This is a genomic window from Streptomyces sp. NPDC104371 (assembly GCF_055583785.1).
Map to the genome: position 1 here is coordinate 313,775 of NZ_JBVJNF010000002.1, position 54,813 is coordinate 368,587.

At 70.7% G+C, this 54,813-nt stretch carries 60 protein-coding genes (1 of these 60 running past the window's edge); 25 read left to right on the forward strand and 35 right to left on the reverse strand.

Going from position 1 to position 54,813, the window contains the following annotated elements:
• Positions 1-31: 31 nt before the first annotated feature.
• A complete protein-coding gene (locus ACZ60T_RS07205; protein ID WP_365622497.1) occupies positions 32-370 on the reverse strand; it encodes a DUF3817 domain-containing protein in 339 nt (112 codons plus the stop codon).
• A 55-nt stretch (positions 371-425) separates the two neighbouring features.
• Entirely contained in the window at positions 426-935 is a 510-nt protein-coding gene (locus ACZ60T_RS07210) for a MarR family winged helix-turn-helix transcriptional regulator (RefSeq protein WP_365622495.1), read from the reverse strand.
• 126 nt (positions 936-1,061) lie between these two features.
• On the opposite strand from ACZ60T_RS07210, the gene ACZ60T_RS07215 reads away from it, so the two are divergent.
• Positions 1,062-1,493 (forward strand): SRPBCC family protein, encoded by a 432-nt coding sequence (locus ACZ60T_RS07215; RefSeq protein ID WP_469665102.1) that lies wholly within the window; start codon positions 1,062-1,064, stop codon positions 1,491-1,493.
• A 60-nt stretch (positions 1,494-1,553) separates the two neighbouring features.
• Here ACZ60T_RS07215 and ACZ60T_RS07220 read toward each other — a convergent pair whose 3' ends face one another.
• Together ACZ60T_RS07220 and ACZ60T_RS07225 are read right to left on the reverse strand one after the other, a co-directional pair.
• Complete coding sequence (locus tag ACZ60T_RS07220) at positions 1,554-1,850, reverse strand: MTH1187 family thiamine-binding protein (protein WP_365622491.1); 297 nt, start codon at positions 1,848-1,850, stop codon at positions 1,554-1,556.
• Positions 1,847-2,191 carry a DUF3817 domain-containing protein gene (locus tag ACZ60T_RS07225; RefSeq protein ID WP_469665104.1) on the reverse strand — a complete coding sequence of 115 codons (345 nt, stop codon included), beginning with the start codon at positions 2,189-2,191 and terminating at the stop codon, positions 1,847-1,849. The genes ACZ60T_RS07220 and ACZ60T_RS07225 overlap by 4 nt, the downstream gene beginning before the upstream one ends.
• A gap of 222 nt (positions 2,192-2,413) precedes the next feature.
• On the opposite strand from ACZ60T_RS07225, the gene ACZ60T_RS07230 reads away from it, so the two are divergent.
• The 4 genes from ACZ60T_RS07230 (at position 2,414) to ACZ60T_RS07245 (ending at position 5,049) form a co-directional block, all read left to right on the forward strand.
• Positions 2,414-3,046 (forward strand): AIM24 family protein, encoded by a 633-nt coding sequence (locus ACZ60T_RS07230; RefSeq protein WP_469665544.1) that lies wholly within the window; start codon positions 2,414-2,416, stop codon positions 3,044-3,046.
• A gap of 1 nt (position 3,047) precedes the next feature.
• Positions 3,048-3,698 (forward strand): AIM24 family protein, encoded by a 651-nt coding sequence (locus ACZ60T_RS07235; protein ID WP_365622487.1) that lies wholly within the window; start codon positions 3,048-3,050, stop codon positions 3,696-3,698.
• 38 nt (positions 3,699-3,736) lie between these two features.
• Complete coding sequence (locus ACZ60T_RS07240; protein WP_469665545.1) at positions 3,737-4,483, forward strand: AIM24 family protein; 747 nt, start codon at positions 3,737-3,739, stop codon at positions 4,481-4,483.
• Positions 4,484-4,572: 89 nt separating this feature from the next.
• Positions 4,573-5,049, forward strand: a complete 477-nt coding sequence (locus tag ACZ60T_RS07245) for a MarR family winged helix-turn-helix transcriptional regulator (RefSeq protein ID WP_469665106.1) — start codon at positions 4,573-4,575, stop codon at positions 5,047-5,049.
• A 43-nt stretch (positions 5,050-5,092) separates the two neighbouring features.
• Here ACZ60T_RS07245 and ACZ60T_RS07250 read toward each other — a convergent pair whose 3' ends face one another.
• The 3 genes from ACZ60T_RS07250 to ACZ60T_RS07260 all read right to left on the reverse strand — a co-directional run bounded on the left by ACZ60T_RS07250 (position 5,093) and on the right by ACZ60T_RS07260 (position 8,750).
• Positions 5,093-6,340 (reverse strand): MFS transporter, encoded by a 1,248-nt coding sequence (locus ACZ60T_RS07250; protein WP_469665108.1) that lies wholly within the window; start codon positions 6,338-6,340, stop codon positions 5,093-5,095.
• Positions 6,341-6,522: 182 nt separating this feature from the next.
• Positions 6,523-7,479 (reverse strand): methylmalonyl Co-A mutase-associated GTPase MeaB, encoded by a 957-nt coding sequence (meaB, locus tag ACZ60T_RS07255; RefSeq protein ID WP_469665110.1) that lies wholly within the window; start codon positions 7,477-7,479, stop codon positions 6,523-6,525.
• Between the two features lie 68 nt (positions 7,480-7,547).
• On the reverse strand, positions 7,548-8,750 hold the full coding sequence (locus tag ACZ60T_RS07260) for an acetyl-CoA C-acetyltransferase (protein WP_365622477.1): 1,203 nt from the start codon (positions 8,748-8,750) through the stop codon (positions 7,548-7,550).
• A gap of 148 nt (positions 8,751-8,898) precedes the next feature.
• Here ACZ60T_RS07260 and mce point away from each other — a divergent pair, with 148 nt between their 5' ends.
• From mce to ACZ60T_RS07285, 5 genes are all read left to right on the forward strand, one after another.
• Positions 8,899-9,339, forward strand: coding sequence for a methylmalonyl-CoA epimerase (gene mce, locus ACZ60T_RS07265; RefSeq protein WP_365622475.1), 441 nt, complete (start codon positions 8,899-8,901; stop codon positions 9,337-9,339).
• A gap of 234 nt (positions 9,340-9,573) precedes the next feature.
• Complete coding sequence (scy, locus tag ACZ60T_RS07270; RefSeq protein ID WP_469665112.1) at positions 9,574-13,431, forward strand: polarized growth protein Scy; 3,858 nt, start codon at positions 9,574-9,576, stop codon at positions 13,429-13,431.
• 182 nt (positions 13,432-13,613) lie between these two features.
• Positions 13,614-14,552 carry a coiled-coil domain-containing protein gene (locus ACZ60T_RS07275; RefSeq protein WP_365622471.1) on the forward strand — a complete coding sequence of 313 codons (939 nt, stop codon included), beginning with the start codon at positions 13,614-13,616 and terminating at the stop codon, positions 14,550-14,552.
• A 220-nt stretch (positions 14,553-14,772) separates the two neighbouring features.
• A complete protein-coding gene (locus tag ACZ60T_RS07280) occupies positions 14,773-16,038 on the forward strand; it encodes an ABC transporter ATP-binding protein (protein ID WP_469665115.1) in 1,266 nt (421 codons plus the stop codon).
• Positions 16,035-16,904: an ABC transporter permease gene (locus ACZ60T_RS07285; protein WP_469665117.1), complete on the forward strand. Its 870-nt coding sequence runs from the start codon at positions 16,035-16,037 to the stop codon at positions 16,902-16,904. The genes ACZ60T_RS07280 and ACZ60T_RS07285 overlap by 4 nt, the downstream gene beginning before the upstream one ends.
• A 5-nt stretch (positions 16,905-16,909) precedes the next feature.
• Here ACZ60T_RS07285 and ACZ60T_RS07290 read toward each other — a convergent pair whose 3' ends face one another.
• The gene (locus ACZ60T_RS07290) at positions 16,910-17,239 is read right to left on the reverse strand and encodes an ATP/GTP-binding protein (RefSeq protein ID WP_365622465.1); all 330 of its coding nucleotides are present in this window, start codon (positions 17,237-17,239) and stop codon (positions 16,910-16,912) included.
• A 219-nt stretch (positions 17,240-17,458) separates the two neighbouring features.
• Between ACZ60T_RS07290 and ACZ60T_RS07295 the strand changes: the two genes are divergently transcribed.
• Positions 17,459-18,487 carry an LLM class flavin-dependent oxidoreductase gene (locus ACZ60T_RS07295; protein WP_469665119.1) on the forward strand — a complete coding sequence of 343 codons (1,029 nt, stop codon included), beginning with the start codon at positions 17,459-17,461 and terminating at the stop codon, positions 18,485-18,487.
• 94 nt (positions 18,488-18,581) lie between these two features.
• Here ACZ60T_RS07295 and ACZ60T_RS07300 read toward each other — a convergent pair whose 3' ends face one another.
• A complete protein-coding gene (locus ACZ60T_RS07300) occupies positions 18,582-18,974 on the reverse strand; it encodes an SCO5389 family protein (protein WP_071364795.1) in 393 nt (130 codons plus the stop codon).
• 378 nt (positions 18,975-19,352) lie between these two features.
• Here ACZ60T_RS07300 and nucS point away from each other — a divergent pair, with 378 nt between their 5' ends.
• The gene (nucS, locus tag ACZ60T_RS07305; protein WP_365622461.1) at positions 19,353-20,024 is read left to right on the forward strand and encodes an endonuclease NucS; all 672 of its coding nucleotides are present in this window, start codon (positions 19,353-19,355) and stop codon (positions 20,022-20,024) included.
• A 72-nt stretch (positions 20,025-20,096) separates the two neighbouring features.
• On the opposite strand, the gene ACZ60T_RS07310 is transcribed toward nucS, so the two are convergent.
• The 4 genes from ACZ60T_RS07310 to ACZ60T_RS07325 all read right to left on the reverse strand — a co-directional run bounded on the left by ACZ60T_RS07310 (position 20,097) and on the right by ACZ60T_RS07325 (position 25,059).
• Positions 20,097-22,628, reverse strand: a complete 2,532-nt coding sequence (locus ACZ60T_RS07310) for an ATP-binding protein (protein ID WP_469665122.1) — start codon at positions 22,626-22,628, stop codon at positions 20,097-20,099.
• Positions 22,629-22,891: 263 nt separating this feature from the next.
• Positions 22,892-23,215 (reverse strand): STAS domain-containing protein, encoded by a 324-nt coding sequence (locus tag ACZ60T_RS07315; RefSeq protein ID WP_469665124.1) that lies wholly within the window; start codon positions 23,213-23,215, stop codon positions 22,892-22,894.
• Between the two features lie 226 nt (positions 23,216-23,441).
• Positions 23,442-24,290 (reverse strand): 3-hydroxyacyl-CoA dehydrogenase family protein, encoded by an 849-nt coding sequence (locus ACZ60T_RS07320; RefSeq protein WP_469665126.1) that lies wholly within the window; start codon positions 24,288-24,290, stop codon positions 23,442-23,444.
• Between the two features lie 127 nt (positions 24,291-24,417).
• Positions 24,418-25,059 carry a TetR/AcrR family transcriptional regulator gene (locus ACZ60T_RS07325; RefSeq protein WP_469665128.1) on the reverse strand — a complete coding sequence of 214 codons (642 nt, stop codon included), beginning with the start codon at positions 25,057-25,059 and terminating at the stop codon, positions 24,418-24,420.
• An 80-nt stretch (positions 25,060-25,139) separates the two neighbouring features.
• Here ACZ60T_RS07325 and ACZ60T_RS07330 point away from each other — a divergent pair, with 80 nt between their 5' ends.
• The 3 genes from ACZ60T_RS07330 to ACZ60T_RS07340 are packed head-to-tail and all read left to right on the forward strand — an operon-like array spanning position 25,140 to position 27,344.
• A complete protein-coding gene (locus ACZ60T_RS07330; protein WP_469665130.1) occupies positions 25,140-25,925 on the forward strand; it encodes an ABC transporter ATP-binding protein in 786 nt (261 codons plus the stop codon).
• Positions 25,926-25,943: 18 nt separating this feature from the next.
• Positions 25,944-26,693, forward strand: a complete 750-nt coding sequence (locus ACZ60T_RS07335) for an ABC transporter permease (protein WP_469665132.1) — start codon at positions 25,944-25,946, stop codon at positions 26,691-26,693.
• 36 nt (positions 26,694-26,729) lie between these two features.
• Positions 26,730-27,344, forward strand: a complete 615-nt coding sequence (locus tag ACZ60T_RS07340; RefSeq protein ID WP_469665134.1) for a hypothetical protein — start codon at positions 26,730-26,732, stop codon at positions 27,342-27,344.
• On the opposite strand, the gene ACZ60T_RS07345 is transcribed toward ACZ60T_RS07340, so the two are convergent.
• The 3 genes from ACZ60T_RS07345 to ACZ60T_RS07355 are packed head-to-tail and all read right to left on the reverse strand — an operon-like array spanning position 27,341 to position 29,004.
• Positions 27,341-27,835: a hypothetical protein gene (locus ACZ60T_RS07345; RefSeq protein WP_469665136.1), complete on the reverse strand. Its 495-nt coding sequence runs from the start codon at positions 27,833-27,835 to the stop codon at positions 27,341-27,343. The two genes, ACZ60T_RS07340 and ACZ60T_RS07345, sit on opposite strands and share 4 nt — an antisense overlap.
• Positions 27,836-27,844: 9 nt before the next feature.
• The gene (locus ACZ60T_RS07350) at positions 27,845-28,093 is read right to left on the reverse strand and encodes a DUF397 domain-containing protein (protein WP_469665138.1); all 249 of its coding nucleotides are present in this window, start codon (positions 28,091-28,093) and stop codon (positions 27,845-27,847) included.
• Positions 28,090-29,004, reverse strand: coding sequence for a helix-turn-helix domain-containing protein (locus tag ACZ60T_RS07355; protein WP_469665546.1), 915 nt, complete (start codon positions 29,002-29,004; stop codon positions 28,090-28,092). Before ACZ60T_RS07355 ends, ACZ60T_RS07350 begins: the two co-directional genes overlap by 4 nt.
• Before the next feature lie 28 nt (positions 29,005-29,032).
• Here ACZ60T_RS07355 and ACZ60T_RS07360 point away from each other — a divergent pair, with 28 nt between their 5' ends.
• From ACZ60T_RS07360 to ACZ60T_RS07385, 6 genes are all read left to right on the forward strand, one after another.
• Positions 29,033-29,443, forward strand: coding sequence for an ATP-binding protein (locus ACZ60T_RS07360; protein WP_469665140.1), 411 nt, complete (start codon positions 29,033-29,035; stop codon positions 29,441-29,443).
• Positions 29,444-29,511: 68 nt separating this feature from the next.
• A complete protein-coding gene (locus ACZ60T_RS07365) occupies positions 29,512-29,778 on the forward strand; it encodes a type II toxin-antitoxin system Phd/YefM family antitoxin (RefSeq protein WP_365622437.1) in 267 nt (88 codons plus the stop codon).
• Positions 29,771-30,034, forward strand: a complete 264-nt coding sequence (locus ACZ60T_RS07370) for a type II toxin-antitoxin system RelE family toxin (RefSeq protein WP_365622434.1) — start codon at positions 29,771-29,773, stop codon at positions 30,032-30,034. Before ACZ60T_RS07365 ends, ACZ60T_RS07370 begins: the two co-directional genes overlap by 8 nt.
• A gap of 135 nt (positions 30,035-30,169) precedes the next feature.
• The gene (locus ACZ60T_RS07375) at positions 30,170-30,922 is read left to right on the forward strand and encodes an ABC transporter ATP-binding protein (protein ID WP_469665142.1); all 753 of its coding nucleotides are present in this window, start codon (positions 30,170-30,172) and stop codon (positions 30,920-30,922) included.
• 5 nt (positions 30,923-30,927) lie between these two features.
• The gene (locus ACZ60T_RS07380) at positions 30,928-32,298 is read left to right on the forward strand and encodes an FtsX-like permease family protein (protein WP_469665547.1); all 1,371 of its coding nucleotides are present in this window, start codon (positions 30,928-30,930) and stop codon (positions 32,296-32,298) included.
• A gap of 87 nt (positions 32,299-32,385) precedes the next feature.
• Positions 32,386-33,597, forward strand: coding sequence for a sensor histidine kinase (locus ACZ60T_RS07385; RefSeq protein WP_469665144.1), 1,212 nt, complete (start codon positions 32,386-32,388; stop codon positions 33,595-33,597).
• Positions 33,598-33,606: 9 nt separating this feature from the next.
• Here ACZ60T_RS07385 and ACZ60T_RS07390 read toward each other — a convergent pair whose 3' ends face one another.
• The gene (locus ACZ60T_RS07390; protein ID WP_469665146.1) at positions 33,607-34,272 is read right to left on the reverse strand and encodes a response regulator; all 666 of its coding nucleotides are present in this window, start codon (positions 34,270-34,272) and stop codon (positions 33,607-33,609) included.
• Positions 34,273-34,309: 37 nt separating this feature from the next.
• On the opposite strand from ACZ60T_RS07390, the gene ACZ60T_RS07395 reads away from it, so the two are divergent.
• Entirely contained in the window at positions 34,310-34,885 is a 576-nt protein-coding gene (locus ACZ60T_RS07395; RefSeq protein WP_469665148.1) for a cob(I)yrinic acid a,c-diamide adenosyltransferase, read from the forward strand.
• A 27-nt stretch (positions 34,886-34,912) separates the two neighbouring features.
• On the opposite strand, the gene ACZ60T_RS07400 is transcribed toward ACZ60T_RS07395, so the two are convergent.
• Positions 34,913-35,194, reverse strand: coding sequence for a type II toxin-antitoxin system Phd/YefM family antitoxin (locus ACZ60T_RS07400; RefSeq protein WP_365622419.1), 282 nt, complete (start codon positions 35,192-35,194; stop codon positions 34,913-34,915).
• A 36-nt stretch (positions 35,195-35,230) separates the two neighbouring features.
• Positions 35,231-35,821, reverse strand: a complete 591-nt coding sequence (locus ACZ60T_RS07405) for a hypothetical protein (protein WP_469665151.1) — start codon at positions 35,819-35,821, stop codon at positions 35,231-35,233.
• 159 nt (positions 35,822-35,980) lie between these two features.
• Here ACZ60T_RS07405 and ACZ60T_RS07410 point away from each other — a divergent pair, with 159 nt between their 5' ends.
• The 3 genes from ACZ60T_RS07410 (at position 35,981) to ACZ60T_RS07420 (ending at position 39,810) form a co-directional block, all read left to right on the forward strand.
• Complete coding sequence (locus tag ACZ60T_RS07410) at positions 35,981-37,225, forward strand: sensor histidine kinase (protein ID WP_469665153.1); 1,245 nt, start codon at positions 35,981-35,983, stop codon at positions 37,223-37,225.
• Positions 37,222-37,863, forward strand: coding sequence for a response regulator (locus ACZ60T_RS07415; RefSeq protein ID WP_469665155.1), 642 nt, complete (start codon positions 37,222-37,224; stop codon positions 37,861-37,863). The genes ACZ60T_RS07410 and ACZ60T_RS07415 overlap by 4 nt, the downstream gene beginning before the upstream one ends.
• A 120-nt stretch (positions 37,864-37,983) precedes the next feature.
• Positions 37,984-39,810, forward strand: coding sequence for a glycosyl hydrolase family 18 protein (locus tag ACZ60T_RS07420; RefSeq protein ID WP_469665156.1), 1,827 nt, complete (start codon positions 37,984-37,986; stop codon positions 39,808-39,810).
• A gap of 71 nt (positions 39,811-39,881) precedes the next feature.
• Here ACZ60T_RS07420 and ACZ60T_RS07425 read toward each other — a convergent pair whose 3' ends face one another.
• From ACZ60T_RS07425 to prfA, 16 genes are all read right to left on the reverse strand, one after another.
• Complete coding sequence (locus tag ACZ60T_RS07425) at positions 39,882-40,328, reverse strand: DUF2550 domain-containing protein (RefSeq protein WP_469665158.1); 447 nt, start codon at positions 40,326-40,328, stop codon at positions 39,882-39,884.
• Between the two features lie 126 nt (positions 40,329-40,454).
• Positions 40,455-40,829, reverse strand: coding sequence for a F0F1 ATP synthase subunit epsilon (locus ACZ60T_RS07430; protein WP_252422403.1), 375 nt, complete (start codon positions 40,827-40,829; stop codon positions 40,455-40,457).
• Between the two features lie 208 nt (positions 40,830-41,037).
• Entirely contained in the window at positions 41,038-42,474 is a 1,437-nt protein-coding gene (atpD, locus tag ACZ60T_RS07435; protein ID WP_365622400.1) for a F0F1 ATP synthase subunit beta, read from the reverse strand.
• Positions 42,474-43,394, reverse strand: coding sequence for a F0F1 ATP synthase subunit gamma (locus ACZ60T_RS07440; protein WP_365622397.1), 921 nt, complete (start codon positions 43,392-43,394; stop codon positions 42,474-42,476). Before ACZ60T_RS07440 ends, atpD begins: the two co-directional genes overlap by 1 nt.
• Before the next feature lie 21 nt (positions 43,395-43,415).
• Entirely contained in the window at positions 43,416-45,008 is a 1,593-nt protein-coding gene (gene atpA, locus ACZ60T_RS07445) for a F0F1 ATP synthase subunit alpha (protein ID WP_365622394.1), read from the reverse strand.
• Positions 45,009-45,123: 115 nt separating this feature from the next.
• On the reverse strand, positions 45,124-45,939 hold the full coding sequence (locus ACZ60T_RS07450; RefSeq protein WP_365622391.1) for a F0F1 ATP synthase subunit delta: 816 nt from the start codon (positions 45,937-45,939) through the stop codon (positions 45,124-45,126).
• A complete protein-coding gene (locus tag ACZ60T_RS07455; RefSeq protein WP_365622388.1) occupies positions 45,936-46,487 on the reverse strand; it encodes a F0F1 ATP synthase subunit B in 552 nt (183 codons plus the stop codon). The genes ACZ60T_RS07450 and ACZ60T_RS07455 overlap by 4 nt, the downstream gene beginning before the upstream one ends.
• Before the next feature lie 39 nt (positions 46,488-46,526).
• Positions 46,527-46,769 carry an ATP synthase F0 subunit C gene (gene atpE / locus ACZ60T_RS07460; RefSeq protein ID WP_365622385.1) on the reverse strand — a complete coding sequence of 81 codons (243 nt, stop codon included), beginning with the start codon at positions 46,767-46,769 and terminating at the stop codon, positions 46,527-46,529.
• A 79-nt stretch (positions 46,770-46,848) separates the two neighbouring features.
• The gene (gene atpB, locus ACZ60T_RS07465) at positions 46,849-47,619 is read right to left on the reverse strand and encodes a F0F1 ATP synthase subunit A (RefSeq protein WP_365623066.1); all 771 of its coding nucleotides are present in this window, start codon (positions 47,617-47,619) and stop codon (positions 46,849-46,851) included.
• A 273-nt stretch (positions 47,620-47,892) separates the two neighbouring features.
• Entirely contained in the window at positions 47,893-48,330 is a 438-nt protein-coding gene (locus ACZ60T_RS07470; RefSeq protein WP_365622382.1) for a hypothetical protein, read from the reverse strand.
• 321 nt (positions 48,331-48,651) lie between these two features.
• Positions 48,652-49,977 (reverse strand): MraY family glycosyltransferase, encoded by a 1,326-nt coding sequence (locus ACZ60T_RS07475; protein ID WP_365622379.1) that lies wholly within the window; start codon positions 49,975-49,977, stop codon positions 48,652-48,654.
• A 160-nt stretch (positions 49,978-50,137) separates the two neighbouring features.
• Positions 50,138-51,379: a serine hydroxymethyltransferase gene (locus ACZ60T_RS07480; RefSeq protein WP_469665163.1), complete on the reverse strand. Its 1,242-nt coding sequence runs from the start codon at positions 51,377-51,379 to the stop codon at positions 50,138-50,140.
• A gap of 187 nt (positions 51,380-51,566) precedes the next feature.
• Entirely contained in the window at positions 51,567-52,235 is a 669-nt protein-coding gene (locus ACZ60T_RS07485; RefSeq protein ID WP_365622373.1) for an arsenate reductase/protein-tyrosine-phosphatase family protein, read from the reverse strand.
• A gap of 34 nt (positions 52,236-52,269) precedes the next feature.
• Entirely contained in the window at positions 52,270-52,917 is a 648-nt protein-coding gene (locus ACZ60T_RS07490) for an L-threonylcarbamoyladenylate synthase (RefSeq protein ID WP_365622370.1), read from the reverse strand.
• 106 nt (positions 52,918-53,023) lie between these two features.
• Entirely contained in the window at positions 53,024-53,869 is an 846-nt protein-coding gene (gene prmC / locus ACZ60T_RS07495) for a peptide chain release factor N(5)-glutamine methyltransferase (RefSeq protein ID WP_365623064.1), read from the reverse strand.
• A 95-nt stretch (positions 53,870-53,964) separates the two neighbouring features.
• On the reverse strand, positions 53,965-54,813 hold the 3' portion of the coding sequence (gene prfA, locus ACZ60T_RS07500; protein WP_252422388.1) for a peptide chain release factor 1. 219 nt of this gene lie beyond the right edge of the window; the window shows 849 of its 1,068 coding nt (coding positions 220-1,068); its start codon lies off the right edge, out of view; it ends in the stop codon at positions 53,965-53,967.

Sequence of the window (54,813 nt, forward strand, 5' to 3'; positions counted from 1 at the left end):
GACGCCGGGCCTCACCCCGCTGAGCTGGGCGTCAGGCCTTGGCGGGCGCGGGCTCCGCCTCCGCGAAGACGGCCTCCAGCTCCTTGCTGATCGCACGCTCCACGAAGAACGCGGCCGTCGGGACCGTGCCCGCCAGCAGCACCCAGAGCTGCTTGCCGACCGGCCACTTCGCCTTGGCGCCCAGGTCGAAGGCGAAGATCAGGTAGAGGACGTAGAGCCAGCCGTGCGCGATGGCCACGACGCGGGTGAGGTCGGCGGCGCCGCTCATGTCGAGGCCGTACTTGGCGACCATGCCGAGGCACAGCAGGACCAGCAGCACACCGGTGATGTAGGCCATGACGCGGTAGCGGGTCAGCACGCTTCGTTTCATGGGTACGAGCGTAACGGCCCGTTTCGGGCGATCTTCCGGCACCCCCGGCGGGGGTTCACGCGTCCTTGAAGTCCCCTGCGGCGACCCGGAGCGGGCGCAGCATCGCGAAGATCTCCCCGCACTCCTCCGCGTCGTACGCGCCGAGCCCGAAGTCCATCGCCATCAGCTCGCGGGTGGCCGCGTCGCACACCTCGCGGCCCTTGTCGGTGATGGAGGCGAGGATGCCGCGGCCGTCGTCGGGGTTGGGCCGCTTGGCGACGAGACCGGACCGCACCAGGCGGTCGACGGTGTTCGTCACGGACGTGGGGTGCACCATGAGCCGCTCGCCGATCGTGGACATCGGCAGCTCGCCCGCCTTGGAGAAGGTGAGCAGCACCAGCGCCTCGTAGCGCGCGAAGGTCAGTCCGTACGGCTTCACGACCGCGTCGACCTCGGCGAGCAGGATCTGCTGCGCCCGCATGATGGAGGTGATGGCGGCCATGGACGGCACGCTTCCCCATCGCTGCTTCCAGTGCTCGTCGGCGCGGGCGATGGGGTCGAAGGAGAGGCTGAGGGGCTTCGGCACGGCATCGACCTTACCGGCCGGTCACGGGCCGGTCAGCCCCGTCCCGCATGGCGGTCGCCCGGCCGACAGCGGGCGCACACTGGAAGCGAAGGCCTGATGTCATGAACCGAGCGTGGGAGGTGGGCCATGAGCACCCTCGAAGAACACGTCGACATCAACGTACCGATCGACACCGCCTGGGACAGTCTTCATCAGGTGGAGAACTATCCGCGCTTCATGCGCGGCGTACGGGAGGCCCGTACGGAGACCGGCGGCCGGGCCCATCTGGACGTCGAGACCGGCGGCCCGACGCGGGAACTCGAGGCCGAGGTCTCCGACCGCGACCGGGACCGCGTGATGACGTGGCAGACCAAGGGCAGCCCGCACCTCGAGGGCACCCTCTCGTTCCAGTCGATCGACCGGAACAACACCCGGGTCCAGGCGCGTGTCGAGTACGAACCCGACGCCGTACGGGAGTCGTTCGGCGGGCCGAAGGGCTTCGCCCAGGCGAACGCGATCGAACGGGTCGTCCGCGGTGATCTGGAGCAGTTCAAGGACTACGTCGAACGGGAGCGGTGAGCAGCGCAAGACCCCGGTCCGCTTCCTGGGACCGGGGTCCTTGCTGTCAGTTCTCCCTGCTCACTCCGCGGAGAGGTAGCGCTCCACCGTCTCCACCTTCGAGGTGAGGCCGTCCGTCACGGCCGGGCGGACATCCGCCTTCAGCACGAGCGAGACGCGCGGCGCGCGCGCCTCGACCGCCGCGACGGCGCGCTTGACCACGTCCATCACCTCGTCCCAGTCACCTTCGATCGAGGTGAACATCGCGTCGGTACGGTTCGGCAGCCCCGATTCCCGGACGACGCGGACGGCGTCGGCGACGTACTCCCCCACGTCCTCGCCGACGCCCAGCGGCGTCACGGAGAAGGCGACGATCACGCGTTCACGACCCCTTCCTTACGGGCGCGGGAGGCGATGACGGCATCCTCGGCCTCGCGCCGCAGCTTGCGCTCGGCGAAGAAGCCGCCGGTCGGCAGCGCGGAGAGGACGAGGTAGAGGATGCCGGTCTTCGCGGACCACTTGGTGCGGTTCCAGGCGTCCGCCCAGAAGAGCACGTACAGGACGAAGAGGACCGCGTGGATCGAGCCCATCACGGGCACCGCGTTGAAGTCCGTGGTGCGCTTGAGCACCGAGCAGACGAGCAGGAGGAGGAAGGAGGCGGCCTCGGGGGCCGAGACCAGGCGGAGCCGTCGGAGGGCGGTGGCGGTCTTTATGTCCACGGGTCACCTTCGGTGGGAGAGTCGTCGGTTTGTGAACGCGCGCACAAGCGGCCCGCCCATTGTGACATCCGGAACCAAGCGAGCCGGACACAGGGGTGCGGGTATGGGCGGATATGGGCGGCCGGATCGACGCGTATGCCTCTCAGGGCCGGATCAGGGTCCGAATCCCCCCGTGGACCCTGTCCGCCCGCCCCGCCCGGCCGCTACCGTCACCCCGTGGCGATGTTCCGACTTCAGGACAGCAAGGTCCTGGCCGTCGACATGACCGGGGACGCCGTGAAGGCGAAGAACGGCTCCATGGTCGCGTACGACGGGCAGATGACGTTCAAGAAGCTCACCGGCGGCGGTGACGGGATACGGGGGATGGTGACCCGGCGGCTCACCGGCGAACGGATGACCGTGATGGAGGTGAAGGGGCACGGGACGTGCTGGTTCGCGGACCGGGCCGCCGAGATCAACCTCGTGCGACTTCAGGGGGAGAAGCTGTACGTCGAGTCGAGCAACCTCCTCGCGACGGACGCGGGTCTGCGGACGGGCACGACCTTCACCGGGCTGCGCGGCGCCTCGCAGGGCAACGGCCTGTTCACGACGACCGTCGAGGGCCACGGCCAGGCGGCGATCATGTCGGACGGCCGGGCGGTGGTGCTGCGGGTGAGCGCGCAGTACCCGCTGACCGTCGACCCGGGGGCGTACGTCGCACACCAGGGGAACCTGCGGCAGACGCTCCAGTCCGGGGTGACGTTCCGCACGTTCATCGGCGAGGGCAGCGGCGAGGCCTTCCAGATCCGCTTCGAGGGTGACGGACTGGTCTACGTCCAGCCCAGCGAGCGCGACACGATCGCGGGGGACCTCTGAGATGGGCTTCCGTGAGGTCAACGCGAAGATGATCGAGGCGACGGTCGTACCGGGGCAGCGTCTGTACAGCCAGCGGGGCGCGATGCTCGCCTACCGGGGCGAGGTCTCCTTCACCCCGGACATCCAGGGCGGCCAGGGCGGGGTCATGTCGATGATCGGCCGCCGGATCGCCAACGAGGCGACACCGCTGATGTCGGTCGAGGGCAACGGCACGGTGCTGTTCGGGCACGGCGGCCACCATGTCCACGTGATCGAGCTGACGGGCGACACGCTGTACGTCGAGGCGGACCGCCTGCTCGCCTTCGAGGGCACGCTGCGGCAGGGCACGATGTTCATGGGCTCGCAGGGCGGCGTGATGGGCATGGTGCGCGGCCAGGTCACCGGCCAGGGCCTGTTCACGACCACCCTCGCCGGGCACGGCGCGGTCGCGGTCATGGCGCACGGCGGCGTCTTCGAGGTGCCGATCACCCCGCAGCGCCCGGTCCATGTCGACCCCCAGGCGTATGTCGCGCACCACGGCGAGGTGCGCAACAAGCTCTCCACGGCGATCGGTTGGCGGGAGATGGTGGGCCGCGGCTCCGGCGAGGCGTTCCAGTTGGAGCTGAGCGGCGACGGTGTGGTGTACGTCCAGGCGTCGGAGGAGAAGCTGTGAGCGGCCACCCGGGCACCGACCCCGTGATCTTCGACCCGATGACGCTGCCCGCCGACGACAACGTCAACGACTACACCTTCTGCGTGGAGTTGAAGGGGAGCCAGTGGTTCCTGCAGAAGGGCAAGATGATCGCCTACTACGGCGGGATCGAGTTCAACGGCATCGGGCACGGCCCGTTGGAGCATCTGGTGCGGGCGTCGTTCCACTCGCCGCTGCACGCGAGCGACTGGGTGGTGGCGCAGGGCTCGGGCAAGATGCTGCTCGCCGACCGGGCCTTCGACGTGAACTCGTTCGACCTGGACGAGGGCAATCTGACCATCCGTTCGGGCAACCTGCTCGCGTTCCAGCCGAGTCTCTCGCTGAAGCAGTCGATCATTCCGGGGTTCCTGACGCTGATCGGAACCGGCAAGTTCGTGGCCGCGTCGAACGGTCCGGTGGTGTTCATGGAGCCCCCGATCCGGGTGGATCCGCAGGCCCTGGTCGGCTGGGCCGACTGTCCGTCCCCGTGCCATCACTACGACCACGGGTATCTGCGGGGCGTATGGGGCGGTCTGCGCGGGCTGACGGGGATCGGCGGGGCCTCCGGGGAGGAGCATCAGTTCGAGTTCGTCGGGGCGGGCACGGTCCTGCTCCAGTCCACGGAGACGCTCATGTCCGAGCAGGACAGGGGTGCGGTGCCGAACGAGCCCGGCGTGCCGGGCGGCGGGGCGTCGCACGGGCAGCAGCAGGGGGCGACGCGGCTGCCGGGGCAGCTCGGAGATCTCTCGCGCCGCTTCGGGCTGTGAGCGATAGTCTGCGAAGTGTGACGGTCGAAACATGCGCCCAGAACGTCACTCACTAGTTCACATTTCAACCTCTTAGGTAGACTTCACTCATGGACACCGAGACGGCCACGCCCTGGCTGACCGAAGCGGAGCAGTGCGCCTGGCGCACCCACCTGGAGGTCAACAGGCTGTTGACCTACCAGCTCGAAAGGGATCTCCAGCCGTTCGGTCTGACCATGAACGACTACGAGATCCTGGTGAACCTCTCGGAGTCGGAGGGCCGGCGCATGCGCATGAGCGACCTCGCCGCCGCCACCCTCCAGTCCAAGAGCCGCCTCTCGCATCAGATCACCCGTATGGAGAACGCGGACCTGGTCCGCCGCGAGAACTGCGAGTCCGACCGCCGAGGCCTGTTCGCGGTGCTCACGGACCACGGCATGGAGACGATGGCGAAGGTCGCGCCCCACCACGTCGCCTCCGTACGACGCCACTTCATGGACCTGCTGTCCGCCGAGGACATGAAGCATCTGCACGCGTCCCTGCGTCCGATCGCCGACCACTTGCGCGGGCAACGCGGCAAACCGTGACGACCGGTTCCGGGCCGCCCTCGCGACGGCCCGGAACCCCGAGTTACGGACGCCCGCCCTCGGGCAGCGGCGACGGCCTGCGGGCCCGGCTCGTGGACCCCAGGCACAGCCCCAGGCCCACGGACGCCAGGGCCACCGACCCCGACAGCGCGAAGCACAACGCCAGCGGCAGATGCGCCACCAGCGCGCCCACCGCCGCCGAACCGCCCGAACCCCCCGCGTTCACCGCCGTGTTGACCCACGCGCCCGCCTGCGTACGGAAGCCCGGCGGGGCGGACTCGTCCGCGACCAGATACGCCGTCGTCAGCGCCGGGGCGATGAAGAACCCCGCGCAGGCCACGACCACCGTGAACACGCCGAGGCCGGGCGCGAGTCCCGCCACGGCCAGCACCAGCCCCAGGGCCGCCGCCGACAGGGACAGCCGTACCCGCGCGGGGATGCCCGTCAGGGCGCCGTTGAGCAGACCGCCCACCGCGCTGCCCGCCGACAGCGCCGCGAGCACCCAGGCCACGACGCCACCGCCGTGGTGCCGCTGCTCGGCGAAGGCCATGACCAGGAGTTCCACGGCGCCGAGCGCCAGCCCGACCCCGGCCGCCACGGCCACCGGCTGCGCGACGGCCCGCCCGCCGCGCACCCGCCCCGCACCGCCGGACCCGGCGGCCCCGTCCGCCGCGGGCCGCAGCCGGGCGACCGCCGGGGAGGTGACGAAGGCGGCGGTACCCGCCCCGACGAGCAGCGCGCTCAGCGCCACCCCGGCCGCGGGCGGCAGGACCTGGACGAGCGCGCCGACGACCAACGGCCCGCAGACGAACAGGACTTCCTCGGCGACCCCGTCCAGGCTGTAGGCACGTCGCAACAGCTCACTGTCGTCGAGGAGTTCGCTCCACACGGCGCGCATCGTGGGCCCCAGCGGGGGCGTACAGGCGCCGGCCGCGACGGTGACCACGCCGAGGACCGCGAGTGGTGCGCCCGGCCGCCATGCGACGACAGCGAGCAGGGTGAGCAGCGCCGCGTACAGGCAGGCCATGGGGACGAGGGCCCGGCGTGCGCCGTACCGGTCGATGAGAGCCGCCCTCGCGGGCGACAGGAACACGCTCGCGGCCCCGAACAGGGCCAGGAGCGTCCCGGCCGCGGCGTACGACCCGGTCGCCCGGGTCAGGGCGAGCAGCGCGGAGAGCGAGACGGTCCCGTACGACAGCCGGGCGACAAGGGCGGCGCCGAAGGTGCGGCGGGCGTACGGGACACGGAGGACGGCGGCATACGAAGGCCGCCCGGAAGAAGGCGTGGACACGCGGGAGTTCCTCGGGAGAAGGCAACAGGGGACGCCGAACGGCCGCGACGACCACGGTCGTTCACCGTGTGTCGAGCGCGGGCCGGGGCGGGCCCTATGCCAAGAGGAGGAACATGCGGGTCAAGTTACCAACGTCGACCGGGCGTCGGCCACGTACTTGTGGTCGGCCACTGCCCGGCGGCTCAGTTGTTCGTCAGGCCCGCGACCAGTTCGTCCGCCGCGCGGTAGGGGTCCAGGTCCCCCGCCACGATGCGTTCGGCCAGCGCGCCGAGGTGGCGGTCGCCGTGCAGGTCGCCGATGCGTTCGCGCAGGGCGGTCACCGCGATGGTCTCGACCTCGTGGGCGGCGCGGGCCAGGCGGCGTTCCATGAGGACCCCGCGCTCCTCCATCCACGCCCGGTGCTTCTCCAGCGCCTCGACGACCTCCTCGACGCCCTCGCCGCGGGCGGCGACCGTCTTCACGATCGGCGGGCGCCAGTCGCCGGGGGACCGCGCCTCGCCGAGGCCCAGCATGTGGTTCAGCTCGCGGGCGGTCGCGTCCGCGCCGTCGCGGTCGGCCTTGTTGACGACGTAGACGTCGCCGATCTCCAGGATGCCCGCCTTCGCGGCCTGGATGCCGTCGCCCATCCCGGGGGCCAGCAGCACCACCGAGGTGTCGGCCTGGGAGGCGATCTCGACCTCGGACTGGCCGACGCCGACCGTCTCCACCAGGATCACGTCGCAGCCCGCCGCGTCCAGGACGCGGATCGCCTGCGGGGCGGCCCAGGCCAGGCCGCCCAGATGCCCGCGGGTGGCCATCGAGCGGATGTAGACGCCGGGGTCCGAGGCGTGCTCCGACATCCGGACGCGGTCGCCGAGGAGCGCGCCGCCCGAGAAGGGCGAGGAGGGGTCGACGGCCAGGACGCCGACCCGCTTGTCCTGCTTGCGGTACGCGGTCACGAGCGCGGACGTGGACGTGGACTTGCCGACGCCCGGGGACCCGGTGAGGCCCACGACGTAGGCGTTGCCCGTCAGCGGCGCGAGGGCCGCCATGACCTCCCTGAGCTGTGGGGACGCCCCCTCCACCAGGGAGATCAGCCGGGCCACGGCCCGCGGCCTGCCTTCCCTGGCCTGGGCCACCAGTGAGGAGACGTCCTGCATCACAGCTCCGTTCGACTCGATACGTACAGAATGCTCGGGCCCTCGGTAGCTCGGGCCCGCCGGGCGGCTCAGGCCTTGGGAACGCGCACGATCAGCGCGTCGCCCTGGCCGCCGCCACCGCACAGCGCCGCCGCGCCGACCCCGCCGCCGCGCCGCCTCAGCTCCAGCGCGAGGTGGAGGACGAGCCGGGCGCCGGACATGCCGATCGGGTGGCCGAGGGCGATGGCACCGCCGTGCACATTCACCTGTTCGGTGGAAACTCCCAGGTCCTTCATTGACTGCACGGTGACGGCCGCGAACGCCTCGTTGATCTCGATCAGGTCGAGATCCGAGACCTCGAGGCCCTCCTTCTTCAGCGCGTGCAGGATCGCGTTCGACGGCTGCGACTGCAAAGAGTTGTCCGGTCCGGCGACGTTGCCGTGGGCGCCGATCTCGGCGATCCACTCCAGGCCCAGCTCCTGCGCCTTGGTCTTGCTCATCACGACGACGGCCGCGGCGCCGTCCGAGATCTGCGAGGAGGTCCCGGCCGTGATCGTGCCGTCCTTGGTGAACGCGGGGCGCAGCTTCGCCAGCGACTCCACCGTCGTGTCGGCGCGGATGCCCTCGTCCTTGCTGAAGACGACCGGATCGCCCTTGCGCTGCGGCACCTCGATCGGGGTGATCTCCGCCTCGAAGACGCCGTTCTTCTGGGCGGCGGCGGCCCGCTGGTGGGACAGGGCGGCGATCTCGTCCTGCTCCGTGCGGCCGATGCCGAGGCGCGCGTTGTGCTTCTCCGTGGACTCGCCCATGGCGATGCCCTCGAAGGAGTCGGTCAGGCCGTCGTGCGCCATCGCGTCGAGCATCTGCACCGCGCCGTACTTGTAGCCCTCACGGGACTTCGGCAGCAGATGCGGGGCGTTGGTCATGGACTCCTGGCCGCCCGCGACGATCACGTCGAACTCACCGGCGCGGATGAGCTGGTCCGCGAGCGCGATCGCGTCGAGGCCCGACAGACAGACCTTGTTGACGGTCAGGGCCGGGACACTCATCGGGATGCCGGCCTTGACCGCGGCCTGGCGCGCCGGGATCTGCCCCGCCCCGGCCTGGAGCACCTGCCCCATGATCACGTACTGCACCTGGTCGCCGCCGATCCCCGCGCGGTCCAGAGCGGCCTTGATCGCGAAGCCGCCGAGATCGGCTCCGGAGAAGGACTTGAGCGAGCCGAGCAACCGCCCCATCGGCGTACGGGCGCCGGCGACGATCACTGAGGTCGTGCTGTTCGTTCCTGACATGAGCTGCGATCCCCTTCCGGCCTGCACAGCCGAGGAGTGAACGAGGGTTTACATCGAATGTACTGAGCGGTACCGCACCACGTCATCGGGCCGTCAGTGTGATCGCGCGCACGTTGCGTAACCGGCGCCGGAGCGCTGCACTGACACCATGCTGACGCGAATCGACCACATCGGGATCGCCTGTTTCGACCTGGAGAAGACCGTCGAGTTCTACACCTCGACGTACGGCTTCACGGTGTTCCACACCGAGGTGAACGAGGAACAGGGGGTGCGTGAGGCCATGTTGAAGATCAACAACACCGACGACGGCGGCGCCTCCTACCTCCAACTGCTCCAACCGGTCCGCGAGGACTCCACAGTCGCCAAGTGGCTGGCGAAGAACGGCGAGGGCGTGCATCACATCGCCTTCGGCACGGCGGACGTCGACACCGACGCCGCGGACATCCGCGACAAGGGCGTGCGGGTGCTCTACGAGGAGCCACGGCGCGGCTCCATGGGGTCGCGGATCACCTTCCTGCACCCCAAGGACTGCCACGGTGTACTCACAGAACTGGTCACTTCGGCGGCCGTTGAGTCACCTGAGCACTGACTACCGCACATCAGGGCTTGTAGGGTTGGGGCGGTCGCCGCTCCCACCAGGGCGACCGGGTCCCGTCGTGGTGGCGGGACGCGAGTCCGGGGTCCGGGTTTCGGGGGACGAGCGTCAGGGGCGGCAGCCCATGCTCCGCCGTTGATCTGACACCATTCCCCGGGGGTCCCGTTCGGCGGATGGACGGGACTCGTTTGGAGAGACTTGCGACCAGGGGACGGATGGGACCGCGCAGTGCGGGGCTACGAACGCCAGGAGCGAGAGCCGGCGGCTGACGTCGACCACCTCTCTCGGTTCGAGGCCGAGATGGAGCGGCTGAAGACCGAGCGGGAGAAGGCGATCCAGCACGCCGAGGACCTCGGCTACCAGGTCGAGGTGCTGCGCGCCAAGCTGCACGAGGCGCGGCGCACGCTCATGTCCCGTCCCGCGTACGACGGGTCCGACATCGGCTATCAGGCCGAACAGATGCTGCGCACCGCGCAGATGCAGGCCGACCAGATGCGGGCGGACGCCGAGCGCGAGCTGAGCGAGGCGCGCGCGCAGACGCAGCACATCCTTCAGGAGCACGCGGAGCAGACCGCCCGCCTCCAGGCCGAGCTGCACACGGAGGCGGTCACCCGCCGCCAGCAGCTCGACCAGGAGCTGGCCGAGCGCCGCCGCACGGTCGAGTCGCACGTCAACGAGAACGTGGCGTGGGCCGAGCAGTTGCGCGCCCGCTCCGAGTCCCAGGCCCGGCGGCTGGTCGACGAGTCGCGGGCCGAGGCCGAGCAGTCCCTGGCCGCCGCGCGCGCCGAGGCCGAGCGGATCACCGCGGAGGCCCGGCAGCGGCTGCACAACGACGCCGAGGCCGCCCGCGCGGAGGCCGACCAGATCCTGCGCCGGGCCCGCGCGGACGCCGAGCGGCTGCTGACCGCCGCCTCCGCGCAGGCCCAGGAGACCACCGACCACGCCGAGCAGGTGCGCTCCGCCACGGCGAGCGAGTCGGACGCCGCGCGGCGGCAGGCGGCCGAGCTGAGCCGGTCCGCCGAGCAGCGGATGTCCGAGGCCGAGTCGGCGCTGCGCGAGGCGCGCGCCGAGGCCGACAAGGTCGTCGCCGAGGCGAAGGAGGCCGCGACCAAGGCCCTCGCCACGGCCGAGGCGACCAACGAGCAGCGCACGCGCACGGCCAAGGAGCAGGTCGCCCGCCTGGTCACGGAGGCCACGAAGGACGCCGAGACCACCAAGGCCGAGGCCGAGCAGGTCGTCGCGGACGCCAGGGCCGAGGCCGAGAAGCTGGTCGCGGAGGCCGCCGAGAAGGCGCGCGCCATCACGGCCGAGGAGTCCGCCTCCCAGCTCGCCAAGACGGCCCGTACGGCCGAGGACGTGCTGAACAAGGCGTCCGCGGACGCCAAGGCGACCACCAAGGCCGCCGCCGAGGAGGCCGAGCGGATCCGCGCGGAGGCCGAGGCCGAGGCGGACCGGCTGCGCGCCGAGGCGCACGAGATCGCCGAGCAGCTCAGGGGCGCGGCGAAGGACGACATCGAGGAGTACCGCGCCAAGACGGTCGAACTGCAGGAGGAGGCGCGCCGACTGCGCGGCGAGGCCGAGCAGTTGCGCTCCGACGCGGTCGCCGAGGGCGAGCGGATCCGCTCCGAGGCGCGCCGTGAGGCGGTCCAGCAGATCGAGGCGGCGGCCAAGACCGCCGAGGAGCTGCTCACCAAGGCGAAGGCCGACGCGGACGAGCTGCGGTCGACGGCCACCGCCGACAGCGAGAAGGTGCGTACGGAGGCCGCCGAGCGCGCCTCGGTGGTGCGCCGCCAGGCCGAGGAGGCGCTGGAGCAGGCCCGCGAGGAGGCCGAGCGGCTGCGCACCGAGGCCGCCGAGCAGTCCGCGGCGGTCACGGAGGAGGCCGAGCGGGCCGCGCACGAGCTGCGCGAGGAGACCGAGCGGGGCGTGGAGGCCCGCCGCGCCGAGGCCGCCCAGGAGTTGACGCGTCTTCAGTCGGAGGCCGAGCAGCGGCTCGCCGCCGCCGAACAGGCGCTCCGCGAGGCCCGCGAGGAGTCCGAGCGGCTGCGCCATGAGGCCGTCGAGGAGACCGAGCGGCTGCGCGCCGAGGCCGCCGAGCGGGTCCGTACGCTCCAGGCGCAGGCCGAGACCGAGGCCGAGCGGCTGCGCACGGAGGCCGCGGCCGACGCGTCCGCCTCCCGCGCGGAGGGCGAGGCCATCGCCGTACGGCTGCGCACGGAGGCCGCGACCGAGGCCGAGCGGCTGAAGACGGAGGCGCAGGAGACCGCGGACCGCGTGCGGGCCGAGGCGCAGGCCGCGGCCGAGCGGCTGGGCGCCGAGGCCACGGAGACGCTGGCCGCCGCGCAGGAGGAGGCCGACCGGCGTCGCCGCGAGGCGGAGGAAGTCCTCGGTACGGCGCGCGAGGAGGCCGACCGCGAGCGCGAGCGGGCCCGCGAGCAGAGCGAGGAACTGCTCGCCGTGGCGCGCGCCCGGGTCGAGGAGGCCCAGGCGGAGGCCGTCCGGCTGGTCGAGGAGGCCGACCGGCGCGCGACCGAGATGGTGTCGGCGGCCGAGCAACACGCCGAGCAGGTACGGGAGTCCGTGTCCGGGCTCCAGGAGCAGGCGCAGGAGGAGATCAGCGGTCTGCGCTCCGCCGCCGAGCACGCCGCGGAGCGTACGCGCACCGAGGCGCAGGAGGAGGCGGACCGGCTGCGGGCCGACGCCCACGCCGAGCGCGAGCGGGCCGGCGCGGACGCGAACCGCGTCCGGCAGGAGGCCGCCGAGGCGTCGGAGGCCGCCAAGTCCCTTGCCGAGCGCATGGTTTCGGAGGCGACCGCCGAGGCCGAGCGGGTCCGTTCGGACGCCGCCGAGCACGCCCAGCGGGTGCGTACGGAGGCCTCGGACACCATCGCCTCGGCCGAGCAGAACGCGGCGCGGACCCGTGCCGACGCCCGCGAGGACGCGAACCGGATCCGGTCGGACGCGGCCACCCAGGCCGACACCCTCATCACGGAGGCCGCGTCGGAGGCCGAGCGGCTGACCACCGAGACGGCAGCCGAGACCGAGCGGGTCCGGGCCGAGTCCGTGGCCCAGGCCGAGAAGCTGCTCGCGGACGCCGCCACCGAGGCGGAGCGGCTGCGCGCGGAGGCCGCCGAGACGGTCGGGTCCGCACAGCAGCACGCGGAGCGGATCCGCAGCGAGTCGGAGCGGCTCAAGGCGGAGGCGGAGGCCGAGGCCGAGCGGGTCACCGCGGCGGCGCGCGAGGAGGCCGAGCACACGCTGGACGAGGCCCGCAAGGACGCCAACAAGCGGCGTTCGGAGGCGGCCGAGCAGGTCGACACGCTCATCACGGAGACCGCCGCCGAGGCCGACAAGCTGCTCGCGGAGGCGCAGCAGGCCGCGCTCAAGACGACGGCGGACGCCGAGGCGCAGGCCGACACGATGGTGGGCGCCGCCCGTACGGAGGCCGAGCGGCTGCTCGCCGAGGCGACGGTCGAGGGCAACGGCCTGGTGGAGCGGGCCCGTTCGGACGCGGACGAGCTGCTCGCCGGGACGCGCCGGGACGCGACCGCGATCCGGGAACGCGCGGAGGAGATGCGCGAGCGGCTCACGACCGAGATCGAGGAGCTGCACGACCGGGCGCGGCGCGAGTCGGCCGAGACGATGAAGTCGGCGGGCGAGCGGTGCGACGCGCTGGTGAAGGCCGCCGAGGAGCAGTTGGCGAAGGCCGAGGAGGAGGCCAAGGAGACGGTCTCGGAGGCCAAGTCCGAGGCGAGCAAGGTGCGCATCGCCGCGGTCAAGAAGGCCGAGGGGCTGCTGAAGGAGGCCGAGCAGAAGAAGGCCAAGCTCGTCGCCGAGGCGGAGAAGATCAAGGCGGAGGCCGTCCGCGAGGCCCGCGAGGCGGTCGAGGAGGGCAAGCGCGAGCTGGCGGTCCTGGTGCGCCGCCGCGAGGACATCAACGCGGAGATCTCCCGTGTCCAGGACGTCCTGGAGGCGTTGGAGTCCTTCGAGACCCCGACCGGCAAGGACGGGGGCCGGGACTCCGGAGTCAAGGCGGGTGCCGGCGCGGGCGGGACACGTTCGGGTGGCAAGGGATCAGACGGGTAGCAGAGAGCGGCGGTTGTGTGCTTGACGGTGCGTTTCCCTCGGGTTCTGGCAAGACCCCGGGGGGTCCACCACCCAAAAGAGGTGTCATTCTCCAGATCAAACGTGCATCCGCTCGATGACACGCCGCTAAGAGGCCTAGGATTTCCTCTATCACCTCACCGGTCTCATTCGACAGGAACCCCATGAGCGACACTTCCCCCTACGGCTTCGAGCTTGTGCGGCGTGGGTACGACCGCGCTCAGGTGGACGAACGGATCTCCAAGCTCGTCTCCGACCGTGACAGCGCTCTCACCCGCATCACCGCCCTGGAGAAGCGGATCGAGGAACTCCACCTCGAGACGCAGAACGCCCAGGCGGCTGTCACCGACGCCGAGCCGTCCTACGCGGGTCTCGGCGCGCGCGTCGAGAAGATCCTTCGCCTCGCCGAGGAAGAGGCCAAGGACCTGCGCGAGGAGGCCCGTCGCGCTGCCGAGCAGCACCGTGAGCTGGCCGAGTCCGCCGCCCAGCAGGTGCGCAGCGACGCCGAGTCGTTCGCCGAGGAGCGCAAGGCCAAGGCCGAGGACGAGGGCGTCCGGATCGTCGACAAGGCCAAGAGCGACGCCGCGCAGTTGCGTTCGGAGGCGCAGAAGGACGCGCAGTCCAAGCGCGAGGAGGCGGACGCTCTCTTCGAGGAGACCCGCGCCAAGGCCGCGCAGGCCGCCGCCGACTTCGAGACGAACCTCGCCAAGCGCCGCGAGCAGTCCGAGCGCGACCTGGCGTCCCGTCAGGCCAAGGCCGAGAAGCGGCTGGCCGAGATCGAGCACCGCGCGGAGCAGCTCCGCCTGGAGGCCGAGAAGCTGCGTACGGACGCGGAGCGCCGCGCCCGTCAGACGGTCGAGACGGCCCAGCGCCAGGCCGAGGACATCGTGGCCGACGCCAACGCCAAGGCGGACCGCATCCGTTCGGAATCCGAGCGCGAGCTGGCGGCGCTCACCAACCGCCGCGACTCGATCAACGCCCAGCTCACCAACGTCCGCGAGATGCTGGCGACGCTCACGGGCGCGGCGGTGGCCGCGGCCGGTGCCCCGGCCACGGACGACGAGCCGGTCTCCCGTGGGGTCCCGGCCCAGCAGTCCCGGTAGGTCGAAGCGCCCAGCGCGCTGATCTCGGCGAAGCCCTCCGTCATGGTCGTGGCGGAGGGCTTCGCGCTGCTCAGGGCACCCGCGACGACCTCAGCGAGCCGCACTGACCTGGGAGGTTTTACTCTCTCTTGGGCGGAACCGTCAGCGCCCCGTTATGCTCCTAACTCTTACGGGGGCAGCACGCGCCCCGACGTCCTGAACCTTCCGATGGGTGCGGAGCATGATCGAGGCAGTCGGCCTGACGAAGCGCTACGGCGCCAAGACGGCCGTGTACAACCTTTCCTTCCAGGTGCGGCCGGGTGCCGTCACCGGCTTCCTCGGGCCGAACGGCTCGGGCAAGTCGACGACCATGCGCATGATCCTCGGCCTCGACAACCCCACCTCGGGGCAGGTGACGATCGGCGGCTATCCCTACCGCAAGCTGCCGAACGCCTCGCGCCAGGTCGGCGCCCTGCTCGACGCCAAGGCCGTGCACGGCGGCCGGACCGCCCGCAACCATCTGCTGAGCCTCGCGCAGCTCTCCGGCATCCCGGCCCGCCGGGTCGACGAGGTGCTCGGTGTCGTCGGCCTCCAGGACGTGGCGGGCAAGCGCTCCAAGGGGTTCTCGCTCGGCATGGGCCAGCGGCTCGGCATCGCCGCCGCGCTCCTCGGCGACCCCCAGGTGCTCCTCTTCGACGAGCCGGTCAACGGCCTCGACCCCGAGGGCATCCTGTGGGTGCGCAACCTCATGAAGTCCCTTGCGGCGGAAGGCCGTACGGTCTTCGTCTCCTCCCATCTGATGAGCGAGATGGCGCTCACCGCCGATCACCTGATCGTGATCGGGCGCGGCCAGTTGCTGGCCGACATGAGCGTCACGGACTTCATCTCCGCCAACTCCGCCGACTTCGCGCGCGTCCGTACGCCGGGCAGCGAGCCGGAGCACCGCGAGAAGCTGACGACCGCGCTGACCGAGGCGGGCGGCCAGGTGCTGCCCGAGCAGGACGGCGCGCTGCGCGTCATGGGCCTGCCGCTGCCGCGGATCAGTGACATCGCGCACGACGCCGATGTCCGCCTGTGGGAGCTGTCGCCCCATCAGGCGTCCCTGGAGGAGGCGTACATGCGGATGACGCAGGGCGCCGTCGACTACCGCTCGACGGCCGACCAGCGCGCCGGGCTCCAGCAGCCGCTGCCGCCCGGGGCCCAGCCCCCGATGCCGGTGCCGGTGCCGGGACAGGGCCAGCCGGACTGGTACGCCCCGCCGCCGCCCCAGCAGGGCGGGCAGCCCTTCGCGATGCCGGGCCAGGTGCCGGGGCAGATGCCGGGCCAGCCGCCCGCGAGCCCCTACGGCGCCCCCGCGGCACCCGCCGCCCCGGCCGGGCAGCCGAACCCCTACGCCCAGCCCGCCCCTCCGGCCGCGGCCCCCGCGGCCCAGCCCGCCCCGCCGGCCGCGGCCCCCGCAGCACCCGCGGCCCAGCCCGCTCCGACCAAGTCCGAGGACGCCCGATGAGTACGCCCCAGCCTCCGCTGCCGCAGGCCGCGCCCGCCTGGCCGGCGGACCCCGGTACCGGCCGGTCCGTCTACACGTCCCCGATCCCGATCGTGCGGACCACCTTCCTGCACGCCGTCTCCTCGGAGTGGACGAAGATCAGGTCGCTGCGCTCCACGATGTGGACGCTCGGGGTCTTCGTCCTGCTGGTGGTCGGCATCGGGCTCGCCACGGGCGCGCTGGTCGCGAACTCCTCGTCCAGCCTGAATGGCGACAGCCCGCTGCCGCTCGGCTTCTTCGGCCTGCTGCTCGGCAGCATGTGCATCATCACGCTGGGCGTGCTCACCACGGCGTCGGAGTACGGCACCGGCATGATCCGTACCACGATGACGTCGTGCCCCAGCCGCGGGCGGGTGCTGGCGGCGAAGGCGACCGTGTTCTTCCTCCTCGCCTTCGTGATCACGCTGGTGACCACCGCGTTCGTCGCCTTCGTGCAGGTGGCGATGGTGAACGGGAACGGCGCCGGGGACCCGACCGGCGGGCAGTGGGTGAAGGCCACGGTCGGCGTCAGCCTCTACGTCGCGCTGCTCGGGCTGCTCTCGCTCGTGATCGGTTCGATCGTGCGGCACTCCGCGGGCGCCATCGCCACCATGATCGGCGCCGTGCTCGCCCCGCTCGTCATCGCGCTGTTCATGATGGCGGATTCCCTGGAGGGCGTGCGCAAGGCCCTGTTCGAGTACTCGATCCCGAGCCAGCTCAGCGTCTTCTACGCCAACTCCCTGACGGATTCCGGCCCGTCGGGCTGGGACCCGCTGTGGATCATCCTGGGCGTGACGGCCGCCGCCTTCGCCGGCGCCTGGCTGCTGCTGGAGCAGCGCGACGTGTAGGAGGTTCAGTACCTCGGCGCGTTACGAGACCGCTGCACCCGTGTGGTGCGGCGGTCTCTGGCGTTCCAGCAGGCCTTGTGCCAGTGCCGCCGGTCGTCCACGCCCGCGTGCTCGGGCCAGGCCACCACATGCGGGACGCCGGAGGGGATCACCTGGTCGCAGCCGGGGCAGCGGTAGGTCTTGCCCTGGACGGCGGCGCCCGCGACATGGCGCACGCTCCACTCCTCGCCCTGCCAGTTCTCGGAGGTCTGACGGCCGCCGTAGCGCGAGATCGCGTCGTCCTCGCTCCGGCCGAACGAGCCGGCGCCCTTGGGTCGGTTGCGACGCGGGGACACTGAACACCTCACAGGCAGTACGGGGATGGGGGCTGCGTCCAGCGTACGCGGCACCGGCGCAGGGAGGCGCACATCACCCATCCCGGCGGATCACCCACCCATCGGCACATTCTCCAGACAATCCGCAAATCCCGCCGTCCCGCCGTGACTTGGGCACATGTCAGGCAGTTATGCCGGGCGGGGGAGCTCCGCGTCGGAGCCAGGAAAGCAGGAAGTGCGATGCGCGTGGGAAGTTTTGTACTGGCGGCCCAGTTCCCGGGGCAGGGCCAGGGGGAGGCGCTGCACCGCGCGGTGCGGTCGGCCGAGGTCGCCGAGGAAGCGGGGCTGGACACGGTATGGCTGGCCGAGCACCACTTCGTGCCGTACGGCACGTGCCCGTCGGCGATCACCCTGGCGGCGCTGCTGCTGGGCCGCACCCGCCGGATCAGGGTCGGTACGGCGGTGAGCGTCCTGCCCACCGCCCATCCGGTGGCGCTCGGCGAGCAGGCCGCCCTGCTGCATCTCACCTCGGGCGGGCGTTTCTCGCTCGGGGTGGGCCGCGGCGGGCCGTGGGTGGATCTGGAGGTGTTCGGCTCGGGGCTCGGGGCGTACGAGACGGGGTTCCCGGAATCACTCGATCTGCTGGTGCGCTGGCTGCGCGAACCGTCCGTGGCGGCCGAGGGGGAACGATTCACCTTCCGTGAGGTCCCGGTGGTCCCGCGCCCCTCGGAGTCCCTCACCGAGACCGCGGGGCCCGAGGTCGTCGTCGCCTGCACCTCGCCGACGAGCGTACGGCTGGCGGCCGAGCGCGGGCTGCCGATACTGCTCGGGATGCACACGGGGGACGAGGAGAAGGCCGAGATGATCGCCCTGTGGCGGCGGACCGCGCGGGCGGCCGGGGTCGACGCGCGAGTGATCGCGGAGGCCGGTCATGTCTCGGCCGGTGTCTGCCAGATCGCGGACCGGCGCACCGACGCGGCGGAGGCACTGACGAAGGCGATGCCGGGTTGGCTGAAACAGGGTCTCGACGCGCATGTGACCGTCGACGGACGGACCCGTTCCATGCGGGATCCGCTCGCCTACACCGAACTGCTCTGCGGGCTGCACCCGGTGGGCACGCCCCGGCTGTGCGCCGACCGGCTCGCGGCGACCGCGGAGCGCACGGGCATCTCCCGCTTCGCGCTGCTCGTCGAGGGCTCCGGCGACCTCGCGGCGACGGAGGACAACGTACGACGGCTGGGCGCCGAGGTACTCCCCCAGCTCCGCTGAGCCGGACGGAGAGCGGCTTGCCGCTCCGGGGAACGGGTACGGAACACCCGTAGCCGGAGCGGCAGGCCCAGGGCCTGTTGCGGTTGTGCCCGCGTCAGCAGTCGCGCAGTTCCGGCGATTGGTTGAGCAACTGATTGCGGACCGAGGTGAAGCGAGCCAGTGTGTCGTCCACCGAGGAGTCCAGCGGGAACACGGCCACCCGGTGGCAGTTCTGGAAGGCCAGGCGCACTCCGAAGTGCCGCTGCAAGGCGCCTCGTATCGCGTCACTCGCAAGCGCACGCAGCAGTTGTCCACGTGCCTGCTCGTCCGGCGGGGGCGTCTGGTTGTCGGCGAACACTCCGCCGTCGACCTTCAGCTGGGCCACCAGGGAGCTGATCATCTCCCATGCGTAAGGCAGGGAAGTCCGGACGCAGTCGACGAAATCGGCTTCGTCGACCTCGCCTCGCTCGGCCTGTTCCAGGAGGGCCGGTGAGACGTCGAGCGACATGGGTTCTCCTCTCGCACCCCTGAGGACCAGGGGCTGATGGACAGGGCAGGGAGTTCGTACTGTCGAACACGCTGCGTACATATCGCACGACCTCCCGGTTACTACCGTAAGCACCGACCGGGGGCCGCACCAGGAGAATGCGTACACAGCGCACTTCCTCTACGCACACAACCGGCCAGTAACGAAACGGCACAAGACGGGAGATACGAGAGGGCGCGACGGGGACCGGTGGGGGTCGAGAGGCCCTTGGAAGGGCCGGAGGAGACGGGGGCGCGGGCGGCCCGGAGGGACTCGTGGGGGTGGGTCGCGACCCACGCGTACGTCGGCTTCCCGGGGCGAATCGCGTCGAGGCGGGGACGTCGAGTAGCGTTGCCGACCATGCGTCTCGTCATTGCCCGGTGTTCCGTCGACTACGCGGGCCGGCTCACCGCCCACCTTCCCTCCGCGCCCCGTCTGATCCTGGTCAAGGCGGACGGCAGCGTCTCCATCCACGCGGACGACCGGGCCTACAAGCCCCTCAACTGGATGTCGCCGCCCTGCACGCTCAAGCAGGGCTCGGGCGACGACGAGGGCGTGTGGACCGTCATCAACAAGGCGGGCGAGAAGCTGATCATCACCATGGAGGAGGTCCTCCACGACTCCTCGCACGAACTCGGCGTGGACCCCGGCCTGATCAAGGACGGCGTGGAAGCGCACCTCCAGGAACTGCTCGCCGACCGCATCGAGACCCTCGGCGAGGGCTACACGCTCATCCGCCGCGAGTACATGACGGCGATCGGCCCCGTGGACATCCTGTGCCGGGACGCCGAGGGGCAGACCGTCGCCGTGGAGATCAAGCGGCGCGGCGAGATCGACGGCGTGGAACAGCTCACGCGCTACCTCGACCTCCTCAACCGCGACCCCCACCTCGCCCCGGTCCGCGGCATCTTCGCGGCCCAGGAGATCAAGCCCCAGGCCCGCGTCCTGGCCACAGACCGCAACATCGGCTGCACGATCCTGGACTACGACGCACTGCGCGGCATCGAGGACGACAAGCTCCGCTTGTTCTGACCAACGGCACGCCTACGCCGAGGGCCGCTTCCGCAGTGTGCGGAAGCGGCCCTCGGCGTAGCGCGAGCGCGGTCAGATCACCGGGCCCGATGCCGTCGGTGAGCCCGTGTCGTTGCTTGGCGGTGTGGTCGCGGAGCGGGTTGTCGGGGCCGGGCCGCTGGCCGAGTTGGAGGCGGGCGGGGTGAGGGACTCCGGGGGTGACGGCGGGGAGCCGGATTCCGTCGGGGTCAGGGTGCTCGGTGGGGTGGTCGGTGTCTTCGACGGCGCCGGGGACGTCGGCTTGTCCGTCGGCTTGTCCGTGGGGTGCTCGGTGTCGGGCGGTGTGGACGCGGGCGTCGACTCCGGTTCCGACGACGGGGCCGACGGCTCCTCCGAGCCCGTGGGGCTGTCCGAGGGGTCGCTGTCGGTGCTGCTCGGCGACGGCGAGCCCGAGGGGCTGCTCGTGCCGTCCGGGCCGGGACCCGTCGAGACGGGGGCGTCGTTCGCCGCCGAACCGCCCGAGCCGCCGCCCGACTGGTCCGACTGGTCCGCGTCGAGGCCGTCGTCACCCGCGTCCTGGCTCACGGACGGGCCCCCGCCGACCTTCTCGGCCGGGAGGTCGTCGCCGTTGCCCGACGTCACGCCGAGCGTGACGACCGTGCCGAGCACGGCCACGAGCACCGCCCCGGCGCCCGCCGCCACCAGATTCCGCCGGGTGCCCTTCATCATCCCGCGCACACGCCCGGCCTTCGGCGCCGGCTTCGGCGTGGCCTGCTGCGCCAACGGCGTGGTGACGCCGATGAGTTCGGTGGTCGCGAAGCCCGCCGGTACCGGCGGGACCGGCTCCTCGGGCCGCGCGAGAGGCAGTTCCTCCGTGGGCCCGCCCGGCGGTACGGCCCCGGTGCGGTCCGTGACCAACGCGAGGGCGCGCCGCCCGGCGACCGTGCCGCGCTTGTCGGCGAGGGCGCCGCGCAGCCCGATGGACGCCTCCAACTCGGCGCGCGCCCGCTCCAGTTGGCCGGAACACAGCGCAAGGATGCCCAACTCGTGGTGGAAGTAGGCCTGATCGCTCACCTCCCCGGCGAGCCGGGACGCCTCCACACCGAAGCGCAGCGCCCGCTCCCAGGCGCCCCACTGCAACCCCGCGGCGAACGCGGGCGCGGCCTGCCGGGCCAGGCGTACGGCGGCGCTCTCCTCGCCCTCGGCGGGCGGTCGCGTACCGGGGACGAGGAGGGCCAGCGCGGCCAGCAGGGCGTCCGCCTCCGCCGAGACCCGCTCCGGGGTGACCGAGGGATGCCCGGCCCACCAGGCGTAGTGCTGGGCGGCCTTGAGCCCGTACTCCTCGGCCCCGGTCCCGTACCCGGCGGCCTCCAACTGCGTCTGCACCCCGGCGGCGAGCCGGTAGCGGGAGCCGACCGGGGAGACCAGCGCGCAGTCGACGAGTTCGGCGAGGGCCGCGTCCGCGTGGTTCTCGTCGGCGAGCGCCGGAAGGTGGGTCTGGTGGGGCACCTCGCCGCCGAGCGCGACCGCGAACTTGAGCGCCTCGCGCGCCGAGGGGCTCAGCCGGGAGGCGAGCAGCGGGGCGGGCGCGGCGGCCTCGGCGAGCGAGGGCAGCGGCTCCTCGGGCGCGGCGTCGGCGTCGGCGTCGGCAGGGGCATCGGCGGGCGCGTCCGCGGCGGCGTCCCCGTAGGCGTCGAACGCCGCCAGAAGGTCACCGGCCCCGCGTCGCCGGTCACGCTGGCGCAGCAGCGCCCCGGCCTGGAGGAAGCGCAGCGGCAGCCCCTCCGACTCGAACCACAGGTCACCCGCCCACTGCGCCTCCTCCTCGCTGAGGACGCGGCCGATCGCGCGCTCGACGAGTTCGAGGCCGCCCGCGCGGTCGAGTCCGCCGAGGGCGACCTCCTCGATCTGCGCGTCGGCGGAGGGCGCCGCCACGTCGGGCGTGACCGCCAGCAGGAAGGCGCACTCGGGGGTCGCGTCGAGCAGCTCGTCCAGCGCGCTGCCGCCGAACTCCAGGTCGTCGAGGATGACGACGGCGCCGATCTCCCGTACGCGCGCGAGCAGTTGGTCCCGGTCGGGCCGGTACAGCGGCGCCTTGTGGACGGCGGCGAAGAGGTCGTCCAGGAGATCGCTCGTGGTGCGCCGGTAGCCGTTGAGGCGGACCACGCCGTCGGGCGCGAGGTCCGCGCAGTCCTCGGCGACGACGTCCAGGAGCGCGCTGCGGCCGGACCCCGAGGGCCCGGTGAGGCGGATCGACTGGCCGCGCGCGAGCAGCCGTACGAGCCGCGCGCGGTCGTCCTGGCGCTCCAGGAGCGGCAGCCGGGGCCGCGTGGCCCCGGGCGGCACGGGCGGGCGCGCGGCACGGGCGAGTTCGGCCCGCTCGGCGGCGGTGCGCTTGCCGGGCCGGGCGGGCCGCTCGCCGGGCCGTACGGCCTCTATCTCGCTGCCGTCGACGGGGTTGATCGTGACCAGGAAGTCACCCGCCACGAGCTGGACGGTGCGGGCGAGCGCCGGCGCGGGCTGGACGAAGTCCGGTGCGGCGGGGTCCCGCGGCGGGCGCTGGCGCGGCGTGTCACGGTCATCGTCATGGCCGTACGCGTCGGGTTCCCGGGTGTTCGGGTCCATGTAAAGGTCCTTGCCCCCAAAAGCGGTGTGCTCGAGCCCCTCCCGGCGCCTCGCCGCACACTGCGCGCTGTCGCTTCTGGTCCGGTGCCCGCACGAGGGTGTCGGGCGGCGGGCAGCCGAACCCTAAACCTTCGCACAGTATCTCCGACAAGCCGGGGTGCCGGTCCGCCCGAGAGGTCACAGCCTCATGAGGATTGCCCCCGACGTACGGTTCGTAGGCGTTCGCTCCTGCGACGCGCGCCCCCTGTGACCCCGGTGAGCCGTCACACGCGGGGCAGCGACTCCACCCCGATACCGCCTTCGATGGCCAGGATCCGGTGCAACCGGGTGGCGACCAGCAGGCGTTGCATCTGCGGTGGCACCTGGCGCAGCACCAGCCGTCGGCCGCAGCGCCCGGCCCGCCGGTGGACCCCCATGATCACCCCGAGCCCGGTGGCGTCCCAGGACTCGAGTTCGGACAGATCGAGCACCAGGTCGCCGGATCCGTCGTCGACGGCCGAGTGCAGGACCGTACGGGCGTCCGCCGCGCTGTGGACGTCGAGGCGGCCCCCGACGACCAGCCCGGCGTGGTCGCCCCTGATGTACATATGCGCTCCCCGTGAGTGCGTGGTCGTCGTACTCCGCGTTCTGGTTGTGCAACATCTGACTGCGTTCAGGGCAATCAGGTTGCCGTCCGTGAGCGAATCGATACCGAATTCACCCCCTGAGGTGACACCTCAGGGGGGTGTGCGGTGGCGGAACGGTCAGATCCGTACGTTCGCGTACGCGGCCGGTGGTGCTGGTACGACTGGTGCTCGGTACGACCGGTGGTGCTCAGTACGAGTAGAAGCCCTGCCCGCTCTTGCGGCCGATGTCACCGGCGTCCACCATCCGGCGCATCAGCTCCGGCGGGGCGAACTTCTCGTCCTGGGACTCGGTGTAGATGTTGCCGGTGGCGTGCAGCAGGATGTCGACGCCGGTGAGGTCGGCGGTGGCCAGCGGGCCCATCGCGTGACCGAAGCCCAGCTTGCAGGCGAGGTCGATGTCCTCGGCGGTGGCCACGCCCGACTCGTACAGCTTGGTGGCTTCCACGACGAGCGCGGAGATGAGGCGGGTCGTCACGAACCCGGCCACGTCGCGGTTGACGACGATGCAGGTCTTGCCGACGGACTCGGCGAACTCCCGCGCGGTGGCGAGGGCTTCGTCACTCGTCTTGTAGCCCCGGACCAGCTCGACGAGCTTCATCATCGGGACGGGCGAGAAGAAGTGCACGCCGACGACGCGCTCGGGGCGCGCGGTGGCCGCCGCGATCTTGGTGATCGGGATGGCGGAGGTGTTGGACGCGAGCACGGCGTCCTCGCGGACGATCTTGTCGAGCGACCGGAAGATCTCGTGCTTGACCTCGAGCTTCTCGAAGACGGCCTCGACCACGATGTCCGCGTCGGCGACGGCGTCGAGATCGGTGGTCGGCGTGATGCGCGCGATCGCCTCGTCGGCGTCGTGCGCCTCCATCTTGCCCTTGCTCACGAACTTCTCGTACGAGGCCTTGATGGCGTCCGTGCCGCGCGTCAGCGCCTCGTCCGTGACGTCACGCAGCACGACGTCCCAGCCGGCCTGAGCGGATACCTGGGCGATGCCGGAACCCATGAGTCCGGCCCCGATGACGGCAAGCTTCCGTGCCACTGTGCGACTCCCCTGACGCGCTGTCGATGTATGCCTCTCCGGCGGACCTTAGCGCTCATACGGGGGCTTGTGACCGGTAAGTAACGCGCGTCACGGTCTCACATGACGGACATCACACCGTCCCGGGTCATGAGACCGCGCGCACGGCGTAGTTGAGCACCTTCTCGCTCAGCAACTCCTCGATGTCGTCGAGGAGGACGAGCACCTCCCGCGAGACTTCGGCCGGTTCGCGCCCGGCGAGCATCTCGCGGCCGATGTGGACGAAGACCGCCTGATGGACCCAGCAGATCTGACCGGCCATCAGGTCCGGCAGCGGGTCGCCCTCCGGGGCCCCGGTCTCCTCCCGCAGGGCCACCACCACGTTGTCGTGGATCTCCTGTTGCAGGCTCCACAGCCGGGAGCGCAGCGGCGGTGCGTCCTGGATGACCCGCATGAACCGGTCGTATCCGGCCATGAGGCCCATACGGGGCGAGACGGCCTCGACCTCGCCGCGCAGCTCGCGCAGGACGGCGCCCGCGGCGGACTCCCCCGCGTCCCGGGCGCGGATCCAGCGGGCGAGCCGGTCGGCCACGCCCGCGGAGCGGTCGAAGAAGAGGTCTTCTTTGGCCGGAAAGTAGTTGTAGACGGTGTTCACGGAGACGTTCGCCGCCTCGGCGATCTCCGCGACGGTCACGGCGTCGAAGCCGCGCTCCACGAACAGATGCGTGGCGACATCCGAGATGTACTGCCGGGTCTGCCGCTTCTTCCGCTCCCTGAGCCCCTCAGCCATACCCGCATCCTAGCCGTGCATGGGGTCCCCCAAACTTTGGAGTCATTGCAAAATTTCAGTGACTCTGATTCTCTGGGGCCATGCCACCAGTCATCAGCACGGCGGGCCTGGCCCGCACCTTCCGTACGAAGACCGGCTCCGTCGAGGCCGTACGGGGCATCGACCTCACCGTCGGCGAGGGCGAGATCCTCGGCTTCCTCGGACCCAACGGCGCGGGCAAGACGACGACCCTGCGCATGCTCACCACCCTGCTGAAGCCCACCGGCGGCACGGCCTCGGTCGCGGGCTGCGATCTCGCGGCCGACCCGGCGGGGGTGCGACGGGCCTGCGGTTACGTCGCGCAGTCGGGCGGGGTGGACGGACAGATCAGCGTCCGGGAGGAGTTGGTCACCCAGGGCCGGATGTACCGGCTGCCGAAGGCCGAGGCGCGCGCCCGCGCCGAGGAACTCGCCCGCGAGCTGGACCTCACGGACCTGCTCGACCGCAAGACGGGCGCGTTGTCCGGCGGGCAGCGGCGGCGTCTCGACATCGCGATGGCGCTCACGCACCGCCCGAAGGTGCTGTTCCTGGACGAGCCGACGACCGGTCTCGACCCCGGCAGCCGCGCGGACCTGTGGGCGCTGGTGCGCCGCCTGCGCGACGAGCGGGGCACGACGGTCTTCCTGACCACGCACTACCTGGACGAGGCCGACGCTCTCGCCGACCGGCTGGTCGTCGTGGACGAGGGCAGGGTCGCCGCCGAGGGCACACCGTCCGCGCTCAAGCTGCGCCACGGCGGTTCGATCGACGCGACGCTCCAGGACACGTTCCTCGCGATCACGGGCCGGGGTCCGGCCCCGGTCGACACCACCCCCGTAGCCGTATAGCAGTTGAGGACGATCGAGATGCTTCTCCAGGACACGGCCCTGATCTACGGCCGCTATCTGCGCCAGTCCCTGCGCTCCCGCTTCGCGTTGCTCTTCGGGGTGTTGATGCCCCTGCTGTACCTCCTCTTCTTCGGTCCGCTGCTGACCCATCTGCCGCTGGGGGTGCGCGGCAGCTCCTGGCAGGTCCTCGTGCCCGGCCTGCTGCTCCAACTTGGCTTGTTCGGAGCGTCGTTCGCGGGCTTCATGATCATCGTGGAGAAGGGCCAGGGCGTGGTGGAGCGCATGCGGGTCACCCCCGTGAGCCGACTCGCGCTGCTGCTCGGCCGGGTGCTGCGGGACGCGACGGTGTTCGTCTTCCAGGCGGTGCTGCTGGTGCTGGCGGCGACGGTGATGGGTCTCCGGGCCCCGCTGGCCGGGGTGTTGATCGGCTTCGTGTTCGTCGCGCTGCTGACGATCTCGCTGGCCTCGCTGTCGTACGCGCTCGCGATGAACGTCCGTACGCCGCAGGAGTTCGGCCCGGTGATCAACGCCCTGACCATGCCGGCCATGCTGCTGTCGGGCCTGATGCTGCCGATGACCCTCGGCCCGAAGTGGCTGGACGTCCTCTCCCACTTCACCCCGTTCCGCTACCTCGTGGACGCGGTACGGGACGCGTACGTGGGCTCCTACGGCACGGCGCACATGCTGTACGGGACGCTGGTGGCGGTGGGCTTCACCGCGCTGTCGGTACTGGTGGGCACGCGGGTGTTCCGCACGGCGGGGGCGTGAGGGCTGCCCGCTGTCATGAGGAATTAGGCTGAGTCGATGGACGTCGGGGCGGCGCTGATCGCGGTGGTGGGTGTGGCGGGCACATTGGGGGGCGCGTTGCTCACCCAGCGGGGCGCCGACCGGGCCAAGAGGCGCGAGTTGGAGATGGCCCAGGCCATCCAGGAGGCCCGCGAGAGCCGTGAGCTACGGCGCCGTTGCTACTCCGAACTGCACCGGGACGCACGGCAGTTCGCCACGGCGCTCAGCCGTCACCTGTACGTCCTGCGGGACCAGGCGCCCGGGGACGAGGACGTCCGGGCGCTGGAGGAGATCAAGGGCGTGTACCGCGACCGGTGGTCCGAGGCGCTGATGATCGCGCCCGACACCGTGGTCGTTCCGGCGCACGAGGTGAACGAGACGCTGACCCGGGTCCACGGACAGATCAAGCGCCTGGAGCAGGGGAATCCCCGGCCGGGCGAGAGCCTGCGGTCAGCCGCGGCGGCGCAACACGCGCTGTGGCCCCTGATCGACGCCATGCGAGAGGCGATGCGCCGCGATCTGGGCATCACCGGGGAGGCCGCCGACGACGCACCCGCCCGTCGGCTTCCCCCGCCGCCCCCTTCCAGCAACTACCCCGACGTGATCCGGGACTTCACGGAACCGGGCGTCTAGAGAAGAGCGCTGTGGCGTTCGGTGAGGGGGCCGAAGCCGAGGTCTTCGCGCATGAGCTTGCGCATCCTCGCGGCTGCCGTGCCGCGTTGCTCCCAGCGGGCGCGGTCCTCCGGGCTGCTGACCGCCGTGCCGTCGACGTAGCCCTCACAGATGTGCCGCAGGCAGTGGAACACGCTGTTGGACGCCTCCACGACGGCTTGCGGCGCGACGAGCCACATCCGTTCCGACGCGATGGCTATGCCCGAGTCCCGGAAGGCCTCGCGCAACGCGAGCGCCCGCTCGTCATCGGACGGATGCTCCCGCCCGGCCAGAGCCCGCAAGGTCTCACCGAGGACCTTCACGGTGGTCGCGTACTGCGTGTAGATGTCCAGCCGCAGCCGAAGCGTGTCCTTGGCGTCCTCGCGCTTCCACCGGTTCCGATCGGCGATGAGCGTGGCGACGATCCCGATCGAGGCCCCGGCCAGGGTGGAGAGCAGCGGCAACCAGTCCATACCGGCTGACTACTCGGGCAACCCGGCGGACTCCAGGAACGCCACCCAGGCGGCGGGCGCGACGGTGACGTGGGGGCCGGTGGGGTTCTTGGAGTCGCGGAGGTGGATGGCGGTGGGGTGGGCGGAGACCTCTAGGCAGGCGCCGCCTTCGTCAGCGCTGTAGCTGGACTTGCGCCAGGCGTAGGCGGCTTCGAGGCAGGCGCCGCCTTCGCTGCCGCTGTAGCTGGACTTGAACCACTCAAGTGCGGTGCCGCTCATGCCTCTCCTAGGAGTTGGTCCAGCAGATCCCTCGTATCCTCGGTGTTGAGGGCCTGCGTCCGCAGCATCGCATACTTCTGCATCAGGATGGCCACAGCAGTGGGATCCCCCATCAGTTGGCTGCCACGATGAGTCTCCATATAGGCAAGCCGCTGGTGTTCAGGCGTCTCCAGCAGGATGAACGGACCGTCGAGTCCAGCGTGGGATGTCCGCCCCAACGGCAGGACTTGGAGCGCAAGTCCGGGCAGGTCCGCGTACTCGCGCAGATACCGCAACTGCTCGACGTACACCCTCTCTCCGCCCAGGCAGTCCCGCAGGGCCGCCTCCCAGATCACGAAGCTCCCGGTCGGCGGCACCTTGCGATGCAAGATCTCGCGCCGTTCGATACGCGCCGCCACCAACCTCTCGATCTCGTCCTCGTCGTAGACGGGTACACGGCTCCGGAAGACCGCCCGCGCGTACTCCTCGGTCTGAAGCAGACCGGGCACCAGCAGGCTCTCGTACCATGAGATCGAGACAGCCTCCCGCTCCTGGTCCAGGTACTCCTCCGCCCACAGCGGTACGAGGTCCACGTCCGGCAAGTGCCTCAACGCGGCGCTCAACGCACCCTTGGTATCGAGGAATTCATCGAGCTGCTCGGCAAGGTCCGGCTTCAGTGGTCGTCGTCCCTGCTCGATGGAGGCGATCTGCTGTTCACTGATGAAGAACCGCTCGGCCAGCGCGCGTTGGGTGAGCCCGGCGGCTTCGCGGAAGACGGCGAGCAGCGCGCCCACCATCTTCATCGCCGAGGCGTTCTTGCGTGTCCGAGACCGTGTCGTGGTTGCCATGCGGCCGAACTCCCCACCAGCGTGCGTACGTTCACTGGCGCGCGAGCGTACGGAGCGGCCGTACGCAGAAGCGCGCTGGTCCATGATGGGCACACGGTGTGAACCTCGTCACGTGAACAGCGAAACTTCACTCCTGACCGCGCGTGAGCGGTTCTACCGGCGGGAACGCAAGTCCGTACCGGCCTCGCGGGCGTTCACGCGCCTCGCGCTCGTGGACTGGGGGATGACCGCCCGCGCGGACGACGTCCTGCTGTGTGTCAGCGAACTCGCGACCAATGCGCTGGTGCACGGTGTGCCACCGGGGCGCGGGTTCCTGCTGCGGCTGCTGCCGCAGGACGGCGGCGGGCTGCGCGTCGAACTGCACGACAGCGGGGACGGCGTACCGGCCGTACCGCAGAGGGTCACGGAGGAGCCGCACGAGGGCGGACGCGGCCTCTTCCTGGTGGCAGAGCTGGCGGACAAGTGGGGCGTGGGCGAGCGCAGCCCCGGCAAGGTGGTGTGGTGCGAGTTCGCGGGCCGGTGACACGGTGGCGCCTCAAGCCCTCCACCGCACATCATGCGTACATGTGAGACCATGTGTACACTTGGTCCATGATGCAGATGCCCATAGAGTCCATCCGTGACGTGCGCGCCCACCTGGCGGAAGTGGTCGAGCGGGCGGACCGGGACGACACGCCGACGGTCATCACGCGACGCGGCAAGGAAGTAGCCGCCGTCGTATCGATCGAGGTCCTGCGCAAGTACCAGGAATGGGAGGAGCGCGAGATCAACCGGATCATCGACGAGCGCATGGCGAATCCGGCGGCCGGCGTCCCCATCGAGGACGTCATGAGGGAGACGCTGGCGCGTGGTGAGTAAGTACCGCACCGTCTTCCGGCCCGAGGCTCAAACAGAGCTCCGCAAGGTCCCCCGGGCTATAGCGCTCCGCATCCTGGCCAAGCTCACCGAGCTGGAAACCGACCCTTTGGGCTTCAGTACGACTGCGCTCGTCTCGCAGCCGGACCGGCGCAGACTCCGCGTCGGTGATTACCGGGTCATCTACACGATCGAAGACGGGGAACTGGTGATCTGGGTGGTTGCCGTCGGACACCGGTCCACGATCTACGGCAGTTGATGCCGCTGCGGAATGCCCAGCCCACACCGACGGGCGCGCCCGCGAAGCGCTCGCACCAGACGTTCGGTTTCCCGAACCCCCGGTTCGGGGGCGGGCACGATCGACCGTCGCGTCCCGCTCGCCAAGGATGAACGCATGGCTGAGACGGCGATGGATATCGGGGCGGCGGCCGCCGCGCGGGCGGAGGACCTGCACCGTGAGTACGGGCGTGGTGCTGCCGCCGTACGGGCGTTGCGCGGGGTGTCGGTGGCGCTCGCGCCCGGGACGTTCACGGCGGTGATGGGGCCCTCGGGCTCCGGCAAGACCACCTTGCTGCACTGCCTCGCGGGGATGGACCGGCCCACCCGGGGCTCCGTCTGGTGGGGTGATACCGAAGTGTCCGGGCTGCCCGAGCGGCGGCTGGCCGAACTGCGGCGCGACCGGGTCGGGTTCGTCTTCCAGGCGTTCAACCTGATGCCCGCGATGACGGTCGCGCAGAACGTGGAGCTGCCCGGTCGGCTGTCCGGAAGGCGGCCCGACCGGGGCCGGGTGCTGGACGCGCTCGACCGGGTGGGCCTTGCCGGGCGTGAGCGGCACCGGCCCGGTCAGCTCTCCGGCGGACAGCAGCAACGCGTCGCGATCGCACGGGCGTTGGTCTCCCGGCCCCAGGTGCTCTTCGCCGACGAGCCGACCGGCGCGCTCGACCGGGCCACCGGCCACGAGATCCTCGCCCTGCTGCGCGCCGGGGTGGACCAGGACGGCCGGACGTGTGTGATGGTGACCCACGATCCGGTCGCCGCCGGGTACGCGGACCGGGTGCTGCTGCTCGCCGACGGCTTGGTGGTGGACGAGTTGGACCGGCCCACCGCCACCGAGGTCGGCGCACGCCTCAGTCGGCTGGGCGGGTGAGCGCGATGGCCTCGATCGCGCTCGGGCAGATGCGTCGGCGTCCAACGGCCTTCGTCGGCTTGGCAGTCGCACTCTTCCTCGCCATCGCCACGATGACGCTGTTCGGTTCGCTGCTCGCCGCCGATGTCAGCGCGCCGACTGCCGTCCGGAAGGCGTCCAGCGGACCCGGACTGGCGCTGATCGCCGGGGCCTTCGGTGAGATCGCCGTGCTGGTCGCGTTCTTCACCGTGGTCAACGCGCTGGGCTTCGCGCTACGTCAACAGCACCGCGAGCTGGCCCTGTTGCGCACGATCGCCGCGACACCGCGTCAGGTGCGACGGCTCGTCCGTGGACAGATCGTCGCGACCGTCCTGTCGGTGGCCGTGCCGGGGTGGGTCGTCGGCGTCGCGGCGGCCCGGCGGTTCCTTGTGGCGTTGCAGGAGCGGGAGTTGGCGGCGCCGGGTATGCGGGTGCCGGGGACACCCGTACCGCTGCTGGTCGCGCTGGCCGCCGCGCTCGTCGTCGGGCTGTCGGCCTCGGCGGTCGCGGCGCGGCGGATCTCCCGGATCGCACCGGCCGCGGCGCTCGCCGCGAGTGCGACCGAGCAGGGGCGTACGGGGGTGCCGCGCCTGCTCGTCGGGCTCGGCGCGCTCGCGGGCGGCGTGCTGCTGCTGCGGCTCGCGGCGACGCGTTCGGCGGAGCAGGTGGACAAGGCGGGGCAGGCGGCCTTGCTCGGTTCGGTCGTGCTGCTGATCGCGGTCGCCCTGGCGGGGCCGCTCGCGGCGCGCGTCCTGGCCACCGTATTGGGCGCGCCCGTACGGGCGTTGGTACCCCGTGCGGGGTGGCTGGCCCACGCCAACCTGTGCGGCTACGCGCGGCGGTTGGCGTCGGCCGTGGTGCCGGTCGCCCTGCTCGTGGGGTTGTCGGGGACGATGCTGACCATGACGTCCACCTCCGAGCGGGCCGCGGGCGCGGCGGCGACCACGGTCACCTCTGCCACCGATGTCTGGTTGCGCCAGGCGGAGTTGGCGCTGCTGGTGTGCTTCGCCGCCGTCTCCACGGTCAACACCCTGGTCGCGGTGACCGCCGACCGGCGCCGCGAGTTCGCGCTGCTCCGACTGGTCGGCGCGACGCGCTCGCAGATCCTGCGCATGCTGACGGTGGAGTCGGTACTGACCACGGCGGTGGGTGTCCTCCTGGGCACGGCGGTCGCGGGCGCGGCGTCGGCGGCGTTCAGTACGGCGGTGACAGGTTCGGCGATACCGTCCGTCCCGGTGGCCGCCTGCGCCTGGATCGCGGCGGGCGCGGCAACGCTGACGGTCCCGGTCATCCTGACCACGGGGCTACGAGCGGTACGCGGCCCGGCGACGGAGGTGGTGGGCGGTGGCCGTGACTGACCACGGCGGCACCGACCGTCCCGGCCGTCCTGGCCTCCGGCCCGCGAGCGATGCGCCGCCCGGTGACGGAACGCGCAGGCGGTGGCCGTGACCGAGCACCGCGTTCGGGGCGGTGAATGGGCCTTCGCCGTCGTCGGGTTGCCGCTCGCGCTGCTCGGCGGCTGCTACGCGCTCGCCGTTCTGTACGCGGGGGCGCTGCTCTCGCTCACCGTGCTCGGGCTGCCGTTCGTGGTCGTCGCGTTGCTGGGCGCGCGTGGAGTCGGCGCGCTGCACCGGCGGCTGGTCGGCCGGTTGCTCGGCGAGCGGGTCGAGGAACCGGCCGGGCTGCCGCGCCCGGCGGGGGTGATCGCCCGTGGTCGTGTCGTGCTCACCGATCCCGTCGCCTGGCGGACGCTGCTCTATCTGGTGCTGCGGCTGCCGCTCGGCGTGCTCGGGTTCGTCGCGGCCGTGGTGCTTCCCCTCGGCTCCTGCTGGCTGATCGGCTTCCCGCTCTGGGGGCGCCTGTTGGAACCCGGCCTGCGGACGGCCGTCTGGCTGGAGGCCGCCTCCGTCGTACTGGGCCTCGCGCTCCTGTCCGTAGCGCCCTTCGCCGTCCGGGCGTCGAGCGTGGCGAACCGGTGGCTCGCCCGGCTGCTGCTGGGACCCGCCCATGTCCAGCGGCGCGTACGGGAGTTGGAGACCGCCCGCGCCGTCCTGCTCGCGGAGAACACCGACCGGCTCCGCCGTCTGGAGCGCGACCTGCACGACGGCACCCAGGCCCAACTGGTCGGTCTGGCCATCACGTTGTCACTGGCCGAGGACGCGCTCGCGCCCGAGGCCGGCCCGGACGTCGCACGGCTGCGCACCCTGGTGGACCGCGCCCGTGGTCAGACCGACGACACCATCGCGGAGCTGCGGCGGCTGACCCGGGGCATTCACCCGGTGGCGCTGGACGGCGGACTCGGCGAGGCGTTGCCGGGGCTCACCGCCACCTCGCCCGTACCCGTCACCGTCCGCCTGGACCTGCGCGAACGCCCGGACCACGTGGTCGAACGGGCCGTCTACTTCTGCGCCGCCGAGTTGCTGACCAACATCGCCAAGCACAGCGGCGCCCACGCGGCCGACCTCGCCGCGAGCGCGTCCGACGGCCGGATCCGGCTGGTCGTACGCGACGACGGGTGCGGCGGCGCGGCGCTCGGCGTCGGTACCGGGCTGACCGGCCTGGCCGAGCGGCTCGCGGCGGTGGACGGTGTCCTCCGGGTCGACAGCCCGCCCGGCGGGCCCACCGTGATCACCGCCGAGCTGCCGACGCGGCTCTGAGGAGCGGCTTCAGCTTCCGCTCTCGGCCAGGTAGGTCAGCACGGCCTTCACCCGGCGGTTGTCGGTCTCCGTCGCGCGCAGCCCGAACTTCGTGAACACCGCGGCGACGTGCTTCTCCACCGCGCGCTCCGACACCACCAGCAGGGTGGCGATGGAGCGGTTGGAGTGGCCTTGCGCCATCAGCTCCAGCACCTCACGCTCGCGCGGCGTCAGGGCGTCCACCCGGCCGCGCTGTCCACCGCGCATGAGCTGGGTGACCACCTCGGGGTCGAGCGCCGTACCCCCGTCGGCGACGCGGTGCAGCGCGTCCACGAACTCCGAGGTGCGGGCGACGCGTTCCTTCAGCAGATAGCCGATGCCCGCGGCGCCCTGCGCCAGCAGCCGGGAGGCCCAGGCGGTCTCGATGTGCTGGGAGAAGACGAGGATGCCGACCTCGGGTGCGCGCGCACGGATCTCGACGGCGGCGCGGATGCCTTCGTCGGTGTGGGTGGGCGGCATCCGGATGTCCACCACGGCCACGTCCGGCCGGTGTGCGTCCACCGCGGCGAGCAGCTCGGGCGCGGTTCCGGCGGTGGCCACCACCTCGCAGCCGCGGGCGGCGAGCAGTTCGACCATGCCGTCACGGAGGATGACGGAGTCCTCGGCGAGTACCACGCGCAGGGGCCTGTTGATCACCGCACCATTATCCGGTGCGCCGCACTACGCTGGCCGCATGGTCAACCTGACACGTATCTACACGCGCACCGGCGACAAGGGCACGACGCATCTCGGGGACATGAGCCGGGTGGCGAAGACGGACCTGCGGATCGCCGCGTACGCGGACTCCAACGAGGCGAACGCGGTGATCGGTACCGCGATCGCGCTGGGCGGTCTGGAGGAGGAGGTCGTCAAGGTCCTCACCCGTGTGCAGAACGACCTGTTCGACGTGGGCGCGGACCTGTCGACACCGGTGACGGAGAACCCGGAGTACCCGCCGCTGCGGGTGGAGCAGTTCTACATCGACCGCCTCGAATCGGACTGCGACCGCTTCCTGGAGGAACTGGAGAAGCTGCGCTCGTTCATCCTCCCCGGCGGCACCCCCGGCGCGGCCCTGCTGCACCAGGCCTGCACGGTCGTACGCCGCGCGGAGCGCTCGACATGGGCCGCCCTGGAGACCCACGGCGAGGTGATGAACCCCCTGACCGCGACCTACCTCAACCGCCTCTCAGACCTCCTGTTCATCCTGGCCCGCCACGCCAACAAGCAGACGGGCGACATCCTGTGGGTCCCGGGCGGCGAGAGGGAGTAACCCGGCACGGGGCCTGTGAGGCGTACGTCAGACGGCGTCCGGCTCCCGCGTGCCGAAGATGTCCGCGAGCACGTCCGCCAGAGTGGCACGTGGCGCGTCGCCCTCCTCGGCAAGGGTTCGCACGGCCTGACGCGTGAGCCAGGCGTCCGCCGCCTCCCGCAGCGCCTCGTGCTCCTCGATGGGCACGAGCGCGGCCACCGGCGTGCCGCCCCGTGTGATCACGGTGGGCTCCCCGTTCGCCGCACGGTCGACCAGTCGCGACAAGTCGGCTCGCGCCTCGCGGACGGATACGGATGCTGAATCGACCATGGCGCGAATCTACCCGTCTTCGTGTACGCGGCCGGGTCAGCGCTTGATCGCGGTCCTGCCTTCTGCCGCATCCTTGGCGGCACCCTTCGCGTCCTTCGGCCCCTTCTTCGGGAACAGCAGGTATGTCAGGGCGATCACCGCGTGGATCGACGCTATGCGCAACGACGTCGCCTGCCAGGACTTCAGCGGGTCCGTGCCCGTGCCGTCGCCCACGTACCAGATCGCGCCCTGGAGCAGGGCCAGGGTCACGGCCGTGGCGAGGGCCGTGCGGAGCCAGAGGCGGCCCTCGTGGGCCGCGCGGGGCATGCCGTGCTTCGGGGGCTTCGGTGGCGGCGGGGCGTCGGCCAGGCGGTGCGCGGCGTGGCCGTCCAGCCAGCGGATCGTGTAGTGCCCGTAGGCGACGGTGAAGCCGATGTACAGCGCCGCCAGACCGTGCTCCCAGCTCGGCTCCGCGCCGTTCTTCAGATCGATGGCGGTGACCACGAACAGGACGACTTCCAGCAGCGGTTCACCCAGCAGCAGCGCTGCGCTCGTACGGCGCAGCTTCAGCAGATAGCGGACGGCCAGGCCCACGGCCAGCAGCACCCAGAAGCCGACCTCGCAGGCCACGATCAACCCGACGATCACACCTTGCCCCTTTCGCTCCCCTCCAGCCTCCCCGCGAACGGGGCTCGTCTCGTCGTCGGCGATGAGGAACCACGACTGCATCCTTCGATGTAGTCGAGGCGGTCGCGGACCGTGCCGCGGAAGGGTCCGCACGCCCGGAACACCCTGTTGGATAGGACCATGGCCGCATCTTTGCCCCGCCCGCACCGCGACGACGTCCTGATCGCCGCGGGCGGACTCCTCGGCGGCCTCTTCCTGATGAGCCTCGGCCTGCACAGCCGGACCCGCGCCGACCCGATGAGCCTCCTCGACCAGGACTGGGCGGTCCTGATCCCGCTGCTCGTGACGGCGGGCTGCGAGCTGCTGCGCCGTACGCGGCCGAGGCCGGCCCTGGTCATCGGGACCCTCGCGATCGTCATGGACCTGTTCACCCGGGGCAACCTCGCGACCTTGGTGATGTTCACCGACCTGGTGTACGCGGCCGTCCTGTACGGCACCGCCGCCACGGCCCGCCGTCTCCCCTGGAGCATGGGCGCGCTCACGGTACTGGGCAGCGTCGTCCCTTTCGCGATCTGGCGCGTCCCGCAGGCGCTGCTCATCGGGGTGGGCGTCGGAGTGGTCGCTCTGGTCCCCGCGTCGACCGGCTCGCTGGTGCGCCACCACCGGGACACCGCCGAGGCCGAACGTCTGCGCGCCGAACAGACCGCCCTGCTCGCGGAGATGGACCGCACCCAGGCCGTCACCGACGAACGCGCCCGGATGGCACGGGAGTTGCACGACATGGTGGCCAACCACCTGTCCGCGATCGCGATCCACTCCACGGCCGCGCTCTCCATCGACGATCCGCAGACCTCCCAGCAGGCCCTGGCCGTCATCCGCGAGAACAGCGTGGAGGGGCTGGCCGAGATGCGACGGCTGATCGGCATCCTCCGGAAGGACCCCGCCGAGAGCGAACCGGCCGCGACACCCACGCTCGACGGGCTCGGCGCCCTCGTCGACGGCGCGCGGACCAACGGGCTCGACGTCACGCTCGACGCGGCGCACGAGAAGGTGCCCGCACCGGTGGAACTGGCCGCGTACCGGATCGTCCAGGAGTCCCTGACCAACGCCCTCAAGCACGCCTGCCCCGGACCGGTCACCGTACGGCTCGCGCAGCACGACAAGGCCCTGGAGGTGCGGGTGACCAGCCCGTACGGCGACCGGGGCGGGCCGCGCGCACCGGGCTCCGGCGCCGGGCTCGTCGGGATGCGCGAGCGGGCGGCCCTGCTCGGCGGCGCCTTCGAGGCCGGTCCGCAGGGGGCGCGGTGGACCGTACGCGCCGTACTTCCCCTGAGCGACCTCAGCAGCGTCAGCGACCCCGACGAAGCCGGTGAGGCTCGCGCCGCCCGCGATGCCCACGCCGCCCGCCAAGGAGAACCCGCATGATCCGTGTACTCGTCGCCGAGGACCAGTCCGCCGTCCGGGCGGGGCTGGTCCTCATCCTCGGCAGCGCGCCCGACATCGAGGTGGTCGGGGAGGCGGCGGACGGCGAGCAGGCGGTGGCGCTCGCACGTGAACTCCGTCCGGATGTCGTCCTGATGGACGTGCAGATGCCGCGGCTTGACGGCGTGTCAGCCACCCGGCAGGTGGTGGCGGAGCAGCTCGCCGACGTCCTGGTGCTCACCACCTTCGACCTGGACGCGTACGTGTTCGGCGCGCTGCGCGCGGGCGCCGCCGGGTTCCTGCTGAAGAACGCGGAGGCGAAGGACCTCATCGCCGCCGTACGGACGGTGGCGCGAGGTGAGGGCACGATCGCCCCCGCCGTGACCCGGCGCCTGATCGCCCAGTTCGCCGCCGCGCCCGCACCGGAACCGGCCGCCGACCCCGCGGTCCTCGATGGGCTCACCCGGCGCGAACGCGAGGTGCTGTCCTGTCTCGGCCAGGGGCTGTCCAACGCCGAGATCGCCGCCCGACTGGACATGGCGGAGGCCACGGTCAAGACGCATGTCAGCCGCATTCTCAGCAAGCTTGAGCTACGCAGTCGAGTCCAAGCCGCCGTACTGGCCCAGGAGTTGGGGGTTTAGCAGCAGCCGAGCGCACCACCGGAAGCGGCACTGGTCCAGACCTATTGACCTCTGGTCCAGACCTTTCTATTCTCCCGGCACAGCGCTCAGTCATGCCCCCGACAACCGAGGAGGCGCACCATGCGCTTCAGACACCGGGTCGCAGCAGGCTTCGCGACTCTCCTGCTCCCGCTCGCCGGCCTCGTCGGCCTCGCGGACCCCGCCCACGCCGCTTCGTCGGCCACCGCCACGTATGCCAAGACCCAGGACTGGGGCACCGGCTTCGAAGGCGCGTGGACGGTGACCAACTCCGGTACCAGCGCGATCAGTTCCTGGACGATCGAGTGGGACTTCCCCTCCGGCACGTCCGTCACCTCGGCCTGGGACGCCGACGTGACGAACTCCGGCACCCACTGGACGGCCAAGAACAAGTCCTACAACGGCGGCATCGCCCCCGGCGCCTCCGTCACCTTCGGCTTCAACGGCTCAGGTACCGGATCGCCCACCAACTGCACGCTGAACGGCGGCAGTTGCGACGGCGGCCCGACCGTCCCCGGCGACGAGCCGCCCTCCGCACCGGGCACCCCGACCGCGTCCGCCGTCACCGACACCTCGGTGAAGCTCTCCTGGACGGCGGCCACGGACGACAAGGGGATCAAGAACTACGACGTCCTGCGGGACGGCGCCAAGGTCGCCACCGTGACCGCCACCTCGTACACCGACTCCGGGCTGACCGCCGGGACCGACTACTCGTACACCGTCCAGGCCCGTGACACCGCCGACCAGACCGGTCCGGCCAGCGGCGCCGTCGCAGTGCACACCACCGGCGGCGGCTCCACTCCCCCGCCCACCGGTGACAAGGTCAAGATGGGCTACTTCACCGACTGGGGCATCTACGAGCGCAACTACAACGTCAAGAACCTGGTGACGTCCGGCTCGGCCACGAAGATCACGCACATCAACTACGCCTTCGGCAACGTCACGAACGGCAAGTGCGCGATCGGTGACGAATACGCCGACTACGACAAGGCGTTCACCGCCGACCAGTCCGTCAGCGGCATCGCCGACACCTGGGACCAGCCGCTGCGCGGCAACTTCAACCAGTTGCGCCAGCTCAAGGCCAAGTATCCGCACATCAAGGTGCTGTGGTCCTTCGGCGGCTGGACCTGGTCCGGCGGCTTCGGCGACGCGGCCAAGAACCCCACCGCCTTCGCCCAGTCCTGCTACGACCTGGTGCACGACGCGCGCTGGGCCGATGTCTTCGACGGCATCGACATCGACTGGGAGTACCCGAACGCCTGCGGACTCACCTGTGACACCAGCGGGTCCGCGGCCCTGAAGAACATCATGGCCGCGCTGCGCGCCAAGTTCGGCAACGACGCCCTGGTCACCGCGGCCACCACCGCGGACGCCTCCTCGGGCGGCAAGGTCGACGCGGCCGACTACGGCGGCGCCGCCCAGTACGTCAACTGGTACAACGTGATGACGTACGACTTCTTCGGCGCCTGGGACGCCCAGGGTCCCACCGCCCCGCACTCCCCGCTCACCTCGTACGACGGCATCCCGCAGGACGGGTTCAACTCGGCCGACGCGATCGCCAAGTACAAGGCGGCCGGGGTCCCCGCGAACAAGCTCCTGCTCGGCATCGGCTTCTACGGCCGCGGCTGGACCGGGGTCACCCAGGACGCCCCGGGCGGCACGGCCACGGGCCCGGCGCACGGAACGTACGAGCAGGGCATCGAGGACTACCGGATCCTCAAGACGTCCTGTCCGGCCACCGGCACCGTCGCGGGCACGGCGTACGCGCGCTGCGGCAGCGACTGGTGGTCCTACGACACCCCGGCGACCATCAACTCCAAGATGGCGTGGGCCAAGTCGCAGGGTCTGGGCGGCGCGTTCTTCTGGGAGTTCAGCGGTGACACCGACAACGGCGAACTGGTCGGCGCGCTGAGCAACGGCCTGTCGTAACTCCGATACTCCCCGGGTCGCGCTGCCCGGGGAAACGGGGGGAACCCCCCACCGGCGGGTGGATGTGGCTCCTACGCCACATTCACCCGCTGTCCAGGCGGTGCGGCCTCCAGCCACGCCAGGAACCCGGTCAGCGCGTCCTCGCTCATCGCCAACTCCAGGCGCGTACCCCGGTGCTGACAAGCGAGGATCACCGCGTCGGAGAGCAGCGCCAGCTCCTCCTCGCCCTCCGGGCCACGACGCCCGGCCACCTCGATCGCCGAGCGCTCGAGAACCCGGCGCGGACGCGGGGCGTAGGAGAAGACCCGGAACCACTCGATGCGGTCGCCGTTGTAGCGGGCGACCCCGTAACTCCAGCCCTTGCCGCTGGTGTCGGACTCCTCCGGGACGTCCCAGCGCAGGCTGCAGTCGAACGTGCCGCCGGAGCGCTGGATGAGGCGCCGCCTGAGCCCGAAGACGAACAGCCCCACTACTACGAGTGCCAGGACCGCTCCGATCACACTCAGGGCGAGGACCATCGACACCGACCTCCTCGTCTCCTAGGTAACGGAACGGAAAAAACACCCGGATTCACCTCAGCCGCGGCCGGCACCGGATTGCTCCGGGCCGGCCGCGGCTGAGTCACATCATGCGGCGCGCTGGGTTCAGTGCGCGTTCACCGCGCGCAGTCGGACCTCCGCGCGACGCTCGGCCGAGGCATCGGCCTTCGACTTCGCGCGCTCGAGAGCCCGCTCCGCGCGCTGGACATCGATCTCTTCCGACAGCTCGGCGATCTCTGCCAGCAGGGACAGCTTGTCGTCCGCGAACGAGATGAAACCGCCGTGCACTGCGGCGATGACGGTCGCACCATCACTCGTACGGATGGTCACCGGGCCCGACTCCAGCACACCCAGCAGCGGCTGGTGACCGGGCATGACACCGATGTCGCCGGACGTGGTGCGCGCGACGACCAGGGTGGCCTCACCGGACCAGACCTTGCGGTCGGCGGCGACCAGCTCGACGTGCAGCTCAGCAGCCAAGGGTGGCTCCTCGGGTCACCACCCGGCGGTGATGCCGGGTGTTGGTTCGTAAGTCTAGTAGGGCTCAGGACACCGAAGTGCCCGGGGCCCGCCCCGCCGGGTGGCGAGGGGTGCGGGGCCGGGTGGCCCCGCGGTGGCGTGGAGAGGGGGACGGGACGCGGCCCGTGGCCGGCGCCGGTCTCGTCCCCCACCTACCAAGAGCCCGACGTCAGGAGACGCCCAGCTCCTTCGCGTTGTTCTTCAGGTCCTCAAGACCACCGCACATGAAGAACGCCTGCTCCGGGTAGTGGTCGAAGTCACCGTCGATGATCGCGTTGAAGGCCGCGATCGACTCGTCCAGCGGGACGTCCGAACCGTCGACGCCGGTGAACTGCTTGGCGACGTGGGTGTTCTGGGACAGGAAGCGCTCCACGCGACGGGCGCGCTGGACAACGAGCTTGTCCTCTTCGCCGAGTTCGTCGATACCGAGGATCGCGATGATGTCCTGGAGGTCCTTGTACTTCTGCAGGATCGTCTTGACGCGCATGGCGGCGTTGTAGTGATCCTGCGCGATGTAGCGCGGGTCCAGGATGCGGGACGTGGAGTCCAGCGGGTCCACGGCCGGGTAGATGCCCTTCTCCGAGATCGGACGGGAGAGCACCGTCGTCGCGTCGAGGTGGGCGAACGTGGTGGCCGGGGCCGGGTCGGTCAGGTCGTCCGCGGGGACGTAGATCGCCTGCATCGAGGTGATCGAGTGACCACGGGTCGAGGTGATGCGCTCCTGGAGGAGACCCATCTCGTCGGCCAGGTTCGGCTGGTAGCCCACCGCGGAGGGCATACGGCCGAGCAGGGTCGACACCTCGGAACCGGCCTGCGTGAAGCGGAAGATGTTGTCGATGAAGAACAGCACGTCCTGCTTCTGGACGTCACGGAAGTACTCGGCCATGGTCAGGCCGGCCAGCGCGACGCGCAGACGGGTGCCCGGCGGCTCGTCCATCTGACCGAAGACCAGCGCGGTCTTGTCGATGACGCCCGAGTCGGACATCTCCTCGATCAGGTCGTTGCCCTCACGGGTGCGCTCACCGACACCGGCGAACACGGAGACACCGTCGTGGTTGTTGGCGACGCGGTAGATCATCTCCTGGATGAGCACCGTCTTGCCGACACCGGCACCACCGAACAGACCGATCTTGCCGCCCTTGACGTACGGGGTCAGCAGGTCGATGACCTTGACGCCGGTCTCGAACATCTCGGTCTTCGACTCGAGCTCGTCGAAGTTCGGCGCCTTGCGGTGGATCGGCCAGCGCTCGCCGTCGTACTTCTCGTCGACGTTCAGCACCTCACCGAGGGTGTTGAACACCTTGCCCTTGGTGAAGTCACCGACGGGGACGGAGATGGCCGCGCCCGTGTCGGTCACCGGGGCCTGGCGGACCAGACCGTCGGTGGGCTGCATCGAGATCGTACGGACCAGGCCCTCGCCCAGGTGCTGGGCGACCTCGAGGGTCAGGGTCTTCTGCTCGCCCTCGTTCGCCGGGTCGGCGACCTGGACGTGCAGCGCGTTGTACATGTCCGGCATCGCGTCGACGGGGAACTCCACGTCGACGACCGGGCCGATGACCCGCGCGACGCGGCCCGTCGCCGTGGCCGTCTCAACAGTGGTGGTCATTACTTGTCACTCCCCGCGGTCGCGTCGGCCAGGGCGCCCGCGCCACCGACGATCTCGCTGATTTCCTGGGTGATTTCGGCCTGGCGGGCCGCGTTGGCAAGACGGGAGAGCGTGTTGATCAGCTCGCCCGCGTTGTCGGTGGCCGACTTCATCGCGCGCCGCGTGGCGGCGTGCTTCGAAGCGGCTGACTGGAGCAGCGCGTTGTAGATCCGGCTCTCCACGTAGCGCGGCAGCAGGGCGTCGAGGACGTCCTCTGCCGACGGCTCGAAGTCGTACAGCGGAAGGATCTCCTCCTTCTTCTGCTCCGACTTCTCACCGACCTCTTCGAGGCTCAGCGGAAGCAGCCGCGAGTCGATCGCCGACTGCGTCATCATCGAGACGAACTCGGTGTAGACGATGTGGAGTTCGTCCACGCCGCCGTCTGCCGTCGGCTTCTCGATGGCCTCGATCAGCGGGGCCGCGACCTTCTTGGCGTCCGCGTACGAGGGCTCGTCGGTGAAGCCGGTCCACGACTCCGCGATCTTGCGCTCACGGAAGTTGTAGTGCGCGACACCGCGGCGGCCGACGATGTACGTGTCGACCTGCTTGCCCTCGCGCTCCAGGCGCTCGGTGAGCTGCTCCGCCGCCTTGATGGAGTTGGAGTTGAACGCGCCGGCCAGGCCGCGGTCGCTCGTGAGGAGCAGAACCGCGGCGCGGGTCGGGTTGTCCGACTCCGTCGTCAGCGCGTGCTTGGTGTTCGAACCCGTGCCGACCGCCGTGACCGCGCGAGTCAGTTCCTCCGCGTACGGCGAGGAGGCCGACACCTTGCGCATCGCCTTGACGACGCGCGAGGCGGCGATCATCTCCATCGCCTTGGTGATCTTCTTGGTCGCGGTGACGGATCGGATGCGACGCTTGTAGACCCGGAGCTGGGCTCCCATGAGTCAGGTCCCTTCCTTACGTCACTTGGCCGCTGCGGCCGGGGCGTCCTCGCCGAGCAGCTTGCCGTCCGAGGTCTCGAACTGCTTCTTGAACTCGGAGACGGCGTCGTCGATCGCCTGGATCGTGTCGTTCGACATCTTGGCGCCCTCCTTGATGGAGGTCATGAGGCCCTGCTCCTTGCGGTGCAGGTACTCCAGCAGCTCCGTCTCGAAGCGGCGGATGTCGGCGACCGGCACATCGTCCATACGGCCGTTGGTACCGGCCCACACGGAGACGACCTGGTCCTCGGTGGCCATCGGCTGGTACTGGTTCTGCTTCAGCAGCTCGACCATCCGCTGACCACGCTCGAGCTGCGACTTCGACGCGGCGTCCAGGTCGGAACCGAAGGCGGCGAACGCCTCCAGCTCACGGAACTGGGCGAGGTCGACACGCAGTCGGCCGGACACCTGGCGCATGGCCTTGTGCTGGGCCGAACCACCGACACGCGAGACCGAGATACCGACGTTCAGGGCCGGACGCTGACCGGCGTTGAACAGGTCGGACTCCAGGAAGCACTGGCCGTCGGTGATGGAGATGACGTTGGTCGGGATGAACGCCGAGACGTCGTTGGCCTTGGTCTCGACGATCGGCAGACCGGTCATCGAACCGGCACCCATGTCGTCGGAGAGCTTGGCGCAGCGCTCCAGCAGACGGGAGTGCAGGTAGAAGACGTCACCCGGGTAGGCCTCACGGCCCGGCGGGCGGCGCAGCAGCAGGGACACGGCGCGGTAGGCGTCGGCCTGCTTCGACAGGTCGTCGAAGACGATCAGGACGTGCTTGCCCTGGTACATCCAGTGCTGACCGATGGCCGAACCGGTGTACGGCGCCAGGTACTTGAAGCCGGCCGGGTCGGACGCCGGGGCGGCGACGATGGTCGTGTACTCCAGCGCACCGTTCTCCTCCAGCGCGCGGCGGACCGACGCGATGGTGGAGCCCTTCTGGCCGATGGCGACGTAGATGCAGCGGACCTGCTTCTTCGGGTCGCCGGTACGCCAGTTGTCACGCTGGTTGATGATCGTGTCGACGGCCAGAGCGGTCTTACCCGTCTGACGGTCGCCGATGATGAGCTGACGCTGGCCACGACCGATCGGGGTCATGGCGTCGACGGCCTTGTAGCCCGTCTCCATCGGCTCGTGCACCGACTTGCGCTGCATGACCGTGGGGGCCTGCAGTTCGAGGGCGCGGCGGCCCTCGGTCTCGATCTCGCCGAGGCCGTCGATGGGGTTGCCGAGCGGGTCGACGACGCGGCCGAGGTAGCCCTCGCCGACGGCCACGGAGAGCACCTCACCGGTGCGCTGCACCGGCTGGCCCTCCTCGATGCCGCTGAACTCACCGAGGACGATGGCACCGATCTCGCGCTCCTCGAGGTTGAGGGCGAGGCCGAGGGTGCCGTCCTCGAACTTCAGCAGTTCGTTGGCCATGGCCGAGGGAAGACCCTCGACCTTCGCGATGCCGTCGCCGGCAAGGGTGACCGTACCGACCTCCTCGCGCGAGGCCGCGTCCGGCTTGTACGACTGGACAAAGTTCTCCAGCGCGTCCCGGATCTCCTCCGGCCGGATCGTGAGCTCCGCCATCTGGGTTCCCTGCTCTCCTTGTTGGGCCCGAAGTTTCTTTGGGGGTCTGGGGGCGGCCCCCAGGAATCCTCTGCACGGCCCAACGCGGGCCGTAGTACTGCGTATGGAGTTGCGCTTAGCTCGCCATGCGGCGGGCGGCGTCCTCGAGTCGGTCCCCGACGGAACCGTTGATGACCTCGTCACCGACCTGCACCCGCATCCCGCCGAGGACCGCGGGGTCCACGTCGAGGTTGAGGTGCATCGGGCGGCCGTAGACCTTCGCCAGCGCGGCACCGAGGCGCCGCTTCTGGGTGTCGCTGAGCGGCACCGCCGAGGTGACGACAGCGACCAGACGGTCACGGCGCGCGGCGGCGAGCTTGGACAGGGACTCGATTCCCGCTTCCAGGCTACGTCCACGCGGCGCGGTCACAAGACGCGTCACCAGACGTTCCGTGGTCACGTGGGCCCGGCCACCGAGGAGCCGGCGCACCAGCTCGCCCTTCGCCGAGGCGGTCGCGGCACGGTCGGTCAGCGCGGCGCGCAGCCCGGTGTTCGAGGTGGCGATACGGCCGAACCGGAAGAGTTCGTCCTCGACGTCGTCGAGCCCGTTCGCCTTCTCGGCGGCGGTGAGGTCGGCGAGGTTCGCCAGCTCCTCCGTCGCGTCCACCAGGTCGCGCGGCTGCGACCAGCGCGTGCGCACCATGCCGGCCACCAGGTCCGCGGTCGCCCCGCTGACCTGGCCGTCCAGCAGGCGCTGGGCCAGCCCCGCCTTGGCCTCGCCGGACTGCGCCGGGTCGGTGAGGACCCGACGCAGCGACGCCTCGCGGTCGAGCAGCGCGGTGACGGCGGCCAGCTCGTCGGCGAGCTGCGCCGCGTCCACGGACGTGGCGTCCGTCAGCGCGTCGAGACGCTCGCGTGCGGCTGCCAGGGCCTCGCGGCTCGCTCCGTTCATCGCGCGGCCTCGGCCTTCTCCTCGAGCTCGTCGAGGAAGCGGTCGATCACGCGGCTCTGCCGGGCGTGGTCCTCGAGGGACTCACCGACCAGCTTGCCCGCCAGGTCGGTGGCCAGGCGGCCGACGTCCTGACGCAGGTGCTGGGCGGCGGCGCTGCGGTCGGCCTCGATCTGCGTGTGACCGGCGGCGACGATCTCCTCGCGCTGCCGCTGGCCCTCCTCGCGCATCTCGGCGATGAGCTGGGCACCCTGCTCCTGCGCCTCCTGGCGCAGCCGCGCGGCCTCGTGCCGGGCTTCGGCGAGCTGAGCCTTGTACTGCTCAAGCACGCTCTGGGCCTCGACCTTCATGGCCTCGGCCTCTTCGATCCCGCCTTCGATCGCCTTGTGCCGCTCGTCCAGAACCTTGTTGATGTTCGGAAGCAGCTTCTTCCAGAAGAAGAAGAACACGATGGCGAAGGCGATGGTGCCGACGAGCAGCTCGGGACCGGCCGGGACGAGCGGGTTCTGCTCCGTCTCCTCAGCCGCCAGCTGAACCAGGTTGGCGATCACATCAGTGCCTTTCGTCGATACGTGTCGGTCAGGAGTTGATTACCGACCGAACACGAACGGCATAACGATGCCGATGAGGGCGAGCGCCTCACAGAAGGCGAAGCCCAGGATCTGGTTGGCGCGGATCAGACCGGCGGCCTCGGGCTGACGGGCCAGGGCCTCGGTGCCCTTACCGAAGATGATGCCGACGCCGATGCCGGGGCCGATCGCGGCGAGGCCGTAACCGATGGAGCCGGTGGAGCCGTGAACGCCGTCGGCGGCGAGGGTCTGGAGAGCGGACATGCCGGTTCTTCCTTCTCTTTCATGGACCGGTGGGGGTTGGCCACCGGACGTCAGGAGGTGTGCGGGCGGGTGGTTCGACTCAGTGGTGCTCGGCGAGAGCGCCCTGAATGTAGGAGCAGGCGAGGAGCACAAAGACGTACGCCTGGACGGCCTGCACGAAGAGCTCGAAGAGGATCATGGCGATGGTCATCACGAACGAGACGCCAGCGGCCGGGATCATGTAGCTGTTCATCAGGTACCAGGAGGCGACGGTGAACATCACCAGCATCAGGTGACCCGCGAACATGTTGGCGAACAGTCGCACCGCGTGCGTGAACGGGCGGACGATCAGGTTCGAGAAGAACTCGATGACCATGACGAGCGGCAGCACGCCACCGAGCGACTTGTCGTAGCCCGTGACGTTCTTGAAGAAGCCGACGAAGCCGTGGCGCTTGAAGGTCAGCGAGATCCAGGTGATGTAGACGACCAGCGCGAGGACCGTCGGGAAGGCGATCAGCGAGGAGACCGGGAACTGGGCCAGCGGGATCACGGACCAGATGTTCATGATCCAGACGAAGAAGAACAGCGAGACCATGAGCGGGACGTACTTCTCGCCCTCGCGCTTGCCGAGCGTCTCGTAGACGATGCCTCGGCGTACGAAGTCGTAGCCGGCCTCGGCGATCAGCTGGAGCTTGCCCGGGACGACCTTGGCCTTGCCGAAGGCGAGCGCGAAGAACGTCACGACCAGGGCGGTGGTGATGAGCGCGAGCAGCATCACCTTGTTGAACTCGAAGCCACCCGCGGTGAACAGGGGCTTGAAGAGGAAGGAGTTCAGGCCCGGTGCCGGAAAGCCACAACCGTTGTCGGACAGGATGCGGCAGCTCCAGTCAAAGGCGAGCTGGGTCTGGTCAGCACTCACCGCGGGCTCCTTCGGCGTGACGCATGGGTTGGGCAACCTCGTTGTGTCGGTGCGGCGCGCAGCCGCGGAACGGCACCGGACTGGTGTTACGGATGTGGGGGCGGCAGTGGGGCATCAAGCCTCGCGATTGAGCAGGCGTCAGCTCAGATGCCCTCGCCCGCGATGCCGCAGTTGGCACCGGACGATAGCAGGATCTCGCACACGTCTTTATCCCGGCCCTACCCCTCACGACGGGGAGCCCGTCTTCTGGGGCTTCTCGTGCTTCTCGGAGTCCGGTTCGATGTAGAAGATCTTGGCCTTCATGTGCGCACGCGCCTGCGCCGCCATCCACACGACCGTCGCCACGACGAGCCCGGCCGCGAACGTCTTCGGGTTGAACAGGGAAGTGTCCTTGAAGACGCCCGCGAAGATCAGGAGCAGCAGAAGCTGGGCGACATAGAGCATCAGTCCCATGGCCTGGAACAGATGCGGAAGCGATTTTGCCGTCCACTGAAGGACGTAGAGACCGATCCCCATGAAGAGAACGGCGAGCACCGTACCGACGGCCGCACCGAGCGCACCCTTGCCCCCCGCGACCGCACCACTGACGGCGACGGCGATCACGCCGACAGCCACTGTGGGTACAGCGATCTTGAGAAGGTTCCGGGCGTCAGAAGACGGCATGGCGGCAACTCCGCTGAGTGAAAGGGGCAGGGTGTCGTCATGGACGAGCGTAGTCCCGGGCCGAGTGGAGACCTCGCGCCCGAGGGACCCAGCGTATTGGGACCCTTTGGCTCTACCCCGGGGTTCTCGTGAACGGTATCACAAACTATTTGATGCGGTCTTTACCTACCGGGTGTGCATGCCGTCACACATGAGTGTGACCCTGCGCTATTGGGCAAATACGAGAGGGAGTTGTCTGGTATTGGGGCACTTTGCACCCCCATGACTCGGCAACGCACTCGTCAGATTCTTACCTTGCCGATCGGCGCCCGACGGCTTCCGTCAGCGCGAGGACTCGGCCTTGCGGCGGTCCAGCCGCGCCCGGGAACCGATCGCCGTGGCCCCGTTGACCCCGGAGACGCCCGCGACGACCGGGGTCCGGCAACCCTCGGGCTCCGGCCCCTCCCCCGCCTCGTACGCGACGGCCGGTGCCTTCGAGGCGGCACGGCGGTAGCGCGGCGGCACGACGGCCTCGGCCCAGCGCGGGGCGCGCGGCCGGAACCGCGGCAGCAGAAGCAGGACCAGACCGACCGCGCTCAGTGCCACGATGCCGAGCACGATCCACATGGACGCCGACTTGACGGAGTACGCGAGCGTCCCGAAGGCGATGAGCGCCGACCAGAAGTACATGATCAGCACAGCCCGGCTGTGCGAGTGGCCGATCTCCAGGAGCCGGTGGTGCAGATGCCCGCGGTCCGCGGCGAACGGCGACTGCCCGCGCCAGGTACGGCGCACGATCGCGAGGACGAGGTCCGCGGCCGGGACCGCGATGATCGTCAGCGGCAGCAGCAACGGGATGTAGACCGGGACGGTCTGATGGACCGTGGCGCGCTCGGATCCGGAGAAGAGGTTCATCGCGTCCGGGTCGACCTGACCGGTGATCGAGATGGCCCCGGCGGCGAGCACGAGCCCGATGAGCATCGACCCCGAGTCGCCCATGAAGATCCGCGCCGGATGCATGTTGTGCGGCAGGAAGCCGAGGCACATGCCCATGAGGATCGCCGCGAACAGGGTCGCGGGGGCGGCGGCCTCCAGCCCGTAGCCGTACCAGATCCGGTACGCGTACATGAAGAACGCGGCCGACGCGATGCACACCATGCCCGCGGCGAGTCCGTCGAGACCGTCGACGAAGTTGACCGCGTTGATCGTGATGACCACCAGGGCGACCGTCAGCAGCGTGCCCTGCCACTGGGTGAGCGCGACCGAGCCGACGCCGGGCACCGGCAGCCACAGGATCGTCAGACCCTGCATCACCATCACGCCCGCGGCGATCATCTGGCCGCCGAGCTTGATCAGGGCGTCGATCTCGAACTTGTCGTCCAGCACACCGATGAGCCAGATCAGCGCGGCACCGGAGAGCAGTGCCCGGGGCTCGTTCGACTTGGCGAAGACCTCGTTGAGGTTCTCCAGATGGGAGGCGACCAGCAGACCCGCGCACAGACCGAAGAACATCGCGATACCGCCGAGCCGGGGTGTCGGTTCCCGGTGCACGTCCCGCGCCCGGATCTCCGGCATGGCTCCCGCCACGATCGCGAACTTACGTACCGGCCCTGTCAGCAGATACGTCACCGCGGCCGTGATGCAGAGCGTCAGCAGGTATTCACGCACAGGCTTCCCCACAGGTCTCGCGGACGTCCTCAGCCCCACACCTTAGCTTCGCGTGCATATGGTTGAGGACCGGCGGGTAGCGAAGATGGTTGCATGTGCGGCGGCGCACATCGCCGCGCCCGCTCGCACCGGCCGGGTCACAGGCCGCTTCAAGGCCGGTTCACAGGCCGGGATAGGGCGGAAATCGCCCGGTCAGCTCCCGTACCTCGGCGCGCACCTGGGTGCCGTCCGTCTCCTCGCGCAGCACGGCCGCGAACAGCGCGGCGACGCGCTCCATCTCGGCCTCGCCCATGCCCTGGGTGGTCACCGCGGCGGTGCCCAGGCGCAGCCCGCGGGCCTCGCTGTGCGGCAGCGGGCAGGTGTCCATGACCAGTCCGGCCGCCATCAGCCGGCCGCGCGCGGTGCGGCCGTCGACGCCCAGCGGCGCGGGGTCGACGATCAGCATGTGGGTGTCGGTGCCGCCGGTGACGAGCATCAGCCCCTCGTCGGCCAGACGCTCCGCCAGCGTCCGGGCGTTGGCGACGACCTGGTGGGCGTAGACCGCGAAGGCCGGCCGCGCCGCCTCGCCGAACGCGACCGCCTTGGCGGCGACGGCGTGCATCTGGGCGCCGCCCTGGGTGAACGGGAAGACGGCCCGGTCCACCCGCCCGGCCAGCTCGCGCCCGCACAGGATCATGCCGCCGCGCGGGCCGCGCAGCACCTTGTGCGTGGTGGCGCAGACGACGTCCGCGTACGGCACCGGGCTGGGCGCCGCTCCCCCGGCGACGAGCCCGATGGGATGGGCGGCGTCGGCGATGAGATACGCGCCCACCTCGTCGGCGACCTCGCGGAAGAACGCGTAGTCGATATGGCGGGGCGCGGCGATGGACCCGCACACGACGGCCTTCGGCCGGTGCGCGCGGGCCAGGGCACGCACCTGCTCGCGGTCGACGAGCCCGGTCTCCGCCTCGACGCCGTAGCCGACGAAGTCGAACCAGCGGCCGGAGAAGTTGGCGGGCGAGCCGTGCGTGAGGTGGCCGCCGTAGGGCAGCCCCAGGGCGAGGACGGTGTCACCGGGCCGCAGCAGGGCGGCGTACGCGGCGAGCACCGCGGAGGACCCCGAGTGCGGCTGCACATTGGCGTGTTCGGCCCCGAACAGTGCCTTCGCGCGGTCCACGGCGAGGCGCTCGGCGACGTCGACGATCTCGCATCCGCCGTGGTAGCGGGCGCCGGGATAGCCCTCCGCGTACTTGTTGGCGAGCGGGGAGCCGAGGGCGGTCAGCACGGCGGGCGAGGTGAAGTTCTCGGCGGCGATGAGCTGGAGCGTCGTCGACTGCCGGAAGAGTTCCCCGAGGAGGATGTCGGCCATCTCGGGGTCCTGTCGGAGCAGGAGGTCGGCCTCGAGGGTGGGGGTGAGCGCCATGGTGCACTCCGGGCGTCGGGGACGTACGTCCAACTGTAGGCCCGGGGCTTCTGGGGCGCCCGGTCGTCGCGTTCCCCGCAGGTACGCCTGTGCGTGCCCGTGACGAGGGCGGTGGACCGGAACCCCGGCAGGGCGGAGCGGAGCCGTCAGTGCGGCGTCCGCGCCCCGGGAACGCGCCGTCCGGGGCTCAGGCTCGGGCGGATACGCCCGTCAGCGCGGTCACCACCGGGTCCAGCGCCTGCTGGATCTCGCAGCCGATCGACCGGAAGAACGGCAGCGGCGCTCCGTACGGGTCGTGCACCTCGTCCGCGTCCGCCGTCGGCGCCAGCAGCCAGCCGCGCAGCGCCGCGGCGGCACCGACCAGCGCGCGGGCGCGCGCGACCACGCCGTCCTCCAGCGGAGGCAGCGTCGCCGGGTCTATCGCCCGCACCAGGCGGGTGAACTCCTTCAGCGTGAACGTGCGCAGCCCCGCCGAGTGGCCCATGGAGATGACCTGGGCGCGGTGGTCGCGGGTCGCCGTCAGGACCAGGTCGGCCCGGATGACGTGCTCGTCCAGCAGCTCCCGGCCGACGAACCCGGAGGCGTCCGCGCCGAAGTCCGCGAGGACGGCCTCGGCGTTCGCCTCCATGGGCGCGCCCTCATGGCCCCAGGTGCCCGCGCTCTCCACGATCAGACCGCCGCCGAGCGCGTCGCCGAGCCGGTCCGCCAGGGCATGCCGGGTCAGCCGCTCGGTGATCGGCGAGCGGCACACATTGCCCGTGCTGACGTGGAGGATGCGAAAGGTGTCACCGGGGAGACCGGGTTCCACCAGGCTCCCCGTCGTCCCGTAGCCGTACCCGTTGCCTATGCCGCGCATGGGGGTCCCCCCTGCTCGGGGGTGTGGGGGGCGGTCAATTCGCCACCTCGAGGTCGGGTACGACCTTGCGCAGCTCCTCGGCCGAGATCGCGCCCTCGCGCAGCAGCACGGGCACCGGGCCCGAGACGTCGACGATCGAGGAGGGGACGATGCCGGGGGTCGGGCCGCCGTCCAGATACACGGAGATCGAGTCGCCGAGCATCTCCTGCGCGGCGTCGCAGTTCTCCGGCGCCGGGTGGCCGGTCAGGTTCGCGGAGGACACGGCCATCGGGCCGACGTCCGTCAGCAGCTCGATGGCGACCGGGTGCAGCGGCATCCGGACGGCGACCGTGCCCCGGGTGTCCCCGAGGTCCCACTTGAGGGACGGCTGGTGCTTGGCGACGAGCGTGAGGGCGCCCGGCCAGAACGCGTCGACCAGTTCCCAGGCCAGCTCGGAGAAGTCCGTGACGAGGCCGTGCAGGGTGTTCGGGGAGCCGATGAGGACGGGCGTGGGCATGCCTCGGCCCCGGCCCTTGGCCTGGAGCAGATCGGCCACGGCCTCCGCGGAGAACGCGTCGGCGCCCACGCCGTACACGGTGTCGGTGGGCAGCACCACGAGTTCGCCACGGCGGACGGCGGACGCGGCCTCGCGCAGACCGGTCGCTCGGTCGGTCGCGTCGTTGGTGTCGTATCGCCGTGCCATGTCTAGAGGGCCTCCTCGTACACGTACTGCTGGATCTCGTACTGGATCTCGTACTGGCTTGAAGTCTTCGCAAGGGGCGTGCGCCACGCCCCGAGGCGGGCCGGGCTCACGGCAGGGCCTTGCGGGCGGTGGCGAAGCGCGGCCGGTTGTTGAGGTCGGGGTGGTCGGCCGCGTCGGCCCAGCCCCGCTCCTCGGTGAAGATCCACGGCACCTGGCCGCCCTGGGTGTCGGCGTGCTCGATGACGACGAGACCGCCGGGGCGCAGCAGCCGGTGCGCGGTGCGCTCCAGGCCGCGGATCAGGTCGAGGCCGTCCTCGCCGGAGAACAGGGCCAGTTCGGGGTCGTAGTCCCGGGCCTCCGGAGAGACGTACTCCCACTCGGTGAGCGGGATGTACGGCGGGTTGGAGATCACGAGGTCGACCTGGCCGTCGAGGTCGGGGAAGGCCGTCAGGGCGTTCCCCTGCCGCAGGTCGACCCTGGACCCGTCCATGTTCTTCCGGGTCCACTGGAAGGCGTCCTCGGACAGTTCCACGGCGTGCACGCGCGAGCGCGGCACCTCCTGGGCCAGCGCGAGCGCGATGGCGCCCGAGCCCGTGCACAGGTCCACGATCAGCGGCTCGACGACGTCCATCGCGCGTACCGCGTCTATGGCCCAGCCGACCACCGACTCGGTCTCCGGCCGGGGCACGAACACCCCGGGTCCGACCTGGAGTTCCAGATACCGGAAGAAGGCGCGCCCGGTGATGTGCTGGAGCGGCTCGCGCGCCTCGCGGCGGGCGATGACCTCCCAGTAGCGGGCGTCGAAGTCGGCGTCCTTGACGGTGTGCAGCTCGCCCCGTCTGACACCGTGCACGAAGGCGGCTAGCTCCTCCGCGTCGTTGCGCGGCGAGGGCACGCCGGCGTCGGCCAGCCGCTGGGTGGCCTGGGCCACCTCCGCGAGCAGCAGGTTCACGCTCGTCCTCCGGTCCGTGTGCGGTGCCTTGGGGTCTGAATGGTCAGTCGTGCCGGGGTCGCGGGCCCCGGCACTCGGCGCGTCGGGCCTCGACGTCACGCAGCCGCGAGCTTGGCGGCCGAGTCGGCGTCGACGCAGGCCTGGATCACCGCGACGAGGTCGCCGTCGAGCACCTGGTCCAGGTTGTACGCCTTGAACCCGACGCGGTGGTCCGAGAGGCGGTTCTCCGGGAAGTTGTACGTACGGATCTTCTCGGAGCGGTCGACCGTGCGGACCTGGCTGCGGCGGGCGTCGGCGGCCTCCCGCTCCGCCTCCTCCTGCGCGGCGGCGAGCAGCCTGGAGCGCAGGATACGCATCGCCTGCTGCTTGTTCTGCAACTGGCTCTTCTCGTTCTGGCAGGAGGCGACGACGCCGGTCGGAAGGTGCGTGATCCGCACCGCGGAGTCGGTCGTGTTGACGGACTGGCCGCCGGGCCCGGACGAGCGGTAGACGTCGATGCGCAGGTCGTTCGGGTTGATCTCGATGTCGACCTCCTCCGCCTCGGGCGTGACGAGCACACCGGCCGCGGAGGTGTGGATACGGCCCTGCGACTCGGTGGCCGGCACGCGCTGCACACGGTGCACACCGCCCTCGTACTTCAGCCGGGCCCACACGCCCTGGCCGGGCTCGATCTGCCCGCGGGCCTTCACCGCGACCTGGACGTCCTTGTAGCCGCCCAGCTCGGACTCGGTGGAGTCGATGATCTCGGTCTTCCAGCCGACGCGCTCGGCGTAGCGCAGATACATCCGCAGCAGATCACCTGCGAACAGGGCCGACTCGTCGCCGCCCGCGCCCGCCTTGATCTCGAGGATGACGTCCTTGTCGTCGTTGGGGTCACGCGGGATGAGCAGGAAGCGCAGCTTCTCGGTCAGTTCCTCGCGCTGCTTCTCCAGGTCCTTGACCTC

Excerpts from the sequence above, each read along its gene's own strand:
- ACZ60T_RS07410 (WP_469665153.1), top strand. The coding sequence starts at position 35,981 with ATGGCCGCATCTTTGCCCCGCCCGCACCGCGACGACGTCCTGATCGCC.
- ACZ60T_RS07355 (WP_469665546.1), bottom strand. The coding sequence starts at position 29,004 with ATGGACCAGCGCGCTTCTGCGTACGGCCGCTCCGTACGCTCGCGCGCC.
- ACZ60T_RS07335 (WP_469665132.1), top strand. The coding sequence starts at position 25,944 with ATGCTTCTCCAGGACACGGCCCTGATCTACGGCCGCTATCTGCGCCAG.
- ACZ60T_RS07415 (WP_469665155.1), top strand. The coding sequence starts at position 37,222 with ATGATCCGTGTACTCGTCGCCGAGGACCAGTCCGCCGTCCGGGCGGGG.
- ACZ60T_RS07350 (WP_469665138.1), bottom strand. The coding sequence starts at position 28,093 with ATGAGCGGCACCGCACTTGAGTGGTTCAAGTCCAGCTACAGCGGCAGC.
- ACZ60T_RS07285 (WP_469665117.1), top strand. The coding sequence starts at position 16,035 with ATGAGTACGCCCCAGCCTCCGCTGCCGCAGGCCGCGCCCGCCTGGCCG.
- atpA (WP_365622394.1), bottom strand. The coding sequence starts at position 45,008 with ATGGCGGAGCTCACGATCCGGCCGGAGGAGATCCGGGACGCGCTGGAG.
- ACZ60T_RS07260 (WP_365622477.1), bottom strand. The coding sequence starts at position 8,750 with ATGTCAGGAACGAACAGCACGACCTCAGTGATCGTCGCCGGCGCCCGT.
- ACZ60T_RS07420 (WP_469665156.1), top strand. The coding sequence starts at position 37,984 with ATGCGCTTCAGACACCGGGTCGCAGCAGGCTTCGCGACTCTCCTGCTC.
- ACZ60T_RS07280 (WP_469665115.1), top strand. The coding sequence starts at position 14,773 with ATGATCGAGGCAGTCGGCCTGACGAAGCGCTACGGCGCCAAGACGGCC.
- nucS (WP_365622461.1), top strand. The coding sequence starts at position 19,353 with ATGCGTCTCGTCATTGCCCGGTGTTCCGTCGACTACGCGGGCCGGCTC.
- ACZ60T_RS07245 (WP_469665106.1), top strand. The coding sequence starts at position 4,573 with ATGGACACCGAGACGGCCACGCCCTGGCTGACCGAAGCGGAGCAGTGC.
- ACZ60T_RS07470 (WP_365622382.1), bottom strand. The coding sequence starts at position 48,330 with ATGCCGTCTTCTGACGCCCGGAACCTTCTCAAGATCGCTGTACCCACA.
- meaB (WP_469665110.1), bottom strand. The coding sequence starts at position 7,479 with ATGCAGGACGTCTCCTCACTGGTGGCCCAGGCCAGGGAAGGCAGGCCG.
- ACZ60T_RS07240 (WP_469665545.1), top strand. The coding sequence starts at position 3,737 with ATGACGCTGCCCGCCGACGACAACGTCAACGACTACACCTTCTGCGTG.
- atpE (WP_365622385.1), bottom strand. The coding sequence starts at position 46,769 with ATGTCCGCTCTCCAGACCCTCGCCGCCGACGGCGTTCACGGCTCCACC.
- ACZ60T_RS07230 (WP_469665544.1), top strand. The coding sequence starts at position 2,414 with ATGTTCCGACTTCAGGACAGCAAGGTCCTGGCCGTCGACATGACCGGG.
- ACZ60T_RS07485 (WP_365622373.1), bottom strand. The coding sequence starts at position 52,235 with ATGCGCGGCATAGGCAACGGGTACGGCTACGGGACGACGGGGAGCCTG.
- ACZ60T_RS07300 (WP_071364795.1), bottom strand. The coding sequence starts at position 18,974 with ATGTCGCTCGACGTCTCACCGGCCCTCCTGGAACAGGCCGAGCGAGGC.
- ACZ60T_RS07490 (WP_365622370.1), bottom strand. The coding sequence starts at position 52,917 with ATGGCACGGCGATACGACACCAACGACGCGACCGACCGAGCGACCGGT.
- ACZ60T_RS07315 (WP_469665124.1), bottom strand. The coding sequence starts at position 23,215 with ATGTACATCAGGGGCGACCACGCCGGGCTGGTCGTCGGGGGCCGCCTC.
- ACZ60T_RS07325 (WP_469665128.1), bottom strand. The coding sequence starts at position 25,059 with ATGGCTGAGGGGCTCAGGGAGCGGAAGAAGCGGCAGACCCGGCAGTAC.
- ACZ60T_RS07215 (WP_469665102.1), top strand. The coding sequence starts at position 1,062 with ATGAGCACCCTCGAAGAACACGTCGACATCAACGTACCGATCGACACC.
- ACZ60T_RS07400 (WP_365622419.1), bottom strand. The coding sequence starts at position 35,194 with ATGGTCGATTCAGCATCCGTATCCGTCCGCGAGGCGCGAGCCGACTTG.
- ACZ60T_RS07345 (WP_469665136.1), bottom strand. The coding sequence starts at position 27,835 with ATGGACTGGTTGCCGCTGCTCTCCACCCTGGCCGGGGCCTCGATCGGG.
- ACZ60T_RS07330 (WP_469665130.1), top strand. The coding sequence starts at position 25,140 with ATGCCACCAGTCATCAGCACGGCGGGCCTGGCCCGCACCTTCCGTACG.
- ACZ60T_RS07480 (WP_469665163.1), bottom strand. The coding sequence starts at position 51,379 with ATGGCGCTCACCCCCACCCTCGAGGCCGACCTCCTGCTCCGACAGGAC.
- ACZ60T_RS07450 (WP_365622391.1), bottom strand. The coding sequence starts at position 45,939 with ATGAACGGAGCGAGCCGCGAGGCCCTGGCAGCCGCACGCGAGCGTCTC.
- ACZ60T_RS07340 (WP_469665134.1), top strand. The coding sequence starts at position 26,730 with ATGGACGTCGGGGCGGCGCTGATCGCGGTGGTGGGTGTGGCGGGCACA.
- ACZ60T_RS07395 (WP_469665148.1), top strand. The coding sequence starts at position 34,310 with ATGGTCAACCTGACACGTATCTACACGCGCACCGGCGACAAGGGCACG.
- ACZ60T_RS07375 (WP_469665142.1), top strand. The coding sequence starts at position 30,170 with ATGGCTGAGACGGCGATGGATATCGGGGCGGCGGCCGCCGCGCGGGCG.
- ACZ60T_RS07205 (WP_365622497.1), bottom strand. The coding sequence starts at position 370 with ATGAAACGAAGCGTGCTGACCCGCTACCGCGTCATGGCCTACATCACC.
- ACZ60T_RS07365 (WP_365622437.1), top strand. The coding sequence starts at position 29,512 with ATGATGCAGATGCCCATAGAGTCCATCCGTGACGTGCGCGCCCACCTG.
- ACZ60T_RS07425 (WP_469665158.1), bottom strand. The coding sequence starts at position 40,328 with ATGGTCCTCGCCCTGAGTGTGATCGGAGCGGTCCTGGCACTCGTAGTA.
- ACZ60T_RS07295 (WP_469665119.1), top strand. The coding sequence starts at position 17,459 with ATGCGCGTGGGAAGTTTTGTACTGGCGGCCCAGTTCCCGGGGCAGGGC.
- ACZ60T_RS07380 (WP_469665547.1), top strand. The coding sequence starts at position 30,928 with ATGGCCTCGATCGCGCTCGGGCAGATGCGTCGGCGTCCAACGGCCTTC.
- ACZ60T_RS07275 (WP_365622471.1), top strand. The coding sequence starts at position 13,614 with ATGAGCGACACTTCCCCCTACGGCTTCGAGCTTGTGCGGCGTGGGTAC.
- ACZ60T_RS07235 (WP_365622487.1), top strand. The coding sequence starts at position 3,048 with ATGGGCTTCCGTGAGGTCAACGCGAAGATGATCGAGGCGACGGTCGTA.
- ACZ60T_RS07310 (WP_469665122.1), bottom strand. The coding sequence starts at position 22,628 with ATGGACCCGAACACCCGGGAACCCGACGCGTACGGCCATGACGATGAC.
- atpD (WP_365622400.1), bottom strand. The coding sequence starts at position 42,474 with ATGACCACCACTGTTGAGACGGCCACGGCGACGGGCCGCGTCGCGCGG.
- ACZ60T_RS07440 (WP_365622397.1), bottom strand. The coding sequence starts at position 43,394 with ATGGGAGCCCAGCTCCGGGTCTACAAGCGTCGCATCCGATCCGTCACC.
- mce (WP_365622475.1), top strand. The coding sequence starts at position 8,899 with ATGCTGACGCGAATCGACCACATCGGGATCGCCTGTTTCGACCTGGAG.